Source organism: Ammoniphilus sp. CFH 90114 (genome assembly GCF_004123195.1).
Taxonomy (GTDB): Bacteria; Bacillota; Bacilli; order Aneurinibacillales; family RAOX-1; genus YIM-78166.
In genome coordinates this window covers 115,344-169,352 of record NZ_SDLI01000011.1, presented here as the reverse complement: position 1 = coordinate 169,352, position 54,009 = coordinate 115,344, and the positions used below count along the sequence as shown (strand labels likewise).

The following is a 54,009-nucleotide window of genomic DNA, read 5'->3' as shown; positions in this document are numbered from 1 at the left end:
GAACGATAGAACTGCTGCAGACGATAAGTAAGCTTTTATTGGAGGGAAGGTGAGAGAGATCTCACCTTTCTCTAAATTTAATATTCTAATATAGACAGGAATGAAAGAATTGATTTTAAAAAAAATAATTAGCAGAATAATAAGTATCCTTCTTATAGCTGCTTTGATTTTAACAACTTATGTGACCTTTCAATCTCGAGTAACCGGTGGTCAGCCTAATATTTTTGGGTATAGATTGATGAATGTTCTATCAGGTTCAATGGAACCGGCTATACATACAGGATCGATCATATTGGTCAAACCTATAGTAAACAATGATCAATTAAAAGTCGGCGATATTATTACCTATAAATCAAATATCAAAGAAGGGATCTTAGTTACTCATAGGATAGTAGATGTCACAGACGAAAGGGAAATTGAGTATGTTACCAAAGGAGATGCAAATGAATCAAAGGATCCTAGACCCATTCCTTCCGAACTTGTGGTGGGCAAGTATTCTAACATTATGATTCCATTCGTTGGGTATATTCTTTCTTTTATACAATCCAAAAAAGGGCTTGCTCTCCTTGTAATTATACCGGGTTTAGTAATTGTATTTACTCAGTTATTCCAGTTGGTGCGTGTTTTTAGAGAAAGTCATGTTAAAGAAAAAGACATTAGTAGTAGTGTTGGAGATAGACCTAGTTAAGGTATAGGAGGAATTAGATGAGATATGAGGGACTGATTTTAGCCGTGTGTCTTTTCTGTTTAGTTGTAGCTTTCACTCCTTATGATTCTACACAGGCTATGAGGTCAGGTCAGTATATTGGTATATCTAGTGGCCCAACGACGAGGTTTTTAGATATTGAAGATCTTAAGCCAGGTGATGAAGTTGTTTCTACGATTAAAGTACAAAATGAGGATGAAATTAATTATTTTTATACCATTAGGCTTAGAAATATATCAGGATCGAAAGAACTCTATAATAAGTTTGATTTACAGATTTCAGATGCTATCAAAGTTTTATATAGAGGTTCTTTAAGTCAATATAACGGTTTCTCTCCACGTTATCTATTAAAGCATAGTTCAGAATCACTTACAATTAAGGTCTCCTTGCCTAAAGATGTAGGAAATGAGTATCAAGGACTTTCAAGTAATGTAGCTTTTGATTTCATCACGGAGGAAAAACAAAGTTAAGAGTAAATTTAGATCCAAAAATTAAAAAGAGAGAATGTTATATTAATGAGTTTATGAAGTCAAAAATATGTAAGTGAAGTGTCTGATAATATGTTTGGGAGATACAAATAGATCTACGAAGGAGTGTCTAGTAAGTATATTTAGTGATAAATCTAAGTAAAGGAAATCTAAGATCAAATGTTTTGGCTTTATGCTTACTTCGGTTAATGAGAAGTCCGGCTAGATAATATCAATATATTTGTTAATAATTATTATTCATTCTTGTTCTTTATATAGAATGATTATTTTGTAACTAAAGAGAAATCACTCAAATTCAAGGGGTGAACCCATGCAAAGTAAGTTTGAAAACCCTCTAAAAAAACGATTGCTTCACATTAACAAAAATCTATACATCCACCGTACCGACCCTCTTTTCAAGCAAAAGGTGTTGTTGTACTTGCGTAAGTTAACACCAGAGGAACATTTCCAGGTAGGAAAGAAGTGGAAGCTGTCAAGAAATGAAGAGAAGACTTCTTATTATCAAAAAGATCTCTTAGAGGACAGGGACATATCAAGGTATAAAACTTCCACACCTAGATCCATCAAACTTCTCATTCTTTCACTCTTCACCTCCAACACGATCCTACTTATCTTACTGTATCTCACACTCCAACGAATTTAAGGAGGCCCAACTTGAAAAAACTTCTGACCATCACATTGTTTGCTCTTATTATTTTTCTTTCTTATTCTCAAAAATCTCTTCTATTATATTGGATAGAGGCTGGCGGCAGCCTATCCCTCCTAGTAAGCATCCTCTTTGTTGCTGCCTTGGTCTTTTTTCCAGTCGTCCCATTCATCGTGGTAGCAGGTATCATAGGCTCTGTGTTCGGCGTGGCAGCTGGAACGGCGATCTGTTTGGCAGGCTCCTTGCTTGGCACCCTAATCATGTTCACCATGTCCCGCTTCGGCTTTCAGGACTGGATTCAAGCAACTTTAGACAAATACCCAAAGGCAAAGGAATATGAATCTCTATTCGAACGAAACGCTTTTCTAAGTATTTTACTCGTCCGAGTGGTACCCGTTATTCCTCCTCCAGTGGTAAATATTTTATGCGGGGTGAGTAATGTGTCTTGGATTGTTTTTACTGCGGCTACCTTCCTAGGTAAACTACCCTCCATCTTCTTATTTAATCTAGCCGGAAGCCAATTCGAAACGAATCATTGGTTCTCCTTCTCCATCTATGGCGCATACTTTTTAGTAATCAGTCTTTGTGCAGCGATCTATCTAAAGAAAAAGCAGCATATAAACCAAACTATTTCATAGTCAATCTGGAAGGGAGGCAAGACGATGCGAGTACTAATTGTAGATGACGCAATGTTTATGCGTGTGACGTTGAAACAAATGTTGTTGAATGGAGGATATGAGGTGGTGGGGGAGGCATCAAGCGGCATCGAGGCAATTAATCAGTATAAGTTGCTATCTCCTGATGTGGTATTAATGGATATTTTCATGCCAGAACTAGATGGAATCTCAGCCCTTAAGGAGATTAAGCAGTATAACGAGAAAGCAAAGATTATTATTTGCTCGGCTGTTTCGCATCGGAAATCCGTCATCGAAGCGATTCAAGCAGGAGCGATCGACTTCCTTGCCAAGCCCATTCATCAAGAAACTTTAATATTAAGCATTGAGAAAGCACAACACCAAGGACTTATGCAAACGGAAAGGGGAATCCAAATCTCTTGAGATCCCCGTACTCTATCTTTCCAGTTCACCCAGTCTGGTCTTTTCCACACCACCAACATTGGCCGCCTTTAAGCCATCACTCAGACCAATCCTTCACGATTCGCATCCAGCTGATCATTCAGAAACCGAAAAAAGAAAAGCCTACAACACTTCCCGCCAAGGACCCCTACAAAGGTCAGGTCATCGACCTTACGATCTGAATGAACATCACCAAATATATAAAAGCTGCCCTCCATCCTCAGGAGTTTGGCAGCTTTTATCCTTCCCTTCAGCCTCTTCCTACATTAATTGGTACGCTTCCCTGAAGCTGACTCATCATCTCCCTTAATTCTTGGTGGCTAATTACCACGTGTTCCACATTATCCATAAGTTGATCACAACACTTCAATAAAACAGAATCCGTTAACAGTTCTTTTCCACAGCAGGAGCAACGAAACCGGAATAACACATTCATTCGGACCCCTCCTTCAAACATTCTTCTCTATTTTCACCCCAAACTTTGCACGTCAGGTGCTATAAGGGACTGAATAGTAATCGCACAATAGAACATTTTTAGATATGTTTATGCATGAGGGTAGGCTTTAATGTATACTTATGTGAGGAAAAATGAAAAAGATGGGGGGAGTCAATTTGGGTTTCGACCAATGGCGGCGATTAAAAAGCCATATCCCTTTTCATGAGCGGTACATACGTGTACGTAAGGATATCCTGATGTCTCCTGAAGGCGTGGAGACGGATTATGTATTTTTAGAGGATGAGATTCCTGGAACGGTTGTGGTGCTGGCGATTACGGATGAACAGAAAATTGCCCTTGTTAGACAATATCGCTACCCCATCCAATGCCATCAGTACAATCTCCCTGGTGGGGCTATTGATGCTGGCGAAGAGCCAGAAGAGGCTGCGCGTCGAGAACTCAGGGAGGAAACAGGAATCATAGCAGAGGAGTGGACAGCATTAGGGATGTATCATCCCATGGCCTCTCATCATACAAGGAAAGCCTATCTTTTTATAGCAAAAGGGTTAACTTTTGGGGAGCAGTATTTGGATCCTTTTGAAGATATTCGCGTCGAGTTTCTTCCTATAAAACAGGTTGTGGAATGGATTCATAACCTTCAATTGACCGACATAGAACTTGGATATGCTGTTTTGCTAGCTCGATCCAAGGGATATATAGAGTAACGGAAGGAGTGTTTTTCATGGGTCTTGGATCCACAGGATTAATTAATATTTTTTTATCTCTAATTTTTATTAGTATCAGCTGGTGGGCGATTCAATGCTTTCGTCTGGATCTCTTTGTTAAGGATTATAAGAGTGCGCAAGTGAAGGCGCTGCAGATCCTGCTGTCGATTGCCCTCGGGCACGGTGTGGCCAGATTCTTCATGGACTACCTGGGTTGGTCTATGATGTTGAAGCAATTATTTATGTCTTAAGTAGGAATTTAGCATCTTAATGGTATATCTTTCCTCTCCCCTGTGAAAAATAGGTAGTACAGATAAACAGGGAAGAGGAGAATACTAAAAATGAAAAAAACTTGGGGAATAAACACCATATTGGTAGGTTTGATGCTGTTATTTTCGTGGACAGTGTTTGCTGATCAGCAACCGAAAAAAGAAGCAATAGAAGCACAAGTTGCCCTTGAGCAGATCCTGCAAGCGATGGAGCAAACAGGGGCAAAGGCCGAGCGCCTTTATCTTCATTTAGGTACGAAGTACCGCACTTTCAACCACCCGGAAGAAGTCAAGGAGTTCGCGAAGCAGCTTGGGACTGAGCTAGGCCTGACTGAAACGCGAGACCATCAACTTGAATCCGAATTCCGTTACAAAAGCCTCCATCATCCTGTTCTGACCGAGCTTCGGATCACGATGATGAAATCTAGGTCTAATTCTTGGGACAGTTACTTAACCCTTAAACTATCGGCTAAGTCCACTGACCTAGAAGTCTTAAAAACACAACATGAACATGTACATAAAGTCCTAGAACGTTCGCAAATTCTACCTCATTTTAACACTTGTGTCCAAGGAAATTATAATGTTACACTGGAAAATGACGTTCAATTATTGAAGTTAAACAAACTGCTTGATTTGCTGGGTGCTGAAGTTGTAGAACAAGTACAAGATCCTACGGTCACTAGTGTATCGGCCTATACGCCCCAACTGCCGTCTTACATACTGACGAATGGTCGTCAGATGAATGTACAAGCTGGAACACATGTGGATCAATTACTTGGCATAACAAGAATAACCATTGGAACCCCCATCATCACTATAGAATATTGATATATAGTGGTGGAACGGACGTATAGGCAATGTCTTGTACGAACGGAAAAAAGGTGGGGTCCCCCTTTCGGAAACAGTTAAGGCACCCCATTCACCAAATCAGGATTGGAATACTAGCAGCGGGGGGAAAAGTACTTTGGACAAAATCATAGTCCACGGTGGAACACGTTTATCAGGAAAAGTCAAAGTTAGCGGAGCAAAAAACGCAGTCCTACCGATCATTGCGGCAGCCCTTCTGCCAGAATCGGGCAAAAGTGTCATCCATGACGTGCCCGCCCTGGATGATGTCTATACGATCGGCGAGGTTTTAAGAGCCCTTAATGCACGTGTCACATATGATGAACAAGGAATACTAGAAGTCGATGCTACGGATGTCGATCGCACAGAAACGCCTTATGAACTAATCCGTAAAATGCGTGCCTCTTTCCTAGTGATGGGACCATTGCTGGCCCGCAAAGGAAAAGCACGGGTGTCTTTACCTGGAGGTTGTGCTATTGGAACCAGACCGATTGATCAACACCTTAAAGGCTTCGAGGCCATGGGTGCACACATTGATATCGGTCAAGGGTATATCGAAGCATCGGTTACCGGTCGCCTGCGTGGAACGAAGATTTATTTGGACATCGCAAGTGTAGGAGCTACCGAGAACATTATGATGGCGGCAACTCTTGCAGATGGCACCACGATTATCGAGAATGCTGCTCAAGAGCCTGAGATTGTAGATCTTGCCAACTACTTGAATGCCATGGGGGCGAAAGTCCGCGGTGCAGGAACAGGTACGATCAAGATCGAAGGAGTAGAGCAACTTCATGGAGCTGTTCATACAGTGATCCCAGATCGTATTGAAGCGGGTACGTTTATGGTGGCAGCCGCCATTACTCGTGGAGATGTGTACGTGGAAGGGGCCATCAGTGATCATCTTCGTCCTGTGATTGCCAAGCTCCGTGAGATGGGAGTCATTGTCAAGGAAGACGAGAATGGTGTACATGTTACAGCCACAGGGAAATTGAAGGCTGTAGATGTGAAGACCTTGCCTCATCCTGGTTTCCCTACGGATATGCAATCTCAATTCATGGCCCTTTTACTTACTACAGAAGGATCCAGTATGGTGTCGGAGACGGTGTTTGAGAACCGCTTCATGCATGTGGATGAATTCAAGCGTATGGGAGCCAAGATTAAGATTGAGGGAAGAAGTGCCGTTGTGCAAGGAAATGCTTCATTAAAAGGAGCACAAGTCACTTCAACTGACCTGCGCGCTGGGGCAGCCCTGGTTCTTACAGGACTCGTATCGGAAGGCCAAACTGAAGTTGGAGCTTTGCATCACATCGATCGCGGGTATGTAGACTTTTGTGGTAAGCTTCGAGGTTTAGGAGCGAATATTACTCGCTTGTCCGAAGAAGAGGCAAAGGTAAAAGAAGCCGAAAAGCTAGCACCGAACGTAATCAAATTAAGAACCTCCTATGCGTAAAGACACACTGAAATCGCCTTGCCATGAATTCATGGTAGGGCGATTTTTTCTTTCTGGTATTAATCTTTGCCATATTACTGTAAAATAGGAAGGGAAATCCTGACGTATTGGAGGCAGAACATGAGTTATCTTCAAGAATACGAACGCTGGAAGCGAGCCAGCCATATTGATGCAGAGTTGAAGCAACAATTAATTTCAATTGAAGGCAATGAAAAAGAAATAGAAGATCGTTTTTATAAATCATTGGAATTTGGTACAGGTGGTTTACGTGGGGTTATTGGAGCCGGGACGAACCGCATGAATACATATACGGTAAGAAAAGCGACTCAAGGATTAGCGCAATACATAGCGAAGCAAGGCGAGGAAGCGAAGCGAAAAGGGGTGGCGATTGCTTATGATTCCAGACATAAGTCACCTGAGTTTGCAGAGGAAGCAGGGCGAGTGCTGGCCCAGAACGGGATTAAGGCCTATGTTTTTGAAGAGCTTCGGCCGACTCCAGAGTTGTCCTTCGCTGTTCGTCATTTAGGAACGACAGCTGGAATTGTGATTACGGCAAGTCATAACCCGCCTGAATATAATGGGTATAAGGTGTATTGGTCTGATGGGGCACAGATTGCTACGGATTTGGCTGATGCCATTACTCATGAAATTAGTCAAGTAGCGGATGAACTGCAAGTCGAGGCGATGGACTTAGAAGAGGCTCAGGCGCAAGGGCTATTTGAATGGTTGGGGAAAGAAACGGATGACGCGTATCAAGCCCAACTAAGAACCCTGGCCTTACAACCGAGCGAAAATAATAAGGATTTTAAAGTTGTATTTACCCCTTTGCATGGAACGGGGAATCTTCCAGTTCGCCAGATTCTTGCGGATATGGGCTTTGAGCACGTGTATGTGGTTCCTGAGCAAGAGCTGCCTGACCCGAATTTCTCTACGGTAAAATCTCCAAACCCTGAGGAGCATGAGGCTTTCAAGTTGGCGATCGCCCTCGCTGAAGAAGTTGGAGCGGACATGATTATGGGTACAGACCCGGATACCGACCGAGCAGGTGTTGTCGTGAGAGATAACAATGGAGAATTTACGGTGCTAACAGGTAATCAGTTAGGTGCGCTTCTTCTTGACTACTTGTTATCCCAACGTTCGGCTCAAGGAACTCTACCGGAAAATGGAGTTGTTATTAAGACGATTGTCACATCGGAGATTGGCGCCGTGGTGGCCAAACAGTATGGGCTAGATACTCTTGATACGTTAACGGGCTTTAAGTATATCGGTGAAAAGATCAAGCAGTTTGAAGAAACGAAAGAGAAGACTTTTCTATTCGGTTATGAAGAAAGCTATGGTTATTTAGCGGGTGCTTTTTGCCGAGATAAAGATGCCGTTCAAGCGTGCATGCTAGCGGCGGAGATGGGAGCTTATTATCAGAAGCAGGGTTTAACTCTTTACCAAGCCTTACTCCAGTTGTTTGCTAAAGTCGGATATTTTAAAGAGGACCTTGTTTCTTTGACCCTCAAGGGACTAGAGGGTGTGGCAAAGATTAATGAGATGATGGATCAGCTTCGAAAACAACCTCCTAGCCAGATCGGGCCGATTGCTGTGAAGGAAGTCAAAGACTATCAGGCAGGAATCGATGGATTACCGAAAGCGAATGTGCTGAAGTTTTTCCTAGAGGATGATTCCTGGTTTGCCGCTCGTCCATCGGGGACGGAGCCGAAGATTAAGTTCTACTTTGGGGTCAAAGGTAACAGCGTGGAAAACGCGATAGGCAGACTAAACGCGTTAAAGCAAGAAGTTATGCAGTTGATCAAATCATAAATCTTGATGAACAAAGGAGATCCTTCGGGGTCTCCTTATTATTTCCTAGGAAAAGTCCACCTGTAATCCTTTAGCTTTAAATTATCCATAAAAGAAACATACTCGACCTCCCGGCTGAATACATATTAGTAGATCTGCGGACAACCGCATTTTCAATCGGGAGGGGTGCTATGAAACGAATCGGAATAGGACTAGCGGTTATACTCATCATTGTACTTGTGATCCCTGCAATCGTCACAATCTTAGCGCCGGATGCACCAGAAATGAAGCATGCACAGCCAGACATGCCCAGCCCAAGTCAGCTGGAGAATCAAATTCAGATTTCAGTCTATCGTACAGAAAGCAAGAAAGTGGATACGTATCCAATAGAAGAGTATATTGTTGGCGTGCTTTCGGCGGAGATGCCCGCTGATTTTGAATTAGAGGCCTTGAAGGCTCAAGCCATGGCAGCCCGTACCTATATTGTGCGAAGAATTGCAGGAAAGGACTTTAAAGATGTTCCAGAAGGGGCACATGTGACGGATACGGTGCAGCACCAAGTATTTTTGGACGATCAACAACGACGGGCTGCTTGGGGGACGGATTATTCATGGAAGAGTCAACGAATCCGACAAGCGGTGGTGGAAACCCAGGGAAAGGTGTTAACCTTTGAAGGGAAGCCGATTGATGCGACTTTCTTTTCTACCAGCAATGGTTACACCGAGAATTCTGAAGAGTATTGGGCGAACAAGATTCCTTATTTGCGAAGTGTAGAGGTGCCTTGGGATAAGCAGTCTCCTAGGTATCAGTGGACGAATGCTTTCTCTTTAGCTGAAGTGGAGAAGAAGCTTGGGGTAAAGATTGCGGCAACGGCCTCTGCACCGACAAGTTGGTATAAGGTACTAGAGACGACAACGGGGAACCGTGTAGGAAAGGTCCAGATAGGAGACAAAACCTTCACGGGTAAGGAGATCCGAGAGAAGCTAGGTTTACCATCGTCTTCATTTAATTGGGATATGAAGAATGGGAAACTGATGGTGACTACGTATGGCTATGGGCATGGAGTGGGGATGAGTCAGTGGGGAGCGCACGGAATGGCGCAAAGTGGGAAAACAGCGACAGATATCGTTCATTACTTCTATCAGGGGATTGCAATCGAAGATTATTATCAATGGGTGCAGTAGGGTTCCGTTTAAAGGTGCAAGTAAGGGGATTCTTAGGGGGACTATCACCACAGTAATCACATCAAAAAACATAAAAGAAGGGCTTCTCTCAACTGTTATGTTGAGGATGGAACCCTTCTTTGATTTTGTTTGTAGTGGGATGGTTTTGGATTGGACAGGCTTGAGGTTTTTTGGGCTAGTGTTGTCCGAAAGAGGCTCGTATTCTGACAGGCCCGAGCCTCTTTCGCCTTGCGCTGTCCGAAAGAGGCTTGTATTCTGACAGGCTTGAGCTTATTTCGCCTCGCGCTGTCCGAATGAGGCTTGTATTTGGACAGGCTTGAGCCTATTTCGCCTTGCGCTCTCTGAAAGAGGCTCGTATTTGGACAGGCCCGAGCCTTTTTTGCCTTGCGCTGTCCGAAAGAGGCTTGTATTCTGACAGGCTTGAGCTTATTTCGCCTTGCGCTGTCCGAATGAGGCCCGTATTTGGACAGGCTTGAGCTTATATCGCCTCGCGCTGTCCGAATGAGGCTCGTATTTGGACAGGCTTGAGCTTATATCGCCTCGCGCTGTCCGAATGAGGCTCGTATTTGGACAGATCCGATCATATTTCGCCTTGCGCTGTCCGAAAGAGGCTTGTATTCTGACAGGCTCGAGCTTATATCGCCTTGCGCTGTTTGAATGAGGCTTGTATTTGGACAGGCTGGAGCTTATATCGCCTTGCGCTGTCCGAAAGAGGCCTGTATTTGGACAGACCCGAGCTCATCTCGCCTTGCGCTGTCCAAATGAGGCTAGTATTTTGACAGGCTGGAGCTTTTTTTGCCTAGCCCTGTCCGAATGAGCCCGGCTTTCAGACAAACTTTGAGCAATCCTGATCGTTAGACTTAAGTCACGCTCGAACTCACTTGAAAATAGTAATACTGCCCTCTGTAACGGAACCGGTTAGGATAAACAACCTCACATCACCAAAATCTGTGTTTTAGGTGGTCTAGACAACTATATAACTAGAATGATAGAATAAAATTACCAAAAGATAACAGGAGTGGAATATGAAAAAGAGAAATTGGGTCCTTACGGGTGCGCGTATTTTTGGAGAACAGGGTCAGATAGAGAAGGGATATATAAAGTTGGAAGATGGCCTGATTGCGGAGATGGCGGGAAGTTCTTCTTTGTCTGATGAGGCTCTTACCGAGGCGGTACATTTGCCAGAGAACTGGTCGATTATCCCAGGAATGATTGACTTACACATTCATGGTGCTGCAGGCGCGGATACGATGGATGCGAATACAGAAGCTCTCGTGACGATGGCTTCCGCTTTGCCTGCGGAGGGGACAACGGCTTTTTTAGCAACGACGATGACGCAAGAGGAAGCGATCATTGAACTGGCGCTTCGCAATGTGTCTTTATATATGAAGGAAGAGAACGATCCGGGGTTAGCGGAGGTGTTAGGGGTGCATTTAGAGGGGCCCTTCATATCGGCTAAAAGGGCAGGTGCCCAGCCGCTGGATGCTATCCGGCTTCCAGATGTGGAGCTTTTTAAGAAATGGCAAGCGTTGACGGATGGGCAGATTCGACTGGTTACACTGGCTCCCGAGCAAGAAGGTGGACTTGAGCTGACGGCTTATTTGAGAGAAACGGGAGTGGTGGCTTCTGTTGGTCATTCGGATGCGACGTATGAAGAAGTGGTAAAGGCTATCGAAGCTGGGGTGACTCAAGCTACCCATTTATTTAATGGCATGAGGGGATTGCATCATCGGGAACCGGGGGTGGTTGGGGCTGTTTTACTTCATGACGAGATTATGGCGGAGATGATTGCAGATGGGATTCATGTCCGTCCCGAGATGATCGATATGGTATATCGTCAGAAGGGGGCGAAGGGGCTGCTCCTCATTACGGATGCCATGAGAGCGAAGTGCCTAGGAGAGGGACACTATCAACTAGGAGGCCAGGATGTTGAGGTATCTAATGGCATGGCCACCCTCCGAGATGGGACGTTAGCCGGCAGTGTATTGAAGATGAGGGATGCTGCGGTGAATATGATGGAATTTACGAGCTGCCGATTGGAAGAGGTGATCCGTATGGCATCGGAGAATCCGGCTCGACAGCTTGGTGTGTTCAATCGAAAAGGAAGCTTGCTGCCGGGCAAGGATGCAGACGTAGTTGTGCTAGACCATGAGATGAAGGTCAGAATGACCTTTTGCCGGGGGCAGTTGGCTTTTTTGCAGGAGGAGGTGGAAAAGGATGAAATGGATTCACGCGAAGGATAGCCATGAGATGAGTCGTTTAGCAGCAGAGTTTATGATTCAAGAAGTAAAAAAACAACCCTCGATGGTTCTTGGTCTCGCTACAGGAGGGACTCCTGTTGGGACCTATCAAGAGTTGATTCGAGATGCCCGGGAGAACGGAACTTCCTATAAAGCCATCACGACCTTTAACCTAGATGAATACGTCGGCTTGGCTGGGACGCATCCGAATAGTTATCGGTACTTTATGCAGCAGCAGTTATTTGAACACATTGACCTTCCGATTGAACAGACTTATCTCCCGAATGGAGAGGCCAAGGATCTCATGGCCGAGTGCCAACGGTATGAGGAGTTAATTGCTCGTCATGGTGGAATCGACTTGCAACTCCTCGGCATCGGTACGAATGGTCATATCGGGTTTAATGAGCCGGGAACTTCTTTTCAGTCTACTACTCATGTAGTCACTCTAACGAAGGATACGAGAGAGGCGAATGCAAGATTTTTCACGAGTCTAGAAGAAGTACCGACTCACGCGATTACGATGGGGATTGCTACGATTATGAAGAGTAAGCGAATTCTCTTGTTAGCCTCAGGGGAGGAGAAGGCGGACATCCTTTATCAACTGGCTTTAGGAGAGGTGGATGAAAAAGTACCCGCCAGTATTTTAAAGCAGCACCCGGATGTAACCATCATTGCGGATACGGTGGCTCTACGAAGAGTAAAGGAGCAGGAACTATGCGGCTTGCGATAAACAAGAATCTACCGATTCCGATTTATTATCAAATTGAAGAAGGGATTAAAGCACTGATTGAGCAACGGGAGTTAAAGCCTGGTGATTTGATTCCTTCGGAGCGTGAGTTATGTGAAGCTTATGGGATTAGTCGGATGACCGTGCGGCAGGCAGTAAATAACTTGGTTAACGATGGTTATTTAGTTCGCCAGCAAGGACGAGGAACTTTTGTTTCGAAGGGGAAAATGGAGCAAAGGTTGAAGGGGGTCACGAGTTTTTCAGAGGATATGAGAGCTAGAGGCATGGAGCCAGGAACCAAGCTCCTTTCCTTTGAACGGATTCAAGGCAGTAAGTCGATCTGTGAGAAGTTTTCGGTACCAGAAGGGACGATGATCTTTGAGGTTAAGCGCGTTCGTTTAGCAGATGGAATCCCTATGGCTTACGAGATCTCGTATTTGCCGGCGACTTTACTGCCAGGGTTTACTTTGGAGGTGGCTGAAGGGTCCATCTATCAGTTCGTAGAGAATGTGCTGATGCTCGAGATCGGGAACGCCCATCAAGTGTTAGAGGCCTCGCTGGCCCGAGGGGTAGAATGTGAAATCTTAGGGCTTGAATCGGGGGCACCGGTCCTCCTGATTCAACGCCAAACGTATCTTGCTGACGGCGTTCCGCTTGAAGTGGTGAGATCCGTTTATCCGGGTGATCGATATAAGTTTGTGATCGACATGCAGAGGACGGTGTCTTAAAATATTGGATTGATGAAAGTTCCTGAAATGGAAGAGAGCCTGTTTCAAAGAGTTTCCTTTGAAACAGGCCTTCTTTTTTATCCAAGAATCCTCTTAATCGCAAAAGCCACACCATCTTCTTCGTTCGTCTTGGTGGTGAATTGGCAAACGGCTTTGACTTCTTCGGCTGCATTGCCCATAGCAACAGGCATACCTACGATGCGAAGCATGGACAGATCGTTGAAGCTGTCTCCTATCGCCATGACGTCTTTCAGCGTGATGCCAAGAGACTCCGCGTAGGTTTGGACAGCGTTGCCTTTTTGTGCGAGTTCACTATTCACTTCGAGGTTGATGGGTGCAGAGGCACTCACGGCGAGACCTGACACGGCGGATAACAGGTGGCGGGCTTTGGCCAGTCTTGAAGGATCGATTGAATAGCCCATGACTTTAAAGACAGGTGCTTCGTGCTGGGTAAGATAATGCGAAAAGCTTTCTACTAGATGAACGGATCCGGTCGTAAAGCGTTGTTGAGCAAGGGAGTGAAGATGATCGACGTTATTCTCAAGTGAGGTGCCTTTGTAGTAATCAAGGACGATATCCATCGCTTTCTCCCGGTCTTCCGTTAACGTTCCCTCATCCGTATAGACTTCGTAATACAATTGGGTATTTTTTAGTATCGATGCTACTTGTTGATATAGGTCCAGGGCTATAGGGAAATGAGCTACTCGTTTCCCTTCTGCTGTCCGGATATCAGCTCCGTTTACACAAAGCATGGGGCAATGGAGTCCTGCTTCTTTGATTAACGGTAGGGCTTCGCGGTAGGAACGACCAGTGGCGATAACGACTTCAACCCCTCTTGATTGAGCGAGGCGAACCGCCTCTACATTAGCTGGACTAACGGTTTGATGATGGTTTAAGAGTGTGCCATCCATGTCAAGGGCGATCAGTTTCATAGAGAGGGTCCTTTCTGGTTTGAATATTGATCCATTACTTATCAGTTTTTGCTTTATTGCAGGGAAGAATGTATAGGTACCGTACTCCTTATGTCCTCTTAACCCACCCCGACGTCTAGTATTGGCGACTATATTCGAACGTGTTAGCATTTTCAATGTAAGTAAATAAAAGTAATTTCACAAACTAAGTATAGTAAAAGGAGTTGATGCCGTTGGCCATTAAGATTCCAATTCCGAGACGACTGTTGGCTGTCACATTAGGAGCTAGCTTGCTTGTTTCGGGCATCGGTTTAGCTAAAGGGAATGCCCCTCTTTTCCATCCTCGGTTTACGTGGAATCAGCCAGGGCCTTTGAGTGCGGTCGTCCACCCAGGCTCTGCTCAGTTAGCGGGTATGCGCCAAGAGCCGCTTGATCAAATAGATGAAGTGATCGAGCAAGCCATAGCCGAGGGCGCACTTCCGGGGGCAGTGGTGTTGGTGGCAAGGAAAGGTTCGATTGTTAAGCACGAAGCTTATGGGCGGGCAGTACAGTATGCGGATGACATCTTCACTCCGGCAGAAGAATTATTGGATATGCAAAAAGACACCATTTTTGATTTAGCTTCGGTTAGCAAGGTGATTACGTCCACGGCCGTACTCAAGCTCTATGAAGAAGGAAAATTTCAATTAGATGATCCTGTAGCGAAATATATTCCGGAATTTGGGGAAAATGGAAAAACAACTGTTACCATTCAACAATTACTCACTCATACGTCAGGGTTGCCTGCATCAATCCCGCTCTATCAAAGAGGCGCGAGTCGGGAGGAGCGAATTCAAATTGCCTTGAAAATCCCGCTTTCCAACCCACCGGGGAAAGCCTACACATATAGTGATATGAATATGATGATTTTAGGGGCTCTAGTGGAGAGGTTGGCAGGAAAAGGGTTGGACGAGTATGTGAAAGAGACCATTACAGATCCTCTCGGAATGAAAGATACCATGTACAACCCACCTGCGGAATTAAAGCCAAGAATCGCGGCCACCGAATACCAGCCATGGACAGGTAGAGGAATGGTATGGGGTGAGGTTCATGATGAAAATGCCTGGTCACTAGACGGAGTAGCCGGTCATGCCGGAGTCTTCTCTACCGCCCATGACTTAGCGATCTTTTCCCACATGATGTTAAACGACGGGAAGTATGGAGGGACCCGTATTCTAAAGCCGGAGACGGTGAAGCTTTTGACAGAGAATCAAATTCCGCAATTCCCACAGAATGGGCATGGATTAGGGTATGAAGTTCAGTTGGGCTGGTATATGGATGCCCTGTCAGACCCACGAACTTATGGTCATACCGGTTATACGGGGACGTCGCTCGTCGTTAGCCCGAATAACGAGACGGTGGTCATTCTCCTAACCAATCGGGTTCATCCTTCTCGGAATACGATTTCTACGAACTTTACACGTAGAGAAGTTGCTCGCTTAGCAGCGGATGCCATTCCGGTAACCATCTCTGGAAAAGAGGGTGCTTGGTTCTCCGGTTATGGCGATCAGATAGAAAACATTCTTCAAGCGGAGGTTCCCGGAGGTGAAACAGTCACCTTATCCTTCGATACCTGGTATCAAATCCAAACGACGGATGATGCAGGGTATATCGAGGTGTCATCAGATGAAAAAACTTGGTCGCTCATTTTCCCCTGTCTTAACGGAGGGAGCGGAGGGTGGACAACCCTTCAAGTTGAGCTTCCTAAGGGGGCAAAGTGGGTACGTTTCCGGTACAAAACGGATACGCAATACTCGGGCAATGGAAGAGGTTGGTACATTCAAAACGTAAAAATGAACTCTGATGGAGAAACTGTCCAACCTGTAATGACAAGTGATACTTGGGAGATACGGAAGGACTAGTTTTCCAAAATCATAAAGAGGAGAGGAGCCCTACCATCCTATGCGGAGGAAACAATCGAATTGGCTAAAGTCGTTTATGGTAATCACCTTAACCCTAATGGTTTCCCAGTTATTCGCTCTTGGAGCTTCAGCAACAGGAGGTGATTTAATTATTTTCCAGAACATTCCTCAAGCGGAGCCGCAGTTGGATGATGAGCGTATACAGCTTGTGGCTGTTCATCTGCATGATGGAGGATACTTTACAAAAGCTAGCACGGGATTAAGCTGGGATTCCTCTAATGTAAACGTTGCGGAAGTAGATCAACAGGGATGGGTGACCTTTAGCGGACAAAATGGAAGAACCTATGTCACTGTAACAGACGGAGTCTATTCCGATCGTATTGCTCTAGAATACAAGCTAGACCCAAAGACGAAGAATGTAACGACAAAGATCGTGAAAGAAGAGGGAGAGCGTTATGATGTAATCCAACGCGCTCTCCATCAATTGAGCATGGAAGAGAAAGTCGGTCAGATGCTTATGCCCGATTTCCGTACCTTCAGTGGGAAAAATGTAACAGAGATGCTACCGCAAATTGAGGCTCTAGTGAAGAAGTACCATTTGGGTGGCGTGATCTTGTTTAGTGAGAACGTTGTGACGACAGAACAAACCGCTAGATTAATCTATTATTATCAGAAAGCGTCCGAGAAATTTGGGTTGTTGATTACCATTGATCAGGAAGGTGGTATCGTCACTCGTCTACAGTCAGGAACCGATTTTCCAGGAAGTATGGCTTTAGGAGCGGCAAGAGACCCAGAACTTTCTTATCGAATAGGAAAAGCCATTGGGGAGGAATTGAGTGTCCTTGGTATTAATACGAACTTTGCTCCGATTATGGATGTGAATAATAATCCTGACAATCCGGTGATTGGTGTCCGTTCCTTCGGAGAAAATCCGGCCCTCGTAGCTGAACATGGGACAGCCTATATTCAGGGATTGCAGAGCGCGGGGGTAGCAGCTACGGCGAAGCACTTCCCTGGACATGGAGATACTACTGTAGATTCGCACTTAGGTATTGCTGAAGTACCACATGATAAAGCTCGTCTAAAAGAGATGGAATTGTACCCTTTCCAAAAGGCGATGGAAGGTGGCATTGATGCGATTATGACAGCTCATGTGACCTTTCCGAAGATAGACGGAACTAAGGCTGTCTCCAAATTAGATGGAAAAGAGATCGCTGTCCCGGCTACATTATCTCGCCTTGTTTTGACTGAACTTATGCGTGAAGAAATGGGATTCCAAGGAGTGATCTCTACGGATGCGATGGATATGAAGGCAATCTCGGATCACTTCGGACCCGTCGACGCAGCTGTCCGTGCAGTAAGGGCGGGAGCGGATATCATTTTAATGCCAGTAGGGCTTGAAGAAGTAGCTGAAGGGCTTTATGAAGCGGTTCGAGCGGGGGAAATTACGGAAGATCAATTAGATGCATCCGTTGAGCGAATTTTGACCCTCAAAGTAAAGCGAGGCATTGTGAAGGAAGAATCCCCGATGTCCATTTCTGAGCATATTGAAAAGGCCTTGGATATTGTCGGTTCAGTTGAGCATAAAGCGTTAGAAGTCGAAACGGCTGCACGTTCTGTAACCTTGGTTAAAAATGACGGGGTTCTTCCCCTTCAACAAGATGAGGAAAACAAAGTGGTGGTTGTAGGCTCCTCCTATTTTGATGACTTGTATACGGCGGTGAAAAAGCATCAAAGCAATGCCGTTCAAGTGAAGTTGACTAGCTCGTACAAGCCGACGGCTGCCCAGTGGGATGAGATTAAGAAGGCTGATACGGTGATCATTGGTACAGTCACCTCGAACGTGTCTGGTCGTATGCCTACCCATGCCCAAATGGCACTGGTTAAAGAGATAAATGAGGCGGTTAGCGCACCTGTCATTGCACTAGGCATCCGCAATCCGTATGACATTATGGCCTACTCGAATGAAGTAGATGCTTATGTGGTTCAATACAGCTTCCGACCTGCGAGTACTCAGGCTGCTGTTGACGTGTTATTCGGGAAAAAGGAACCCACAGGCAAGCTTCCGGTTACCATTCCAAGCTATGATGGTGGAGTTCTGTATCCATACGATCATGGTCTAAGATATTAGGGAAGAAAAGAGGAGAAACAAGCATGAAAAAGTTTGCGAGTGTCGTTTTAACTGCGGTGATGATGTTTTCGATCTTTTCCGTAGGGGGAGCAGCACCCTCTTTTCCTCCACCCGGCTTGATTGATAATCCGGTTAAGAAGGTAGGGTATCCAAAACATTTTAAATTAGGGGTAGATGTCCTCCTTGAGGAGCAAATGGACCTGATCAAGGGGAAGAGGGTCGGATTAATTACCAACCCAACTGGGGTGGATCAGAATCTAAATAGTATTGTAGATATCGTCTATAAACACCCTGAAGTAGAGTTGAGAGCCTTGTATGGACCAGAGCATGGGGTTCGAGGAGATGCTCAAGCAGGGAAGTATGTAGAGTTCTATGTAGATGAGGAAACGAACTTACCTGTGTACAGTTTGTATGGAAAAACTCGCAAGCCTACGCCTCAAATGCTAGAGGATATTGAGGTCTTATTGTTTGACATTCAAGACGTAGGGACACGTTTCTATACGTATATCTATACCATGGCTTATGCGATGGAAGCAGCAAAAGAAAACAATATTCCGTTCATCGTGCTTGACCGTCCTAATCCGCTAGGTGGAGAAAAGGTAGAAGGGCCTGTGTTGGATTCTAAGTTTTCATCCTTTATCGGTCTCTATGAAATTCCGCTTCGTCACGGGATGACAGCTGGGGAATTAGCGCAATTGTTTAATGAGGAGTTTGGTATTGGTTGTGACTTAACGGTGGTAAAAATGGAAGGATGGGAGCGCGACAGCTATTATGACGAAACACCGCTTCACTGGGTTTTACCATCCCCTAACATGCCTACTCTAGATACGGCGATTGTCTATCCAGGTGCGGCTCTTATGGAGGGAACCGCTGTTTCTGAAGGGCGGGGAACGGTGAAACCATTTGAGTTCATTGGGGCTCCAGCAATTAATGGGACCCATTTAGCGAAAAGATTAAATGACATGCAGATGCCAGGAGTGCAGTTCCGTGCGACGTCCTTTACTCCACAGTTCTCGAAGCATTCGGGTAAGTTATCTGGTGGAATTCAGATCCATGTAACGGATCGCGATGCTTACCGATCTGTAGAGACAGGGATTGCCATCGTAAAGGCGATTTATGATTTGTATCCAAGTGAAGTAAAGTTTTCGTCGTTCTTTAACCATTTGATCGGGAATAATTGGGTGGTGGAAGATATCAAGCAAGGAAAATCAGTAGAGGAAATCAGCAATCGTTGGCAACCAGAGTTAGAGCAGTTTAAAGAGGTTCGTAGCAAGTATTTGTTATATTAATTAGCTACCTGTGTTTTTTCTTTAGCAAAACTTTAGGTTGTTCCCCCTCCTTTCGACATACATATTATTCTATGGATGGTATAATGGACCTATTAAGACCATGTGGATAGTGTTAATCCTGTTGATAACGATACTGGCTAGGGCACGCAGACCAAACTGAAGGAACCAGGAGGGAAGGGTTTTGTGTACACAGCAGTTTGTTGTAGACCAAGAATGGGTAGAATTGATTCGAGAAGCGATGGAGTTAGGGTTAACGGTTGAAGAGGTTAGGGCCTTTTTAATGGTTGGAAAAATGTGAGTCGTTATACCGCATATATAATAAAGCGTCCAAACAGGTAGGACGTTTTTTCTTTTGAGGTAAATGTAACAAAATTTTATAAATATTTGTTGACTTGAGAAATAATGCGACATAAAATGTAAGTAGTAGGAAATTACATGGAGTGGATGACAATGAACGGTGGTTTAGTAAGCTTAAGGGCGATGCTCGATGAATTGAAACCGTCCGAGAGGAAGGTGGCACAATTTATCTTGGATCACCCGCATGAAGTCGTCAAGCTTTCTGTGCAGAAGCTGGCGGAGCTTAGTGAAGTATCCGACGCTACGGTCATTCGTCTCTCTCGTTCGCTTAATATGACAGGATATCAAGAATTAAAGCTGAGAATAGCCGGCGATCTTACCATGGGCAATATGCAGGAGAAGTATCAGGAGATTGGAATGGATGGATCGACTTCTTCCATCATTCATTCTGTAAGCAGCAATAATATGCAGTCGATCCAAGATACCATTTCCGTGCTCTCTCCTGAATCGGTGGAGGAAGCTGCAGAGGCCTTGCTTCAAGCTCGTAAGATCGATATTTATGGCGTAGGGGCATCGGCGGTCATTGCCTATGATTTGAGACAGAAGCTTCATCGGATCAATCTCTGGTGTGAATCGTATTCCGACTTTCATGCTCAGTTAACTTCAGCGGTGAATCTGAAGGAACAAGATGTGGTGTTCGGGATCTCTTACTCGGGACAGACGGAGGATATCATCCAGTCGATTACCGAGGCGAAGAAGCAAGGGGCTAAAGTGATAACGCTTACGAAGTTTGGATCCAACCCGGTTTCGGATCTGGCAGACATCAAGTTGTTTACGAGCTCTGTCGAGAAGAGTATCCGGACGGGGGCGATGGCCTCGAGGATTGCTCAGCTGAATGTTATTGATATTGTGTTTATTGCTATGGCGAGCCAAAGGCAGGAAGAAGTCATTCCGTTATTGGACAAGACGAGAATGGCCGTTAGTCGCACGAAGCGGTCCTTAGGAGATAGATAGATAACTCCAGGAGGACCAGGATTGTAATTAATCATTAGGGGGTAACAAGAACGATGAAAAAGCTAATGAGTTCCATCGGTTCCATGCTGTTGATGTCTTCCCTTATTTTGAGCGGATGCGGCGGTTCGACGAGTGAAACAAGCCAACCGAATCAACAGCCAGCGGAACAGCCGAAGCAGGAGGCACCGAAGCAAGAGCAAGTGGTTCTTTCCATGCACAGCTGGCGTGTAGAAGATACGGACGGATATAAGAAGGTGATTGCAGCCTTTGAAGAGGAAAACCCAGGAATTAAGATTGAGTTTAAACCTTTTAAAGCCACAGAGTATAACACGATTCTAAATACAGCTCTTCAGAGTGACAGTGGGCCGGACATTATGCAGCTCCGCCCTTATCAAGCGGGGATGTCTTTAGCAGACGCAGGGTATCTTGAGCCAGTTGATGGCATTGCGGGTATAAAGGAGTTTGCTCCAGATGTTATGGCAGCTGCAACAGCTAAGGATGGTAAGGTTTATGGAGTTCCACTCTCGTTGAACTCTACTCAAGTCTACTATAATAAGAAGATTTTCGAAGAAAATGGCTTAACCGAGCCGAAGACTTGGGATGAATTGATTACAACAGCGAAGACGTTGAAAGATAAAGGTGTTACTCCTTTTGCGTTCGGATCGAAGGAAGGCTGGTTGCTTTCTTTGACTCATGGGGTAATCGCACCAGGTACTTATAATGCGAAGGAATTCGTCGATCCTCTACTTAAAGGGGAAAAGGACTTTAAGAGCGCAGAATTCGCAAAATCTATTGAACGTTTGAAGGAGCTTTCTGCCTATTTCCCTGATAATTACACAGGATTAGACGGAAATGATATCCGTACTTTGTTCTTTACCGGCAAGGCGGCTATGTATATTCACGGAAGCTTCGAGCTTGAAGTCCTGCAAAAGATGAACCCTGATTTAGCTCTTGATTTCTTCCCTATGCCTATGGAGAATGGGGAAGCGGTGATTACGACTTGGGTTGACGGTTCATACGGAGTGAACGCGAAGTCTCCTCACAAGGCTGAAGCCATGAAGTTCATGGAGTTTATGACGACGAAGAAGTTTGGGGAAGTGTTTGCTAACGAGTTCAAGCGTATTCCTGCTCTTCCCGGTGTAACGGTGGATGAGCCACTCGTAAACAAGATGGCAGAATGGTCTCAGAAGAGTTCTTCTCCATACTTGATGGTCGTAAACTTCAACCAAGGAGATCCAACGACAAAGGCTACAATCGAGAACTCCCTGCAAGGAATGTTCTTAGATCAATTAACGCCTGAGCAAGTGGTAGATGCGGTTCAGAAGTCTGCAGAAACTTGGTTCGAACCATTTAAGAAATAGGAATTCAAGAGGAGGAGTAAAACGCTATAGGTTTTACTCCTTTATTTTAGAAAATAGAAGGAGAAATTCCGCTTATTTTTAAAAGTAGAGGGTTTTGGACCAGAATAAGGGAATGAATTCCGCTTATTTACCCAAAATGCTCGCAAAAAGCCTGTTCGAAGCAAGATAACGGGAAAACCTCCGCTTATTTTAGCCTAGTTTGACCAGATTGATGAAATAACGGGAAAATTTCCGCTTATTACCCAGCACCTGGAGCTAGACTAAACCCCAAGTTTACGATGAAGATAGGTGAAACTTATGAGTAGTAAATTGGAGACGAATATGCCAATTGTCAAACCAGCTAAACGCGAAAAGAAATGGACTAGACATCTTATCCACTTGTTTCCTCTGCCGGCTCTCCTCGTTTATTTTCTCTTCGTGGTATACCCGATTTTTTCTGCTTTTACTTATAGCTTGTATGAGTGGAAGGGCATTGCTAAAGGGGATTTTGTGGGGCTAGAGAATTTTGTAAAGCTATTTACGGTAGAGCCTTTTAATAAAATGTTCTGGAATGCTTTTTCACACAATGTGATTTACTTTATTGTCGAGATGATCGTGCAAAATGGGATCGGTTTTGCCTTGGCCTATATTCTCTATCGTAAGATTCGTGGCTCGGAGTTTCTGAAGGTGGCTTACTTCATGCCTCGACTCTTGTCCGTCATTATTGTTGGATTTATGTGGAAGTTGATCTTAAACCCGAATTTCGGAGCTCTCAATACCTTGCTAGCTAAGCTAGGTTTAGAATCATGGGCTAGGCCTTGGCTTGGCGATCCGGATACCGCTCTTCTTTCGATTATTTTAGTGAACAGTTGGTTCGGGATTGGTTTTGCGGTGTTGATTTTCCTAGCTGGATTGCAATCCATTCCGGAAGAAGTTATTGAGGCCGCACGATTGGATGGGGCGAGTGGACCGAGACTATTATTTCAAATCATTTTGCCTATGTGTATGCCGGCCATTACGATTATGACCGTGTTGACCTTCATTCAGTCTTTTGAGGCTTTTGAACTGGTCTATGCGATGCAAGGATCTCAAGGGGAACCTTATTTTTCCACGGATACTATGGCGGTGTACTTCTATCGATTGGCCTTCGGCGGATCGGGGGGGGCCGATTCGACGTCAATTGGCCTTGGTTCGGCGTTGGCGGTCGTTCTATTCTTTATCGTGGCATCCATATCAGCCTTGTCCTTACACTTCATGAGAAAGCGGGAGGTGCAGCACTAAGATGAAGACGAGTATAGGTGTAAAATCCATGCAATATCTAGTAGCTTACCTTTTTTCTCTGGTGGCGCTCTACCCGATTTTTCTCATGGTAAGCTCTTCGTTTAAAACGAATGCAGAAATCTTCACAAACCCCTTGGGTCTTCCGAAAAGCTTAAGCTTGGATCCCTATCGTAAGTTGTGGGAATCGGTTCCGTTTTCCCAGTTTATGATAAACAGTTTAATCGTGAGCGTTGTGTCCGTTGTTTTAATCTTAATTAGCTCAGCGATGGCGGCGTTCTATTTATCTCGTTTTTCTTATAAGTGGACTGGAGCCCTCTACTTTTTCTTCCTTATCGGATTGATGATTCCGATTAAGCTTGGGATTGTTCCTTTATTTATCTTAATGAAGAATCTAGGGTTAATTAATTCGCTCTGGTCGTTGATTCTCATCTATACGGCAAGTGGAATTCCAATCTCTGTCTTTATTTTGACTGGTTTCTTCCGCACGCTGCCGGTGGAGCTAGAAGAAGCCGCTCGAATTGATGGTTGCAGTCATTTTCAAGTTTTCTATAAGATTTTGCTGCCGTTAATCCGTCCAGCTCTAGGTACGGTGATGATTATTAACTTTATCCAGGCTTGGAACGATTTCTTTTTCCCTCTTATTTTTGTTCAAGAGGATGCGAGGAAGACGATTCCCGTGGGAATGCTTGGGATGTTTGGGGAATATGAAGCGGATTGGAGCATGCTGTTTTCCGGCTTGACGTTGTCCGCTCTTCCGATGATTATTGTATTCCTGCTGGCCTCGAAGCAATTCATGGAAGGATTGACTGCCGGTGCCGTTAAATAAACAGTGGTTTATTGGAGTGGATGGCGGGGGCACAAGTACACGCGGGGTATTGTCGGATCGTGAAGGTCAGATTCGAGCCGTCGTTCGCGGGGATTCTTCGAATATGAATTCCAGGCCTCTTCCAGAAGTCATTCATACGTTAAAAAAGGTTTGTCAGGACCTGCTAGATCAAGTGGGGGGAACGTCCGAACAGGTGCAATCGGTCTTCCTAGGTTTAGCGGGTGCGGGTCGTCCTCGAGAGAGGGACTTATTGCTTGAGGGGTTACAAGAAGCGTATCCTGGGCGAGTCCAGGTGGATAATGATGCTGTGACAGCTCTCTATGCTGGAACATGGGGACGGCCGGGAATGGTTTTAATTGCAGGCACGGGATCTATCGCCTATGGAGTCTCCACAACGGGTGAACGTTATCGGGTCGGGGGATGGGGATGGCTGTTAGGTGATGAAGGAAGTGGGTTTATTCTTGGTCAGGAAGCGCTAAGGGCGATTCTACGAGCCTTTGATGGTAGAGGGAAAGAAACACAGTTAACGTCGCTTGTTTTCTCTTTATATGGAATTCAAGAAGCGACGGAAGTGGTCTCTTTTATTCATGCGTCAGAGAACCCGCGCAAGCTGATGGCAGAAGTCGGACCGCTTGTCCTTCAAGCGGCTGAACAAGGGGATGAGGTAGCACTTGAGATTGTTCAACAAGCGGCTCAGGACCTCGTAGAATTAGTGGTGGCATGCAGCCGTGTGATGGTGGAATCTTTACCGATTGTATTGGCTGGAGGTTTGCTAGGGGAGGGCACGTTGCTGCGGGAAAAGGTTATGAATCAATTAAGTGATCTTGGTTATTCGGTTGAGAAGCCTTCGTTTCCGCCGTCTGTTGGGGCTCTTATTATGGCTCTGCAAACCGGTGGTGTGACGCTTGACCGTGCAGTGAAACAGAATATGACCGAAAGCTGGGCGCTTTTAGGAGAGGGTGTGCAATCATGACGGAAAAACTAAATGAATTGCTAACGGAATGGCGGAATCCTGACACAGAAAACCTAGATGCCCTTCCGACTTCAGAGATCGTAAAAAAGCTCAATGAAGAGGATAAAAAGGTAGCTCTTGCTGTTGAACAAGAACTAGAATCTGTAACGAAAGCAGTAGATTTAATCGTAGAATCCTTTGAAAACGGAGGTCGTCTCTTCTATTTTGGTGCCGGAACGAGCGGTCGCTTAGGAATGCTTGATGCTGCTGAATGTCCTCCTACCTTTGGCACCGAGCCTTCTCTCGTTCAAGGCGTGATCGCTGGTGGAATGAGCGCCCTGGTGGAGGCCATTGAAGGGGCAGAGGATGAACCAGAATTAGGGCGAGAAGATGTGGAAAAGGTCGGTGTGTGTGCTAGGGACGTGGTTGTGGGCATCGCCGCCAGCGGGCGGACTCCTTATGTCCTTGGGGCTCTAGAAGAGGCGAGGAAACGCGGGGCTAAGACGGTGGCTTTATCCTGTAATCCAGGTTCAGCGCTAGGCGCTTTAGTTGATGTAGACATTGCTCCTGTCGTTGGTCCTGAAGTAGTAACAGGATCGACAAGGCTGAAGGCCGGGACGGCTCAGAAAATGGTCCTTAATATGTTAACGACAGCCTCCATGGTTCGCATGGGGAAGGTATATGGAAATTTGATGGTGAACGTGCAAGCGACGAATGGAAAGTTAGAGGAACGTGTGAAGAAAATTATTGTTGATGCTACGGATTGTACCTATGCGGAAGCAACGGAATTAGCTGAACAAGCACAGGGAGACGCTCGCGTTGGAATTCTGATGAAGCTCAAGGGCATTTCTGCGGAGGAAGCTTGTAAGCAGCTTGATCAGGTGGGCGGTAGGATTCGAGAGGCGTTGGAGAAGAAATAATAGGAAGGTCCCCACGGTGGAGTGTGGGGGCCTTATTTGCAATTTTAGTGTGGATATTTGCAACTTCAGTGTGTTTATTTGCAGGCTATCTCATCTTTATCTCCACCAGACGCCCGTTTGAATCGTAGCGGATTTCTGCTCCCCATGCCTCAAGTGAGCGTGTGGGGATATAGGTTCGTCCATCTAGTAAAAATACATCCCCAGGCACCCATTGATCATTTACCCAAACTTGTCGCTTGTCGAGTTCGATTTTCATGCTTTTTTCTTCTTGTGAAGCTTGGGCCCCGATAATCGTGGTTGTTGCTTTTTCCTCCGTCAATAAGGGGAACAGACCAATGCCCCCTCCTAGTACTAAACATAGCAAAACAATTTTTATCTTTTCCATCATTGAACCCTCCCAGTAGGTAATTGAAGCTTGTCCAAATCATACGTAATTCCATTATAAAAAAATAAATTTGTAAAATTTGTAAAAACACGAATGAATTTATTTAGAAAAATGAACGGATTTCGTCGAAATTCCATGCATAAATTTTTAGGATTTGCGCACGCCCTAGGTTTAAACTTCACAAGATCTGGAGAAGATTGTTGATGAGGTGATGATAAATGAATGGAGAACAAAAACAACCAATCCAACCACCAACAAAGTCAGGGTGGAAGGCGTTCTTCAGTAAGAAATGGACATTCCCAGCCATCTACATGGGGGCAGCAGCACTTATCCTTGCTTTAATCATGTGGTATCAGGACACAAGAGATTACTCTCTTGATCAGAAGGATCTGATGCCTGAGATCAGCATGGGGCAAGAGAATACAGAACCAGCACCAATTGCTATGACACCAGATGCCGAAGATGCCGTACCTGTGAATGCACATGAGCAAGGAATGGGTTGGCCTGTAGCCGAAGGAACAGAATTTGATGTCGTGATGAATTTTTATGATGAAGCCGCTGAGGACGATGTAAAAGCCGCTGCGCTCATCCAATATGAAGACTCTTATTGGCCGCACACTGGAATAGATCTAGCGACAAAGGAAGGACAGACTTTCGATGTCACAGCAGCCCTTCCAGGAAAAGTAACCAAGGCGGAAAAAGACCCAATGGTCGGCTTTCTTGTTGAACTTGAGCACGCAGATGGATTAACTACTGTCTACCAGAGCTTAGAAGATCTACAAGTTGCAGCAGGCGATGAAGTAGAGCAAGGAGCTATGCTGGGTAAAGCGGGTCGTAATGTCTTTGAAAAAGATCTAGGAGTCCACCTCCACTTTGAAGTGAGAGAAAACGGAACACCAGTTTCTCCAGACAAGTACCTAACGCAAGAAAGCAAGAAGAACGAAGCTCAATAATAGGAGGCTGCTCCTCTAGTCGGTGATACCGACTACACGGGGGCAGTTTTTTTTTGTTCGAAATTGCTCATCAACTCAGGTGTAGGGTTCACATAATTGTTAAGACTTAGTACTTTTGACCTATACCCATAGAACTAAAAGTTTCATATGATAGAATCGTTGTGAAAAAAAGGCAAACCTGAACGAAAGGTCAGGTACGCAAAGCTAAAGGGGCTTCGTCTAAGGATGAGTTGACATGCCAGCCAGCTGCCACGATGGGGAGGATATACAGATGAGTGTTTTTACCGGAATGAGAAAGATGATGAGAAAAACGGGAAGTGTGGAGGATAAGCGACTGACTTCTCGGGAGAAGTCTGCTCTAGCTGCTTTTACGGGTACGATTATCGCCATGACTTTAGTGACCATAATTACCATTGTCATAGGAACATAAATAATAGCGTATAGATAGAAAGTCAGGGTGGCTCCCTGGCTTTTTGTTGTTGTAGCGAGATCTGACAAAAGAATTGGCGAGTCTCCCTTTCTTTAATCCCTGCGGACATCAGGTGCGCTATTGGGTCAAAAAATGCTTGAATTATAGGTGGTGCGGACATGGAATTTGTTAATTTACTAATTTTCTGCTTGGTAGGGCTTTTTTTGAGCAAATAAGGAACCTCAAGTCCGATAGAAGCTACCTTGCCGCGTTTTGAGAAGAAATAAGGAATCTGATGTCCGCTAGCTCCCAACAGCCGATTCTTCGCCTCGTTAGTACGAATTTTCTGCCTTTCGCCTTACTTTTCTCGCATATATACGAACTCGCCTCAATATAATGTATCAGACTATCTCTAACAGGGAGGCGAGGGGAGTGCACGATTACATCAAAGAGCGCACCATCAAGATCGGTCGCTACATAGTAGAGACGCGCAACACCGTTCGTAAGATAGCCAAAGAATTCGGCGTATCTAAAAGCACTGTGCACAAGGATTTGACCGAACGACTGCCCGAGATCAACCCCGAATTGGCTAATAAGGTAAAGGAAATATTGGAATATCACAAATCCATCCGCCATCTTCGCGGAGGAGAGGCAACCAAGATTAAGTATAAGAGAAAGACAAAAAGCCAGAAGAAAGGAGCTACAGAAGAATTAGCGTAAAGAGTGCCTGTCACTCCCCGGAAAAACGTGAAAAATGTCGAATGGACAAAAAGGAATTCCTTGTTTCGCATCGAATTGATATATATTTGGAGCTTCTTACTCGCTAAGGAAAGCATTCATATAGATGAACCAGTACAGGGAGGACCTTGCAAATGTTAGGGAAGGATATCGGAATCGATTTAGGAACGGCGAACGTATTAATTTATGTGAAAGGACGCGGAATTGTGCTAGACGAACCTTCTGTGGTCGCTATCGATAGTCATACGAAGAAAGTGTTGGCTGTAGGTAACGAGGCGTATCGCATGGTGGGACGTACACCTGGCAACATTGTGGCAATTCGACCGCTTAGAGATGGGGTTATCGCTGACTTTGAAATTACGGAAGCGATGCTCAAGCACTTTATCGCGAAAATCGGAGTAAAAAGCTTCTTTGTCCGTCCTCGGATTTTGATTTGCTGTCCTACAAACATCACCTCAGTTGAACAAAAAGCCATTAGGGAAGCAGCCGAACGCAGTGGTGCAAGAACGGTATACTTAGAAGAGGAGCCAAAGATAGCAGCCATTGGCGCGGGTATGGACATCTTTATGCCGAGCGGGAATATGGTGGTGGATATTGGCGGAGGGACGACCGATGTGGCAGTACTGTCCATGGGAGATATCGTCACCGCCTCTTCTATTAAAATTGCAGGGGACAAGTTTGATCTTGATATTATGCGTTATATCAAGCATAAGTACCAACTCATGATCGGAGAACGGACAGCTGAAGACATTAAGAAGAAGATTGCGACCGTGTTCCCGGGAAGCCGACAGGATGAGATGGATATTCGTGGCCGCGATATGGTATCGGGATTGCCACGCAACATCACGGTGAGATCAGAAGAAATTCATGAGGCCCTAGCTGAATCGGTTACCCATATTATTCAAGCCTCCAAGAATGTATTGGAGAGAACACCACCTGAATTGTCTGCAGACATTATTGATAAAGGGGTCATGCTGACAGGTGGGGGAGCATTGCTTCATGGAATGGACAAGCTCCTTGCTGAGGAACTACGCGTTCCGGTTCTTATTTCAGAAGAACCGATGTTTTGTGTCGCGAAGGGAACCGGCATTATGCTGGAAAACTTAGACAGAGTAAAACGTCGATACATATAAGGCGCAGGTTCACAAGATATGCTAAAATAGGAATACCATACATACGGGAAGGGTGAGTTCATATGCTTCGGGGATTGTATTCTGCTGCTTCAGGAATGATGGCTAATCAGCGCCGTTCGGAAGCCTTAACTAATAATCTAGCTAATAGCCAATCGCCTGGATACAAGACGGATGATGCGGTTTTTCGTTCTTTTCCAGAATATCTTCTATCCGCTGTGCATGGAACGAAGTCGCCCATTCCGCCGAATGCTCCTCTTATGGGTATGCAGAAGCATCCGATTGGCAAGCTGGCTCAAGGCGTGTATACACAAGAATTGATTCCGAATTTTCGACAGGGCGATCTGCAAGAAACGCAAAATTCGTTTGATGTGGCATTAGTCGATGACCATCTTCAGCCTGTGGAAGTCAACGGAACGATGATTCAGCCTCGCCACTTTCTTGCCGTGGAGAGGAATGGAGAGAAGTCATACACGAGAAATGGAAGCTTTACGCTGGACTCCTTGAATCAGTTGGTCACTGCTGATGGGCATTTAGTGCTTGATACCGAGGGGAACTCGATTGTCCTTACCTCAGATCAATATCGAATTGATGATCAAGGGTACCTGTGGGATGAGAATGGACAAGCCTATACGGGACTTCGAAACCCAGGCCAACCAGATGAAGAAATCTATTCCGTACGATTACAAGTAGTTCAGTTAGACAACCCCTATGATCTAATTAAGACGGAAAATGGGGCCTTTCGTTGGCAAGGTCAAGGCGAACCTGCGATAGCAGAAGCTCCACTCGTTCGTCTGCGCCAAGGATTTATTGAGAGATCCAACGTCAATGTACAACAAACCATGGTGGAACTCATGCAAACCTCTCGATCCTTAGAGAGTAATCAGCGTGTTCTATCCGCGTACAATCAGACTCTAGATCGGTTATTTGAATCTTCCCGATTAACATAATATAAATTTTAAAGCAAGGCGGGTGAGGAAAGTGTACACTTCCATGATTAATGCAGTAAGCGGAATGCGATCTGCGCAATTAAAGATGGACTCCATTGGGAATAATGTAGCTAATACGAATACTCATGGATATAAGGCCCAAGAAGTATCCTTTGGATCCGTTTTAGCCCAACAATATAAGGTTACACCGGAAGAACCTTCAAAAGAAGGACGCCTCACTCCCTTGCATCTTCGTGTAGGAATGGGGGCGTTAGCTAACCTTCATCGCTACAACATGCATCCAGGAGCTCCTGTTCAAACGGATGTAGAGACGGACCTTTACATTCAGGGGCGTGCTTTTTTTCAAGTTCAAGGAGAGAATGGTGAACCCCATCTCACTCGACTCGGGGCATTCCAACCCATGAATAATGGGGATGGACGAATGGTTTTGGGTACGGCTGATGGACGTCGAGTCTTGGACGCGAATCAAGAGACTATAGAGATACCCGATGGATACCGAGTGCAGGTAAATGAACGAGGAATAATCAACTATGTAGAAATTTCCAATCCCAACAATCAGATAGAGGCAGGAATTCAATTGAGCTTGGTTACAGTGCCTAATCGACAAGCGTTGGTTCAGGTGGGTGAGAACCTTTATGCAACTCCTGAAGGAGTGGAAGTCGAACAAGTTGGAAATACAGGTGAAGTGTTGGTCAAACAAGGCTTCTTAGAAGGCTCTAATGTTGACCTCGCTAAGGAGATGTCCACATTGATTGAGGTGCAGCGCCATTTTCAATTTAATTCTCGCGCCTTGCAACTCATTGATGAGATGGGTCAGACCATCAATAATATCTATGGTAGATAGGGAGTAATGAAGATGCCACAGCAAAGACAAACGGCTGTTTCTCTTGAGGAAGAGACCACAGGAGAGGAAACGAGACAGAAGGCGAAAAGAAGGAAAACAGAGAAGGCGAAGAAGAGCCGATCCATTCCATGGTACTTAAAATTCCTAATGACGATTGTCCTTTTGTTTGGTTCTTTAACAGGAGGTTTGGCTGTAGGGTATACAATGGTTGGGAAAGGTAAGATGTCAGACGTATTTGACATTGAGACGTATAAACATATTTATGATCTGGTCTTTAAGACGGTTTAAAAAGGGTATGCTTGCCTAGAGCTACTCTTTTTTCTTTATTGTCATACGGATTGATAAGTTTGGTAAATGTAGGATATAATTTTGTTTGAGAATCATGGGAGCACAGGGGGCTGTGCTCCGTATGTTAACCCCGTTAGCCGGCCGGCTTGGGAGGTTAATTATAGTGTAGCTTTTGTCGAGTTCTGTTATGTAGTTAAATATTGGAGGCTAGAACATGCTAAATATTGAACAGATTAAAGAAATTATTCCACATCGATACCCGTTTTTATTAGTGGACAAGATATTAGAGCTTGAAGTAGGCAAGCGCGCGGTTGGACTCAAGAATGTGACAGCGAATGAACCGTTTTTTCAAGGTCACTTTCCCGAATATGCGGTTATGCCAGGGGTTCTCATTGTGGAAGCTTTAGCACAGGTTGGTGCTGTAGCCGTATTAAGTATGGAAGAAAATAAGGGGAAGATTGCTTTTTTTGCCGGAATTGACGGAGTTCGATTTAAGGAGCAGGTGCGCCCAGGGGATACCTTGACGCTTGAAGTGGAGATGACCACACTTCGTAGAGGTATTGGGAAGGGACGTGCGGTTGCGCGCTTAGGGGATAAGGTGGCAGTTGAAGGAGAATTAATGTTTGCCATCGGTCATTCTAAAGCAGATAAGTAAGAGATTCAACTTATCTTAGAGAGAATAAAGGGATTTTGTCTATTTAGACAAGATCCCTTTTTTATAACCATTAATCATGTACTAGTAGGCTGTTTTTCTCCTGTACAAAGTCGAATATCTGCTCAGGCATCATCGGACGGCTAAAGTAATATCCCTGTATTTCGTGACAACCCATCTCTAGCAATAAATCGTGTTCTTCCTTCGTCTCTACCCCTTCTGCCACGACTCGCAATTGAAGATTTTGGGCTAGATCGATGATCGATTTGACAATGGCTAAGGCTACTCTGTCTGTCGATCTCATTTCCCATATGAATGAATGATCAATTTTGAGGTGCTGAATCGGTAAATCCTTTAAATACTTCAGAGAAGAATATCCCGTTCCAAAATCATCAATGGATATTTTCACGCCAATCTTGCGTAGTTGATTCAGTGTTTGAATGGTATGGAGGGTATCCTCCATTGATGCGCTTTCTGTAATTTCTAGAGTCAGATAGGCTGGGTCCATTCCCGTTTCGGCTAACGTCTTCTCAATTCTCTCAGCTAAATCTCGCTGTTTAAACTGTCGAGCGGAAAGATTGATAGACAAACGAAGGGGAGACATTCCTGCATGAAGCCATTGTTGAAATTGTCGGCAGCCCTCGTATAAAACCCAATCACCGAGAGGTTCGATGAGGCCGCTTTCTTCAGCGACAGGGATAAAGTCAGCCGGTGAGATAAACCCTTTCGTAGGATGTTGCCATCTCAAAAGTGCTTCTAAGCCTATGATTTGATTAGTCTCTAAACAATGCTGTGGTTGATAAACAAGGGATAGTTCCTTTCCTTGGATTAAGGCTTGGTGTAGATCGTGTCTTATCTTCATTTTGCATACGTTTTTTTCATTCATCTCTGCTTGATAGAAATGATAGCCGTTTTTCCCTTGTTGTTTAGACGCATACATGGCCATATCCGCATTTTTGAGTAGAGTTTGAGAGTCTTCACCATCGTCGGGGAACAAGCTTACCCCAATGCTTGTTGTAATATAAATTTCATGATTTTCTATTAAAAATGGCTCTTTCAGTGCATGAATGATGAGTTTGCAGCTTTCCTCCGTTTCTTGTCTCTGATAATTTTCTAGAATGAGAGTGAACTCATCTCCTGCCATTCGAGCCAGAAAGGCACTCTTGTCAAGGCCGCTTCGTAAGCGGCGACTTACCTGCTGCAGAAGGATATCCCCAAGGTTATGACCAAGAGTATCATTAATTTGCTTGAATCCATCTAGATCAATAAACAACAGGGATAAACACTTCTCGCTGTTTTCGTTAATCGCAAGGTCTAAGGTTTCCAAAAAACAGGCGCGATTGGGTAGAGCGGTAAGGGAGTCATAATAAGCTAAGTGATGAATTCGCTCATTTGCTTTAACCTGTTCTGTAATATCTATTGAATAACCTGCAACTTCTAAGACGGCAGTGGAGTCGTCTGGATCAACGACAGCCTTTAGGACGCTATGATAGGTTCGATTGCCAAGGGTGAATGTAAAATCAGAGCTTCCTTCAACGTAGGCCAAGTCTAAAGCTGTAATAAAGTTATGACTTAATCTTTTAGGCAAGATGTCTTCTATATGTCTATCTAATACATTCTGTGTACCGAGTCCAAGCATGCTAGTCACTGTTCCTTCAAGGTACGTAAAAACAAAAACTCCATTCGAATCCTTTTTACATTTATAGATGGCACTAGGCAGCAGTTCTGCTGTCCTTTTAAATTCTTCAGCTACCTTTAATCTTTCCCGCTCGGCTTGTAGCTTCTTGACAGGTCTTCTTGCTACTAATCTGCCTAGTATAAAAATAGCCATTGTAGCGAGTAAATAAAACCCTGAGAAAACCCAGATGAGATAGGATTGTACTTTACGCTGGCTCTGCAAATCCAACACAATCGTTAATAATCGATCTTCAGGTAGAGAAACAAAGATTTTCTCTAGAGCTTCCTCGTCCCTTTTAAATGAAAAACGTTCAAACACAGGGGCCTCAAGCGAGTTTCTAAATATGAGTTCATCCTGTTCCGTTATGTATTCGTGCGTTCCATACAAAACCGGTTTATCCGTAATAGGTTCGATAATTCTGGCAGGTTTTTCTTTAAGATAAGCAGGTATATTTATGACAGCGATCTCTCGAGTATGATTGTAGCTTTCTTTAATTTTGTTAATAAGTTGAGTAGGACCACTTTTATCCATGAACTGATAGATATCTTCTGCCTTAATGTAAGGATTGATCATGAAATCAGTCTGTCCATCATAGTAATAGGCGTACTTATAGTGATGGTCATTGACTTCCGAAAGAGATAGAGGGCCTATCCAGTAATGAGGTTGAGAAAAGCCCCTATTGACAGAGATGGATTTCCCTTCAAATAATTCAAGAATAGCTGTATACCAGTACCCCCAATCCTTAGCATTCAGGCCAATCTCATCGGGATCTGTGGACTGTACAACTGGGATGTCGCCATCTTCTTCTAGTACAAGTAGAGAAATGTTGGATAAGCCCCACTTTTTGCTAATTTCAATTAATTCCTCGCGAGTGACTTCATCAATTCTCTTTCCTTTTAATTCCTCTGCAATAACTTCAGAAATGGTAAAAAGGCGCAGATCGACTAGATGCTCTAGTGTTTTGGTTGATTCATGGGTGCTTTCGATGGATTGCTTAATAATCTCTGTAATGGAGAGTAGTTCCTCATTAATCCGTTGCTCAAATTCTTTCTTAGTTAAGGTGTAAATGGAAAAGAAGGCAATTAAACTGCAAAGAAAGATAATCATGCCGGTACGAAACAGAACTTGTGTTAGGGTTGTTTCCTGAGGACGGAAATCTCTCATACATTCACCTACTATTGTAAGAATAAAAAAGACTATTCCACTACTTAAGTTGGAATAGCCAATCTTTATTAGCTATTCGGCAACCCGGCTATCATGGTTTCATTCGAAACGTTAGACCCGTGGCTTTGCGTCCCTATCTTTCGATTAGGTTTGCCTTTGTCGTTAGGTATATCGTCATGCTTCTTAAGGGCTATTTCTACTGTTATTATAGTACAAAACAATTGGAAAATCGACAAGGAATACGGTAATAAGTGGATGCTTCTATAAGCGCAGGATGAGAAAAATGAAGGAGAAGACATGTTCTATATAGGTTTAAAGTTGTTTTTTGTATGGTTGAAATTTGTCATTAACCAGATAAGAAAACTAGTCATAGGTCGACAAAACTAGAAGAAACACGCGTGTAATTTTTAGTTATAATGAATTCAGTAAAAGAACGTTCGGTGGAAAAAGGAAGGTGGAGAAGAGAAATAGACACGTCTTGATAAATGTTGGATGGTGTATTGTTTTACAAATACTAAACAATGGAGGACTGTTAGATGTTAAATAAGTTAGGGAAACTCTCGTTATTATTTTTATTTGTTTTTTCTATTTATTCTGTTTCAGTATTAGCCAATGAACAGCACGATGTTCAATTTGAAGTGGAATTTATAAATACAACATTTGACCCAGATAAGAATGAATCGGTTTGGACATATCAAGTAACAGGACAAGGAAAGGGCCCTGATCTCAGCCATTGGATGCTAGAACTCTGTCCCGACATTGAAGTAATAGATGCATCGCACGCATTCGAACTTCAGAATAAGCCTGATCCGATATCGGGATTGGTAGGAATTAAATTTGAACAGCCCGTAAAAGTAGATGAGGCAGTGGAGTACACGATTCGCATCAAAGGAAATTGGGAGCAAGAATTAATTACAGCTTCGGTAAAAGGGGCAACTGATGTGAATTCGTTTTCTGTAATGGGTCCAGGGTGTACAGCGGTAGTTGAAGGATCAAAGGAAGAAACGGATGAAGATCAAGGCAACGAAAAATCCAATAATAACGATGGTTCTACTAAAAATACAAAAGACCAGGATGGAAAAGAAGAGTCGAGCGAAGGAGTTGAAGAAAAGCCAAAAGTAAAGGTAAACAGGATTACTCTATTTAAGGCCGATGTATCCTCAACTCGCAAAGTGACTATTCAAGCTGCTGTGGATTTAGAAGAAGAGGTGAGGGGAGTCTGGCAGTTTACCCTCGGTGGTAAAGCTTATTCGGTTGAGGGCGGAAAAGAAGTTATTCTTGAAGTTGAAGATGCGCCGGTAGGTACATATCATGTAAAAGCTCAAATGAAACTAGAAGATGGGGATACAATAGACGCGGAGGAAGCACTCACGATTCATGTGCCGACAGAACAAGGTGGCACACTGCCTAATACGGCAACTCATCAGTATTTGATTCTTCTTATCGGGGTGTTAAGTCTAATGGTTGGGTTCTATATTCTTAAAAGGAAGAAGGGTCTTGTATAAGTATAAGTTGTTTCGAATGATTGGCTTGACATTTATCCTGATTGGAGTGATTTGCACAGCATGGTCGGTCTTCCGTATTCACTTTGGTAAGGTGGAAGTAGAAGCTTACGCGAAGAAAATAGAGGATGAAATAATGATAGAGGATAAGGTGGAAGAGAGGAAAGTGGAGGATGAGCCTGTTGAGCCAATAGATCCTAATGAGGACCCGAAAATAGAAGATGTAGTAGAGGAAGAGATTCCTTTATTACCACCTGATCCCGAGCCTATCGTAGAACACCAAGCCTTTCAGCCACAAAGAGAGTCTGTTCCACCCAAGGTTCATCGTTCTCCAAACGAGCTAGAGGTCTTATACCCAGAGAGACCTTCTGTCGGAGAAGCAATAGGGACATTGACGATACCTAAATTAAATCAAACCTTGCCCATTTTTCATGGAGCCGATGAAGAGATGCTAGAAAAAGGAATTGGTCACTATGCTCATAGTGTCCTTCCTGGAGAAGCTGACAATGCGGTCTTATCCGGACATCGAGATACCGTGTTTAGACAGTTGGGTAAAATCAAGAAAGGAGATCAGTTTGTGGTCAAGACGCTTGCTGGGACTTTTACCTACCAAGTGAGAGAAAGTAAAATTGTAGAAGCTCATGACAAAACGGTGATTGTTCCCACTGGAGGACCGGTATTGACAGTCACGACCTGTTATCCTTTTCAGTATATTGGGGATGCTCCACAGCGATATATTTTGATATCTGATTTAGTAAATTAAGCAAGAAGAAGAGTCTGATTGTCCACAAGCTATGTGGGAATCAGACTTTTTTTAGTTAGTTTCATGATATGGAGAGAATGTCCTTACATGATAATCAGAAGGCGCAAGATTTTTGTGTAAGGGAATCTAACACGACATCCCACAAGAGCATCTCGATCCATTATGATATATCCATAAAGATGATTTTTACCTTTTCATATTAAACAAGAAGGAGTGAGAGGATGTTAAAGCTAGAAGTCATCATTCGGACCGAGAAAATAGAGCAAGTAAAGGACCAATTATCCCAGATTGGTATTCGTGGGATGACCATTACTGAGGTACAAGGTTGTGGAGCTCAAAAAGGGCAAACGGGGATATATCGGGGCCAAACCTACGAAATTACGCTTCATCCGAAGATGAAGTTAGAGCTTGTGATTTACGATCATCAATTAGAAGAAGTATCGCAGTCCATCCAGGAACATGCTCGCACAGGTGAGGTTGGGGATGGAAAGATCTTTATATACCGTTTAGAAGATGCCATACGCATCCGAACAGGTGAAAGAGGAGAAGAAGCAATATAAAAAATGTAGGGAGGGCTCAACGATGAGTGAGATTGTATTGTTAGATACAGCTTGGGTATTAATTGCAGCATTTTTGGTGATGTTTATGCATGTTGGTTTTACGATGGTAGAAGTTGGATTCACCCAAGCCAAAAATGCGTTGAACATTGTCATGAAGAACTTGGCTACCATTGCTATCGGTCCTATTGTCTTTTTTCTATTCGGATTTGGTCTAATGTTTGGTGATTCGGCAGGTGGATGGATTGGAACGAGTGGCTTTATGTTAGAGAATATGACGTGGGAGGGAACCATTCCACTTATCGCGTTCTTTATCTTCCAGGCAATGTTTGCAGCGACTTGTGCCACGATTGTATCTGGAGCAGTTGCGGAAAGATTTAAATTTAGTGCTTACATTGTTACGGCAATCGTCCTGATTGGGTTTGTTTACCCGGTTGTTGGTCATTGGGTTTGGGGCGGCGGTTGGCTATCTGAGTTAGGTTTCGTTGATTTCGCAGGTTCAACTGTTGTTCACTCCGTTGGTGCTTGGGCGGCTTTGATGGGAGCTTGGTTAGTAGGTCCTCGTTTAGGGAAGTATCAAGCGGATGGAAAGGTTATTCCTATCTTGGGACATAACATTCCAATGGGGGCTATTGGGGTTTTCATTCTGTGGTTTGGTTGGTTTGGGTTTAATGCAGGAAGTGAATTGGCAGTGGATGAGGCGATTGCAAGCATTGTGACAACCACGATGTTATCCGCTGCGGCAGGTGGTTTAGCCTCTATGATCTATACTAGAATTCGCTATGGTATGCCTGATGCTTCTCTTAGCTTGAACGGGGTACTTGCAGGATTGGTTTCCATTACAGCAGGAACAGCATCGGTATCACCGCTTGCGGCCATTGCTATGGGAGCTGTTGGGGGAATCATCTTACCTCTTGCTGTAGAATTATTTGACTCGAAGCTTCAGATTGATGACCCTGTAGGAGCCATTAGTGTTCACGGGATCTGTGGGATATGGGGAACGCTGGCTGTTGGATTGTTTGCCATTGATGGAGGATTATTCTATGGTGGAGGCTTTGGTCTACTAAGCATTCAGTTCATTGGAGTAGCGGCAGTAGCCGCTTGGACTTTAGTTACTAGTGGAATCCTATTCTTTGTTTTGAAGAAAGTCATGGGCATCCGAGTAAACGAAACAGAAGAAACCAAAGGCTTGGACTTAGAAGAACACGGCACCTCGGCCTACCAGCCTATGGTGGCACCAGCAGTGAAGGCGAATGTGACGCGGCCTGCGTAGGTCAACCAAGAAAACACCCCAAGGAAAGTGGGGTGTTTTTCGCATGCTGCAGTATTGGATACGCTTTGGTGTCAAGTGGGTCAAACTTGCTAGGTAATGGGTGTCATTAGGAGGTTTTTGAGTGTGAGGGAGGTAGGAATTTAACCGGAGAATTTCCGGTTATTTTTTTATTTAGGCTAGAAATAGCTAAAATAAGCGGACTAATTTCCGCTAACATGATAAAATGGACACTTTTACCTCCTTATAGGACAAATAGGCGGAATTTTTCCTGTTATTATTCCTGAAATCACCCTAATTTTAAAAATAAGCGGAAATTCTCCGCCTAAGTAAGTGGCCCCGCACCCCTGCGAGCCTAAAATTATGAACCTACTGTTAAAGATTAACACTCACTTAACATTTTCATTCTAATGCAAAACGCCTTAAATCCTTCCTAACCTAACTCCTATCAGGATTCCTGTCATTTTCAACGCAGTTTAACATCTATTTAACAAAATGCCATCTTCACACTTTCCTTACAAAACTCAAAAGTCACATTTATATTCCCTTAATGTAGGGCTAGTACAATAAACATGTACCTAAGAACAAGAGGGGACATGAGGATGGATTTACATATGCATTCCACGTATTCAGACGGGGAATTGACTCCTGAGCAATTGGTACGGGAGGCGAAAAGGAATGGGATTAGCATGATGGCCATTACGGATCATGATGCAATAGAAGGCTACTTAGAAGGTCAAGCTCATGCTCGCCGGGAAGGCATTACTTTGATTCCAGGGATTGAGTTGAATACGGATGGGGAGCAAGGAGAGCTGCATATCCTTGGCTACCACTTTGATCCGCTTCATCCCGCCATGCAGACTCATATTAAGTGGCGAAAGCAAGTCCGAGTTGAATGGGGTAAAAGGATCGTAGAGAAACTTGCTTCCCTTGGCTATTCGGTGGAGTGGAAACGTTGCATGGCGCGTGCGTCTGGCGGTGTTGTGGTGAGAACACATATCGGGGATGAACTAGTGGAGCAAGGTTATTTTCAAACTTCCCAGGAGGCATACCATAAGCTGTTGAGAAAAGGGGCGGAGGCGTTCGTTCCACGTGAGCCTTTTTGCGCGCGGGAGGCGATTGTTCTCATTCATCAAGCGGGCGGAGAGGCATACCTGGCGCATCCCGGAATTTATCCTTCCCTGGTGGACGTGGAGAAGTTGGCTTCGTGGGGGTTAGACGGAATAGAGGTGTATCACTCCAAGCATAAGAGGGAAGACGTGGTTTACTGGAGGAAGGAAGCTGAGAGACTGCATCTTAAGCAATCGGGAGGCAGTGATTATCATGGCCCGAATTCGAGGAATCCTTTTCCTATAGGAAGTGTGACATGTTCGGAGGAGGTATATAACCAGTGGAAAGGAGTTCGTGTATAAAATTATGAATTTATATTTGTCATCAACTGTACTGTGGAATTATCCAGTGGACCAAGTCATCAGTATCGCTGAGCAGTACGGTTTTAGAGGGGTGGAAGTCTGGGCAGAGCAGGTTCGCTTCCACCAAACATCAGCAGAGAGCATTATAACGGCAAAAGAGAAGTACCATATGGATTTGACGTTTCATGCTCCTAGTTGGGATTTAAACTTATGTGCAATGAATGAAGGGGTTCGCAAGCAGTCTGTTCATGAGATTGAGCAATCAATGGAGCTCGCATCGAGAATTGGGGCGCGCAATATGACGATACATCCGGGGAAGCGCACCTTAACGCGAGATTGGACAAGTTGGCATTTTGATAGATTAATAGAAAGTTTGGCCTATTTGGCAGAAAAGGCTCAAGAGTTTGATGTCGTTCTATCGGTGGAACAGATGGAACATGAGAAAAAGGAATTCATAACGACGCCTGACATGATCAATCAATTAATTCATCAGCTGCCTTCCACCGTCCAAGTGACCTTTGATATTGCCCATGTTCCGATTGAGGCCGATTTGCAAGGGTACTATGAGCAGATCGAGAGAATCAATAAGATTCACTTAAGTGACGCAAGTTCGAACGCTTACCATCTCCCGCTTGGGAATGGAGAGGTTGATTTCGAGGCATTACTGAACAGGCTTGAGAAGACAGACCTTCCTGTTGTTTTAGAAGGGTATGATCATGCGATGGATCATCAGTTTTTACAAGCGAACTTGTCTGTTCTGCAACCTTATTTAGCGGGGAGGTCCCGTGTTGAAAATTTTAGTTACTAATGATGATGGCATCTTTGCTCCTGGGGTAGAAGCGATGGTGGAGGTCCTCCAGCATTTTGGCGAAGTCTATGTGGTTTGTCCAGACCAGGAACGAAGTGCCATTAGCCATTCTATTACCTTGAGACAGCCTCTTAAGGCTACGCCTGTAGACTTGTTCGGGTCGAATGTATCCGCATGGGCAGTGAATGGGACGCCAGTCGATTGTACAAAATTAGGCCTTGAGGTGTTGGTAAAAGATGCAGACATCGTTTTCTCAGGGATTAACATCGGTCCTAACCTAGGCAGAGATGTTTTCTACTCGGGAACGATGGCGGCTGCTTCAGAAGCAGCGCTTTATCAAAAAGCAGCAGCAGCGATATCTTTAGACGCTTTTCATTCTACGAAAATTAACTTCGGCGCTGTTAAATCCTTATTCTATGAAGTGGCGGAGAACATTCTGTCTAACAAAATACCTAAGGGTGTATTCTTGAATGTGAATCTGCCTCATCTGTCCAAGGAGCTTTGCAAAGGGGTTCGGATGGTTTCCTTAGATATGGACGTGTCGCGATATCGGTTTGTGGGGCTTAATGATCCTCATGGTCAAGTGTACCATTGGTTAAGGGATGAGCTGCCGCAGTTAGGCGGTTTTCAAGAAGACGGAGATTATCAAAAGTTAAAAGAAGGCTATATTACCATTGCACCAATTGAGTTGAAGTGGGCAAACAGCAAGAAACAGCAACAAATTGAACGTTGGTTTCGCTATTCATCCCTACATTATTCCAAGGAGGAATTATCTAATGCGTAAAGGTAAATTTTTAACCCTAGGTTTAGCTGCGATGTTAATGCTTACAGGATGTGGGAATCAGGCTCAAGAGACAAGTGCAGCAAAAGAAGGAGTAGCAGGAAAACTCTCCTTCTATACCTCTCAACCGGATGAAGATGCAGCGGCGCTAGTTCAAGGATATAACGCAAAATATCCGAATGTAAAAGTAGAGATCTTCCGTTCGGGAACAGAGGAAGTAATGAGTAAGATTCAAGCTGAAAAACAAGCGGGTGGGGTTCAAGCGGACGTCCTGCTCGTGGCAGATGCTGTTACGTTCGAAAGCTTAAAGCAGCAGAATATGTTGTTGCCTTACCGTTCACCGGAGGCCGACAAGATCCCTGCTGGCTTAGTGGATGCGGATGGGGCTTACAGTGGAACGAAAGTGATGGCAACCGCCCTGGTTGTGAACAGCAAGGTAGGAAGGCTTCCTGATACTTGGAACGTGTTAAGCGATCCAGCGACAAAAGGTCAAAGTATGATGCCAAGCCCTCTTTATTCCGGTGCAGCAGCTTACAATTTAGGGGTCTTTACTAGAATGGATGAATTCGGTTGGGACTACTATAAAGCCTTGAAAGCAAATGAAGTGGCTGTAACGAAAGGAAATGGAGCAGTTCTTAAAGCTGTAGCAGGGGGAGAGAAAAACTACGGAATGGTGGTAGACTTCATCGTAGCTAGAGCGAAGGCAGAGGGTTCCCCAGTAGAATTGGTCTATCCGAAGGAAGGGGTACCTGTGATCACGGAACCGATTGGGATCTTAAGCGAAACAAAGAATGAAGCGGCTGCGAAAGCTTTCGTCGATTACGTATTATCTGAAGAAGGACAAGAGCTGGCTGCCAAGTTGGGGTATACTCCCATTCGTGAAGGGGTTAAGGCGCCAGAAGGCTTAAAGAGTATCAATGAAATCAAGGTGCTAGAAGGCAACATTGCCGAGTTATATCAAAGCAGAGATGCAGATAAACAGGAATTTACCAAAGTTTTTGAACAGTAGGGTTGGGGGAAAACGAAATGTTTCACTTGCTAACAGAACGAGTGAGGTTGGGGAAGCGAGTTCGCTTCTCCCTTCCTTCCCTTGCTTTGGAATGGAAAAAGAAGTGGGGAATGGCTGCTGGTTTTCTTCTGATACTCATCTTCTTTATCCTACCGATCATGAAATTGCTGTATCTCAGCTTTACTTCAGAAGCGGGTTTGTCCATGGCCAATTATACACACGTCCTACAACAGGCTAAAACATGGAAAACCATTCAAAATACGCTCTATATCGTGGGTGGATCTACCCTGCTTTCGGTGGTGTTAGGGGTTTTTACGGCTTGGTTAGTGGCCTACAGTGATATTCGTGGGAAAAAAATCATCACGATGCTCATTATGCTTTCTTTCATTATTCCGTCTTATGTAGCGACGTTATCCTGGACTCAATTGATGAGTCCAAACGGGCTCTTAGCCCAAGGATTATCCAGTCTCCCTGGGGATTGGAAGCCTTGGAATATGTATAGTTTCTCCGGCATTATTTTCGTGATGGGCATTCATCATTTTCCTCTTGTGTTTATGCTGACGGTAAGTGTATTGAAGAAGATTCCTAGAGATCTAGAATGGGCCTGCCGGATGGCTGGCGCTGGTCGTGCGACGGCTTTTCGAAAAATGACCTTGCCTCTTGCTCTACCCGGAATTGCAAGTGGAGGCTTACTAGCTTTTCTTGCTAGTTTAGACAATTTTGGTATCCCCGCGTTCTTGGGTATTCCTGCAGATATTCGTGTTCTGAGTACCGCGATATATGAAGAGATTATCGGTTTTGGACCATCGGCTTTTGCAAGGGGAGCTACCTTATCCGTGTTACTAGGGGTTGTAGCACTGATTGGAACAGGAATTCAATGGCTCTTGCTACGTAACAGCAAGCGATTAGAAACCGTTCAAGAGGATGATCAGCCTCGATTCTCACTGGGGACATTTCGCAGGATTACGGAATTTAGTGTTTATGGAAGCTTGCTTGTCCTGATCTTTGTTCCTTTACTCTCCATGTTCTTATCCTCTTTTGTTCGTGCTTATGGATTAGATTGGAACTGGCAGAATCTGACCTGGAAAAACTATCGCTTCATCTTGATGGACAGTCCTAAAGTGCAGAATGCGTTGGTAAACAGTTTGGTTCTTGCTTTGGTCACGATGGGAGTTTGTTTGATAGCAGGAACAGCGATTGCTTACTTTCGTACTCGCAAACCATCGTTCTGGACTAAGGCGATGGAACTCGCAGTAGGTCTTCCTTATGCTCTGCCGGGTGTTGTGTTTGCTTTAGCCATGATCTTTACTTGGATGGAACCCATTCCGGGATGGAATCCAGGGCTTTATGGGACCGTGAGTATCCTTGTGATCGCTTATATTTCTAGGTTTATGATCTTGCAAGTACGGGGAAGCATCACCGCCATGATGCAAGTAGATCCTTCCATGGAAGAAGCGGCAAGCGTGTGTGGAGCCCAGGGTGTAGTGAAGTGGTATTATGTCCTTCTTCCGTTACTGCTTCCTGGGATGTTAAGTGGTGCTTTTCTCGTGTTACTCACTGCCTTCACGGAATTAACCGTATCTTCTCTCTTGTGGTCGAGTGGATCGGAAACAGTTGGCGTAGTGATTTTCAATTTTGAACAGGCAGGGGCTACGACATATTCAACCGCGCTGTCTAGTTTAATTGTGATGGGTATCTTTGTCGGCATGATCCTTATATATGGGTTGCAGAAGCAGTGGAAGAGAAAGGGAGTTCGTTCATGAGTACACAGTTAATAGAGGTGAGTAAGAGATTTGGAGACTACGAAGCCTTGAAATCTATCCATCTTACGTTTCATCCTTGCGAATTTATCGCCATCCTCGGTCCGTCGGGATGTGGGAAGACGACCTTGCTGCGTATGTTAGCTGGATTTGACTCCCCTACTACAGGTGAAATCCATATGAATGGACAACGGGTAGGAACACCTGATTATGCACTTCCTCCAGAGAAACGCAATATTGGGATGGTATTTCAATCCTTCGCTCTCTGGCCGCATATGAAGGTGAAAGAGCAGGTGGAGTTTCCCTTACTTCACCATAAGGACGTACCCCAAGAGCTAAGAGCCCGTAAGAACGAGAGGGTCGAGGAAGTTCTTAATATGGTCGGATTGAAACACTTAGCGAACCGTATGCCAAGCGAGCTCTCTGGTGGGCAAAAACAAAGGGTATCCCTTGCTAGAGCGATCGCTCCGAAACCTTCTATGCTTCTCATGGATGAACCGTTGAGCAGCTTGGATGTGGAATTGCGTTTAGAGATGAGAAGGGAAATCCAAGAGCTGCACCGATTAACCAAGGCGGGAATCATCTATGTCACCCATGATCAGGGAGAAGCGCTGGCGATGGCTGATCGGATTGTCGTCATGAAGGATGGGTGTGTGGAACAGATCGGTACCCCACAAGAGATCTATGAGAATCCACAAACGATCTTCGTATCGACCTTTGTTGGAAAAGCCAATCTCATTGCAGGTCAATGGGAGGGGAATCGTTTTCGCCCAGAGGCAACGAGGGGAGAGGTAGAGTGGACTCGTCCAAGCGTCCCAGATGCCTTCCGTAAGCAGCAGGTTTATCCCGTTCGTCCTGAACAATTTGGAATGGAGCGGGTGGGGCCAGGAATTCGCGGGACGATCATCAATCTTCAATATCAAGGGAAAGAAATTTACTATACCGTCGATACGGGTTCACAGCAGGTGGAGGTCCATGGATCGATTCATAAGCCGTTTCGGATGAGAGACGAAGTGGTCTTGGTTATGCAAACATCATGAACTCAATAGATGGTGTAAAAGAACTTAATTTTACACTAGTTAAATAGTAATGCCTTAAAATAAACCCGAAATTCCTTCGCAAAGGAAAGTCGGGTTTTATTTTTTTATCTAAGAGGCTGTAATGAGCTCTCTTACCTTCTCATCCTTTTGCCCTAGAATAAACATGATTCACAGGTACCATTTTCCATATACGTAGGTTGTGTTAGATTTACTAAGAATCTATTGAATAAAGGGAATTTTTATTTTATTTTCTGGAATTGGTAGATTCGTCCTTTCATATTCATACTACTACGAGGAGGTTTATAAGAAAGATGAGAAGACATTTCGTTCTCTTCCCGTTTATTCTTGCGCTTATGGTGCTCATCCAGGCTGCTGTCCCTGGAATGGCATTGGCGGAGAGAAGCAATTGGCAGGGCCTTCCGGCCCAGTTAGAGAAGTTGGTTTATGATTTGGAGAAGGTTGAGAGCAGTAAAGGAATACATATTGGCTTGTCGGTTTATAATCAAACCACTCAGGAGTATGTTTATCAATATAATCAGGATGTGCCTTATGTGCCAGCCTCGAACATGAAGGTGTGGGTATCTGCGGCAGCTCTTGATCAATTAGGTGTAGATTATACGTATAAAACGGACATCTACACAAACGGTCGAATTACAGATGAGGGTGTATTGAAAGGGGACGTCATCCTTAAAGGGTACGGGGATCCATCCTTTACATCGGATGATATGCAGAAGCTAGTGGACAAGCTAGCCGATCAAGGGATCGAGGAGATCCATGGGAATATTGTAATGGATGAATCCTACTTTGATTCAGTTCGACTTGGCGCGGCATGGATGTGGGATGATGAAGCCTACGATTACAGTGCCCAGCATAGTGCGGTCACGTTAAACCGCAATGTTATCAATTACAGGGTAACGGCTGACCAGCCAGTTGGAGAGAAGCCAACCGTTGCGATGACACCGAAGAATGACTATATGAACATCCAGAATGATGTTGTGATCACGGATGCAACCACACGAAGTATAACCGCAGAGCGTCCTCTTGCCCAGAATACGATTGTATTCAAAGGGGCGATGGGAAATAGATCAACGGAATATGTTGTTAATCGAACGATGGAGGATCCTGCCTTATTCGCAGGAAATGTACTTAAGCATCAATTGTTGGGCAAAGGGATCACTCTTCATCCTAAAACGGAAGTGGTGAAAGGGACAGTAGATCAAAAGAATAGCAGGCTTGTTGAGACACATAGGTCTGCACCATTAGATGAGCTCACAGCCAATTTAAATAAGAATAGTGATAATCTATATGCAGAATTATTTCTTAAGACTTTAGGGGCAGAGATTCAAAAAGAAGGTAGTACCGAAGCAGGATTAAAGGTAGTATCTGAGTTCATGAGTAAGGCAGGGGTTAACACGGATTTCCGTCAGGCAGACGGTTCAGGTCTTTCCCGCTTTAACCTAATTACGACTAGTCAAATGGTGACACTCCTTGACTATGCCAGCAAGCAAAGCTGGGGTACCGTTTTGAAAGAATCCTTCCCGATTGCTGGAGTCGACGGTACTTTAGCTTCTCGAATGAAGGACACTCCAGCTCAAGGCAATGCTAATGCTAAGACGGGTTCATTTACCGGGGTAAATGGTTTGTCTGGTTATGTCACAGCGGCTAATGGGGATCAATTGATCTTTTCCATTTTATTAAATGGGATTCACACTTCTACCAATGCAACAACATTCCAGAACAATGTCGTCGTGACGTTGGCATCAGAACCAGGAACTCCTGCTCCTATCGAGTGGGTATCGGAAGCTTATGCGCTTGATGATGTCTTGAACTCTTTATTGCAGGACGCTAGTGTTAAAGGGGTAACAACGGGAATCATCGTAAAGTCATTGGATCAAGATCAAGTATTGTTTGCCAAACATGCCGATAAGCTTATGACGCCAGCCTCCAATGTTAAGATTTTAACGAGCAGCACGGCGCTTCGTAAACTTGGAGCAGATTATCGATTTAAGACAGAAGTCTATACAACGGCACCGATTAATTCAGGTGGTGTGTTGGAAGGAGACATTGTGATTAAGGGATATGGAGACCCGTCCCTGCATACCGAAGACAGCTTGAAAGTACAAGACGGCGTTTCCATTGAATCCATCGTGGAGGCCCTGAAGGCTAAAGGAATTAAGCGGATAAACGGAAATATCTTAATGGATGACACCTATTTTGATAATAAGCGTTACCCAGATGGTTGGACTTGGGATAATGAAAGTTATGATTACAATCCCCAAATTAGTGCTCTTGGGCTAAACCGTGGAACGGTTCGTTTAGATTACAAGCCTGCAAAGAAGGCAGGACAAGCGGTTGAATTAACGCTGACTCCTGCAACCCAATATGTTCAAGTTCTAAATGAGGCCAAAACGGTGGCTGCGAATGAGAAGAATACCTTTAAGGTTGAAAAGGTTCGTGGTCAAAATGTAATCAAGGTGAGTGGAAATCTTCCTGTTTCTGCGGATGTTGATTACAATCGCGTTCCCGTCCATGAGCCAGCCCTTTATACGGGGACCGTGTTGGCTGAGAAGCTGTTAGCAGCAGGAATAAAACTACATCCGAAGTATCAAGTTGAGCTGGCAGCTACTCCAGCAGATGCCTTGAAACTAGAGGAATTCCATTCTACTTCTTTGAAGGAGATTGTGACGTATCTTAATAAAGTCAGTGATAATTATTATGCAGAAATGATCACGAAGACATTAGGTGCAGAGTTAAAAGGAGCAGGAACGATAGCGAAAGGAATTGAAGTCGTCACCGACACTCTAAAAGAGGATGGACTCAATACAAACTATTTGTTAAGAGATGGCTCTGGGCTTACACGTTATGATATCATTTCACCACGACAAGTTCATAGTGTGCTCGAAGTTCTTGCTCAGGATGAGGTGTTCCGTTCTACCCTTCCTATTGCAGGGATGGACGGCACGTTAAAAAGTCGATTAATCGGAACGCCGGCGGAAGGAAAGGTGATAGCCAAAACCGGTTCCCTACGTGGAGTTCGTTCCCTGTCTGGTTACGTAACAACGGAGCAAGGGGAGAGGCTAGCTTTCTCCATCATCATGAATGGTTATGCAGAAAATGATAAGGCGATGACCGATCTTCAAGATGCGATTATGCTTACTTTAGTTTCTTACCAGTCTCAAGGGCTAGAAGTTGAAATGGGGGAAGAGCTAGAAGCGGCGTAATATAACAGACTAACCTGGTTTTCAATCTGGGTTAGTCTTTTTAATATGGTTTGAAAAATAGGCATTAAGTATCAGCGAACTAAAATGTAAACGCTACCTTTTACATGTTCTTTTTAGCGAAAGATTAGGACAAGCCACCCATAGTAAACCCAAGAAATATGTTATATATTGGATTTGTTGGGATTTTCACCTATAAATACAAAATAGAATCTTTGGGAGGATACAGATGATGAGAAAGAAGTTATTAGCTTTATCTCTAGCAAGTACCCTAGCACTAGGAGGTTTGGTTAGTACAGCTCTGCCTGCGGGTGCTGTAGGAAACGGACCAAACTATAATGGGAACGAGTCAATTCAAACAAGTATCCTTCACACCTATGATTCCATGGTAGATTATTTGAAAAAGCAAGAAGCCAAGCAAGATCATATGGAGCTTGAGGTTATTGGACAAACGGTTAAAGGTAGAGATATTTACGTTGCCAAGTTTATAAAGGATGAGAATAATCCTACGATTTTATTCTTGACTCAACAACATGGGAATGAGCAGTTAACTACTGAAGGCGCCCTTGAATTCATTAAGCATCTAGGAACAGCTAAGACTAAGGAAGTATTAGACAATGTAAATGTTATCGTCGTTCCGATGTTGAATGCGGATGGAGCGATGGGCGATGTAAACTTCTCTTTAGATGATTATGTGGCCGATGGCGGGCGTCACCTCACGCGTGCCAATGCTAATAATTTTGACTTGAATCGTGAGCATGATAAGGAACCTGTCAACATGCAACCGGAAGCCAAGGCTTTACACGAAAATGTGCTTGAAAAGTATAAGATTGATTACTTAATCGACCTTCATCATCAAGGTACTAGAAGCGGCATAGATGGGAAGTTAGTTTCTGGATCTATTCTATACCCTACAAACGGTGATGTTGATCCCGGAGTCGTAGAGAACTCCAAAAAGCTAGGAGCCGTTGTCTACAATGCCATTAGTGATAAAGGCTGGGGACTGATTGGGAAATACAATGGGGGAACGGGGTTAAATATCGGCCGTAATGGCATTGCTGAGAAATACGATATCTCTACCCTTCTCTTCGAAATGAGAGGAATGTCGGATCACTACTATGAGTCCTATGTGCTCGGCCAGAAGAGTAATGGGTATTTGATTCAGCAAACGATTGTAACGCTTGATGCAGCCGTAAGATCTATTGCAGACGGATCGATTAATGATATGGATACAAGCTTTTGGGATACTCTTCCGTTCCAAAAAAACCTTCCAGGTGAAGAGGGCGAAGAAGGGGAAGACGATAACGAGTAAGAAAGAAGAAAGACCTGATCTTTTTGGATCAGGTCTTTCTCGTTCTATTGTTAGGGGAATAGGCATAAAATGGTTCCGTCCAAACTCTAAAGGGAGTGGGTTAAGATGCGTAAATCTATTATATACCTATTTCTCCTTCTTTTTGCTTTGCAAGGAGTTTTGCCCTCCGCAAGAGCCATCTCTGATCCTTTTGAGTATAGGATTATTGGTTATTACCCCTCATGGGCAGTATATAATAGAAAGTTTCAGATAGCTGATATAAAGATTCTTGATAAACTCACACATTTAAACTATGCCTTTGCCAAGATAAAAGGAGGAAAAGTGACTCTGGCTGATCCTTGGGCAGATGTTAGAATGGGGGTTGGAGATAAACCCAGCTGCTGGGATGTTAATCTGCCAGATCAACAATGTCGCAACGGCAATTATTTTGAATTACTAAAGCTTAAAGAAGTCTATCCTGAACTTAAAATCATGATATCGATTGGGGGTGCAAGTGTCGAGCAAACACAAGAGTTTGCTAAGCTAGCCCAAACAGAGGAAGGCAGAAAAGGATTTGCAGCAAGTGTAGTTACATTTCTAAGGCATTGGCAGTTTGATGGAGTGGACATTGATTGGGAGTTTCCGAGCTCCGATGAGGAAAAAGTCCATTTTACCATGCTGATGAAGGAGCTCCGAAAACAATTGGATACGCAAAAGGCAGACTACCTATTAACTGCTTCGATCGGACCAGGAATCTCGCATGCCCTTTATATCGATGGAAAGGCCGTGAGTGATTTTGTCGACTTTTTTAATATGATGGCATACGACTACAATGGAGCGCAATTCTCATCTATAACGGGACACATTGCACCTCTGTACTATGATAAGCGGGCACCTAAGGCGGACTCTCATTATATTGACCGTGTGGTAAATGAATATTTGGATGGAGGAATACCAAAACATAAACTTGTACTTGGTATACCGTTGTATGGTCGGAGCTATGGTGGAGTGGGCATGGATAAGAATGGAGAGTATCAACTATTTAATTCTTTGGAGACGCCAAAGGGGACTTGGGACCAATACAAGGATTATACTGGTATCTTTGATTATACGGATATTAAGGAACGTTTCTTGCAAAAGTTAAAGTACAACCAATATTGGAGTGAAGGAGCAAAAGCGGCGTACGCTTATCATCCAGGAACGAAAATATTTATCAGTTACGAGAATGCGGAGTCTATATTTTATAAGGCAGAGTATATCAAATCCAATCAATTAGGTGGGGCTGTTTTCTGGGAATTATCTGCTGACCGTGAAGGTGATCTGGTTAAAGAAATGGTTAAACATCTAGATCAAAGTAAAGAATGAAGCACAGCCAAAGGCTGTGCTTCATTTACGTAAGGCATCATCGGATATCTGCACAGTTCCTTTCCTCTGTAATTTATTCCATGTTTGTTCCTTTCCGCTAAGGGCTCGAAGAAAGGATCGGTACACGATAAATGATAACAGATAGCGGTAAAGGAACCGTTGGAAGAAAAAGCCCCAGAGAGGCTTGGGATTCTCCTTTTCTAACCGAAAGGCAAACCAGCATGCCAAAAGATCGATCAAAAGAAAAGAAAGATAAAAATAGATGACATGGTTAGCGTTACCACTGAAAAGAGCAAATAGGGTATACAGATCTGCAAAAGGAACAAACAGTTGGAACAAAAATTGAAACAGCCACATGTACGGTATAACAATACAACCTAATTTTCCGTGACGTTTGCGAAACATGGTGTCCTTATGCTTCCATACACACTGAAGAGTTCCATATACCCAGCGAAGTCGTTGCTTCATAAAGCTTTGAAGCTCTTCAGGAGCCTCCGTTAAGGCAAGGGCTCTTTCTTCATAATGGATATCGTATCCTTCACGAAGAAGCTTCAATGTTACATCCGTATCTTCCGCAAGCGTATCATGTGGGAAGAATCCCACTTTCTGAACGGCATCTTTGAGCCATGCTCCTAAAGCTCCTGGCACGACAGGAACAGATTTTATTAAAGAGAAGGCTCTTCGGTCTAAATTAAAGTTGGCAACATATTCCATGTGCTGCCACGTGGTTAGCCAGTTTTTCCTGTTTCCGACCTTGACATTGCCTGATACGGCTGCGACCTTTGGATTAGCAAAAGGGTGAAGTAGCCATTCTATCGCCTGCGGTAACATTTGTGTATCCGCATCAATAGACACGCATATGGAGCCTTGGGCTTCTTGAAAGGCTCGGTTTATGGCATGGGATTTCCCTTTGTTTTCTTGATCAATTAGTCGTATTCGGGGATCCTGTTCGCACATCTCTAGGACAACTTTTCTTGTTCCATCTGTTGACCCATCGTTTACAACGATGATCTCTAAGGGATGATGAGTGCTTCGTTGGATGGATTCAAGGGTTGTTCTTATTATTTTTTCCTCATTGTAAGCAGCTAGAACGACGCTGACCAATGAAGAATTAGGGTTTGGAATGGGTTCTCTTCTTCTGCGCTGCCTATATGCAAGTAAACATAGTGTGATTAGTCGGATGATCCCTAGAATGATAGAGGCATAGAAGATGATGGTGAAAAATTGGTGAAGCACGGGTGCGGCAAGGAAAGCTAATCGCTCATTTATCCATTCTCGTTCTACTTCAACGACTGGCATGACTTGCTGAGGAGTGCTATCCATTAATTCGTTCATGGTGATGAAGCGATACCCCTGACTTTGTAAAGTTTCAATGATGACTGGTAAAGCTTTAATTGTATTTTCCCTTTGTTCACCTCCGTCATGAAGAGTGATCACGTGGCCGTTTAGACTGTTTTGAATAATCCGCTGTACAATGTCCTCCGGAGTTGGATGGGGCAGTTCTGTATCTCGAGGATCAATGGTAGCATTCACAAGGGAATAGCCTAGCTCATGGATGGCGACCATCCATTCAGGGACTGGTTGTTCTTTTGCTTCTAGTCGCAGTGAAGGTGGCAGATGAAATAAGCGTGTTGAGTAACCGGTAATCCCCTCAATTAACCGTTGGTTGGCATGAACTTCCAGTTTTAGGCGTTCAGGGTCATGAATAAGAGAGTTAGAAAAGGTAGCATTTCCGATTAGGTGTCCTTCTTTTAGCATTCTATGAATCAGTGACTGGTGCATGGAAGCATTCTTTCCGATAACAAAAAAGGTAGCTGGAATCTCATATTTCTTTAGAATGTCAAGAATGTCCTTGGTGAAAACGGGATGAG

At 44.3% G+C, this 54,009-nt stretch carries 50 protein-coding genes and 2 riboswitches (1 of these 52 cut by a window edge); of the genes, 45 read left to right on the top strand and 5 right to left on the bottom strand.

What is annotated here, in order from left to right; translation table 11 throughout:
* Positions 1-100 precede the first annotated feature (100 nt).
* From sipW to EIZ39_RS21155, 5 genes are all read left to right on the top strand, one after another.
* Complete coding sequence (sipW, locus tag EIZ39_RS21175; protein ID WP_129202592.1) at positions 101-688, top strand: signal peptidase I SipW; 588 nt, start codon at positions 101-103, stop codon at positions 686-688.
* Positions 689-705: 17 nt separating this feature from the next.
* The gene (locus EIZ39_RS21170; RefSeq protein ID WP_129202590.1) at positions 706-1,176 is read left to right on the top strand and encodes a hypothetical protein; all 471 of its coding nucleotides are present in this window, start codon (positions 706-708) and stop codon (positions 1,174-1,176) included.
* A 328-nt stretch (positions 1,177-1,504) separates the two neighbouring features.
* On the top strand, positions 1,505-1,837 hold the full coding sequence (locus EIZ39_RS21165; RefSeq protein ID WP_129202588.1) for a hypothetical protein: 333 nt from the start codon (positions 1,505-1,507) through the stop codon (positions 1,835-1,837).
* An 11-nt stretch (positions 1,838-1,848) separates the two neighbouring features.
* Positions 1,849-2,478 carry a TVP38/TMEM64 family protein gene (locus EIZ39_RS21160; protein WP_129202586.1) on the top strand — a complete coding sequence of 210 codons (630 nt, stop codon included), beginning with the start codon at positions 1,849-1,851 and terminating at the stop codon, positions 2,476-2,478.
* A gap of 24 nt (positions 2,479-2,502) precedes the next feature.
* A complete protein-coding gene (locus EIZ39_RS21155) occupies positions 2,503-2,898 on the top strand; it encodes a response regulator (protein ID WP_129202584.1) in 396 nt (131 codons plus the stop codon).
* Between the two features lie 268 nt (positions 2,899-3,166).
* On the opposite strand, the gene EIZ39_RS21150 is transcribed toward EIZ39_RS21155, so the two are convergent.
* Positions 3,167-3,352 carry a hypothetical protein gene (locus EIZ39_RS21150; protein ID WP_129202582.1) on the bottom strand — a complete coding sequence of 62 codons (186 nt, stop codon included), beginning with the start codon at positions 3,350-3,352 and terminating at the stop codon, positions 3,167-3,169.
* Positions 3,353-3,528: 176 nt separating this feature from the next.
* Between EIZ39_RS21150 and EIZ39_RS21145 the strand changes: the two genes are divergently transcribed.
* The 9 genes from EIZ39_RS21145 to EIZ39_RS21105 all read left to right on the top strand — a co-directional run bounded on the left by EIZ39_RS21145 (position 3,529) and on the right by EIZ39_RS21105 (position 13,309).
* On the top strand, positions 3,529-4,077 hold the full coding sequence (locus EIZ39_RS21145) for an NUDIX domain-containing protein (RefSeq protein WP_164985228.1): 549 nt from the start codon (positions 3,529-3,531) through the stop codon (positions 4,075-4,077).
* A gap of 17 nt (positions 4,078-4,094) precedes the next feature.
* A complete protein-coding gene (locus tag EIZ39_RS21140) occupies positions 4,095-4,328 on the top strand; it encodes a DUF1146 family protein (RefSeq protein WP_129202578.1) in 234 nt (77 codons plus the stop codon).
* 90 nt (positions 4,329-4,418) lie between these two features.
* Complete coding sequence (locus tag EIZ39_RS21135; protein WP_129202576.1) at positions 4,419-5,174, top strand: YwmB family TATA-box binding protein; 756 nt, start codon at positions 4,419-4,421, stop codon at positions 5,172-5,174.
* Positions 5,175-5,310: 136 nt separating this feature from the next.
* A complete protein-coding gene (gene murA, locus EIZ39_RS21130; RefSeq protein WP_129202574.1) occupies positions 5,311-6,642 on the top strand; it encodes a UDP-N-acetylglucosamine 1-carboxyvinyltransferase in 1,332 nt (443 codons plus the stop codon).
* 120 nt (positions 6,643-6,762) lie between these two features.
* Positions 6,763-8,451, top strand: a complete 1,689-nt coding sequence (locus EIZ39_RS21125; RefSeq protein WP_129202572.1) for a phospho-sugar mutase — start codon at positions 6,763-6,765, stop codon at positions 8,449-8,451.
* A 170-nt stretch (positions 8,452-8,621) separates the two neighbouring features.
* Positions 8,622-9,614, top strand: coding sequence for a stage II sporulation protein D (gene spoIID, locus EIZ39_RS21120; RefSeq protein ID WP_129202570.1), 993 nt, complete (start codon positions 8,622-8,624; stop codon positions 9,612-9,614).
* Between the two features lie 1,025 nt (positions 9,615-10,639).
* Positions 10,640-11,857 carry an N-acetylglucosamine-6-phosphate deacetylase gene (gene nagA, locus EIZ39_RS21115; RefSeq protein ID WP_129202568.1) on the top strand — a complete coding sequence of 406 codons (1,218 nt, stop codon included), beginning with the start codon at positions 10,640-10,642 and terminating at the stop codon, positions 11,855-11,857.
* Complete coding sequence (gene nagB, locus EIZ39_RS21110) at positions 11,832-12,584, top strand: glucosamine-6-phosphate deaminase (protein WP_129202566.1); 753 nt, start codon at positions 11,832-11,834, stop codon at positions 12,582-12,584. Before nagA ends, nagB begins: the two co-directional genes overlap by 26 nt.
* Positions 12,569-13,309, top strand: coding sequence for a GntR family transcriptional regulator (locus tag EIZ39_RS21105; protein WP_129202564.1), 741 nt, complete (start codon positions 12,569-12,571; stop codon positions 13,307-13,309). The genes nagB and EIZ39_RS21105 overlap by 16 nt, the downstream gene beginning before the upstream one ends.
* A gap of 77 nt (positions 13,310-13,386) precedes the next feature.
* Here EIZ39_RS21105 and EIZ39_RS21100 read toward each other — a convergent pair whose 3' ends face one another.
* Positions 13,387-14,241: a Cof-type HAD-IIB family hydrolase gene (locus EIZ39_RS21100; RefSeq protein WP_164985227.1), complete on the bottom strand. Its 855-nt coding sequence runs from the start codon at positions 14,239-14,241 to the stop codon at positions 13,387-13,389.
* 284 nt (positions 14,242-14,525) lie between these two features.
* Here EIZ39_RS21100 and EIZ39_RS21095 point away from each other — a divergent pair, with 284 nt between their 5' ends.
* The 10 genes from EIZ39_RS21095 (at position 14,526) to murQ (ending at position 26,171) form a co-directional block, all read left to right on the top strand.
* Positions 14,526-16,121 (top strand): serine hydrolase domain-containing protein, encoded by a 1,596-nt coding sequence (locus EIZ39_RS21095; protein ID WP_483296063.1) that lies wholly within the window; start codon positions 14,526-14,528, stop codon positions 16,119-16,121.
* A gap of 40 nt (positions 16,122-16,161) precedes the next feature.
* Positions 16,162-18,252 carry a glycoside hydrolase family 3 protein gene (locus tag EIZ39_RS21090; RefSeq protein WP_129202560.1) on the top strand — a complete coding sequence of 697 codons (2,091 nt, stop codon included), beginning with the start codon at positions 16,162-16,164 and terminating at the stop codon, positions 18,250-18,252.
* Between the two features lie 23 nt (positions 18,253-18,275).
* Positions 18,276-19,541 (top strand): exo-beta-N-acetylmuramidase NamZ family protein, encoded by a 1,266-nt coding sequence (locus EIZ39_RS21085; protein WP_129202558.1) that lies wholly within the window; start codon positions 18,276-18,278, stop codon positions 19,539-19,541.
* 181 nt (positions 19,542-19,722) lie between these two features.
* On the top strand, positions 19,723-19,839 hold the full coding sequence (locus tag EIZ39_RS21080; protein ID WP_129202556.1) for an anti-repressor SinI family protein: 117 nt from the start codon (positions 19,723-19,725) through the stop codon (positions 19,837-19,839).
* Positions 19,840-19,976: 137 nt separating this feature from the next.
* A complete protein-coding gene (locus tag EIZ39_RS21075; RefSeq protein WP_240675893.1) occupies positions 19,977-20,852 on the top strand; it encodes a MurR/RpiR family transcriptional regulator in 876 nt (291 codons plus the stop codon).
* A gap of 53 nt (positions 20,853-20,905) precedes the next feature.
* Positions 20,906-22,213: an ABC transporter substrate-binding protein gene (locus EIZ39_RS21070; RefSeq protein ID WP_129202554.1), complete on the top strand. Its 1,308-nt coding sequence runs from the start codon at positions 20,906-20,908 to the stop codon at positions 22,211-22,213.
* A 321-nt stretch (positions 22,214-22,534) separates the two neighbouring features.
* A complete protein-coding gene (locus tag EIZ39_RS21065; RefSeq protein WP_164985229.1) occupies positions 22,535-23,473 on the top strand; it encodes a carbohydrate ABC transporter permease in 939 nt (312 codons plus the stop codon).
* A 1-nt stretch (position 23,474) separates the two neighbouring features.
* On the top strand, positions 23,475-24,299 hold the full coding sequence (locus EIZ39_RS21060) for a carbohydrate ABC transporter permease (protein WP_129202550.1): 825 nt from the start codon (positions 23,475-23,477) through the stop codon (positions 24,297-24,299).
* A complete protein-coding gene (locus EIZ39_RS21055; RefSeq protein WP_164985226.1) occupies positions 24,286-25,272 on the top strand; it encodes an N-acetylglucosamine kinase in 987 nt (328 codons plus the stop codon). Before EIZ39_RS21060 ends, EIZ39_RS21055 begins: the two co-directional genes overlap by 14 nt.
* Positions 25,269-26,171 carry an N-acetylmuramic acid 6-phosphate etherase gene (gene murQ / locus EIZ39_RS21050; RefSeq protein WP_129202545.1) on the top strand — a complete coding sequence of 301 codons (903 nt, stop codon included), beginning with the start codon at positions 25,269-25,271 and terminating at the stop codon, positions 26,169-26,171. Before EIZ39_RS21055 ends, murQ begins: the two co-directional genes overlap by 4 nt.
* 85 nt (positions 26,172-26,256) lie before the next feature.
* On the opposite strand, the gene EIZ39_RS21045 is transcribed toward murQ, so the two are convergent.
* Positions 26,257-26,559 carry a stalk domain-containing protein gene (locus EIZ39_RS21045; RefSeq protein WP_129202543.1) on the bottom strand — a complete coding sequence of 101 codons (303 nt, stop codon included), beginning with the start codon at positions 26,557-26,559 and terminating at the stop codon, positions 26,257-26,259.
* Between the two features lie 215 nt (positions 26,560-26,774).
* On the opposite strand from EIZ39_RS21045, the gene EIZ39_RS21040 reads away from it, so the two are divergent.
* The 8 genes from EIZ39_RS21040 (at position 26,775) to fabZ (ending at position 32,523) form a co-directional block, all read left to right on the top strand.
* A complete protein-coding gene (locus EIZ39_RS21040; RefSeq protein ID WP_129202541.1) occupies positions 26,775-27,509 on the top strand; it encodes a M23 family metallopeptidase in 735 nt (244 codons plus the stop codon).
* Positions 27,510-27,670: 161 nt separating this feature from the next.
* Positions 27,671-27,763, top strand: a riboswitch (cyclic di-GMP riboswitch).
* A gap of 17 nt (positions 27,764-27,780) precedes the next feature.
* The gene (locus EIZ39_RS26845; RefSeq protein WP_164985225.1) at positions 27,781-27,939 is read left to right on the top strand and encodes a hypothetical protein; all 159 of its coding nucleotides are present in this window, start codon (positions 27,781-27,783) and stop codon (positions 27,937-27,939) included.
* A 411-nt stretch (positions 27,940-28,350) separates the two neighbouring features.
* Positions 28,351-28,638 carry a sporulation transcriptional regulator SpoIIID gene (gene spoIIID, locus EIZ39_RS21035; RefSeq protein WP_129202539.1) on the top strand — a complete coding sequence of 96 codons (288 nt, stop codon included), beginning with the start codon at positions 28,351-28,353 and terminating at the stop codon, positions 28,636-28,638.
* Between the two features lie 152 nt (positions 28,639-28,790).
* Positions 28,791-29,789, top strand: a complete 999-nt coding sequence (mreB, locus tag EIZ39_RS21030) for a rod shape-determining protein (RefSeq protein WP_129202537.1) — start codon at positions 28,791-28,793, stop codon at positions 29,787-29,789.
* Between the two features lie 62 nt (positions 29,790-29,851).
* Positions 29,852-30,736 carry a flagellar hook-basal body protein gene (locus tag EIZ39_RS21025; RefSeq protein ID WP_129202535.1) on the top strand — a complete coding sequence of 295 codons (885 nt, stop codon included), beginning with the start codon at positions 29,852-29,854 and terminating at the stop codon, positions 30,734-30,736.
* Between the two features lie 31 nt (positions 30,737-30,767).
* On the top strand, positions 30,768-31,580 hold the full coding sequence (locus tag EIZ39_RS21020; protein WP_164985224.1) for a flagellar hook-basal body protein: 813 nt from the start codon (positions 30,768-30,770) through the stop codon (positions 31,578-31,580).
* 12 nt (positions 31,581-31,592) lie between these two features.
* The gene (locus EIZ39_RS21015; protein ID WP_129202531.1) at positions 31,593-31,868 is read left to right on the top strand and encodes a DNA-directed RNA polymerase subunit beta; all 276 of its coding nucleotides are present in this window, start codon (positions 31,593-31,595) and stop codon (positions 31,866-31,868) included.
* 214 nt (positions 31,869-32,082) lie between these two features.
* Positions 32,083-32,523: a 3-hydroxyacyl-ACP dehydratase FabZ gene (gene fabZ, locus EIZ39_RS21010; protein WP_129202529.1), complete on the top strand. Its 441-nt coding sequence runs from the start codon at positions 32,083-32,085 to the stop codon at positions 32,521-32,523.
* A gap of 70 nt (positions 32,524-32,593) precedes the next feature.
* Here fabZ and EIZ39_RS21005 read toward each other — a convergent pair whose 3' ends face one another.
* On the bottom strand, positions 32,594-35,362 hold the full coding sequence (locus EIZ39_RS21005; RefSeq protein WP_129202527.1) for a putative bifunctional diguanylate cyclase/phosphodiesterase: 2,769 nt from the start codon (positions 35,360-35,362) through the stop codon (positions 32,594-32,596).
* 75 nt (positions 35,363-35,437) lie between these two features.
* A riboswitch (cyclic di-GMP riboswitch) is annotated at positions 35,438-35,527 on the bottom strand.
* A 371-nt stretch (positions 35,528-35,898) separates the two neighbouring features.
* Between EIZ39_RS21005 and EIZ39_RS21000 the strand changes: the two genes are divergently transcribed.
* The 13 genes from EIZ39_RS21000 (at position 35,899) to EIZ39_RS20940 (ending at position 52,138) form a co-directional block, all read left to right on the top strand.
* The gene (locus tag EIZ39_RS21000) at positions 35,899-36,867 is read left to right on the top strand and encodes an LPXTG cell wall anchor domain-containing protein (RefSeq protein ID WP_129202525.1); all 969 of its coding nucleotides are present in this window, start codon (positions 35,899-35,901) and stop codon (positions 36,865-36,867) included.
* Complete coding sequence (locus EIZ39_RS27895) at positions 36,860-37,627, top strand: class D sortase (protein WP_483296062.1); 768 nt, start codon at positions 36,860-36,862, stop codon at positions 37,625-37,627. The genes EIZ39_RS21000 and EIZ39_RS27895 overlap by 8 nt, the downstream gene beginning before the upstream one ends.
* 221 nt (positions 37,628-37,848) lie before the next feature.
* Positions 37,849-38,187 (top strand): P-II family nitrogen regulator, encoded by a 339-nt coding sequence (locus EIZ39_RS20990; protein ID WP_129202523.1) that lies wholly within the window; start codon positions 37,849-37,851, stop codon positions 38,185-38,187.
* A gap of 22 nt (positions 38,188-38,209) precedes the next feature.
* On the top strand, positions 38,210-39,457 hold the full coding sequence (locus EIZ39_RS20985) for an ammonium transporter (RefSeq protein WP_240675892.1): 1,248 nt from the start codon (positions 38,210-38,212) through the stop codon (positions 39,455-39,457).
* 599 nt (positions 39,458-40,056) lie between these two features.
* Positions 40,057-40,866 (top strand): PHP domain-containing protein, encoded by an 810-nt coding sequence (locus EIZ39_RS20980; protein ID WP_129202519.1) that lies wholly within the window; start codon positions 40,057-40,059, stop codon positions 40,864-40,866.
* Positions 40,867-40,870: 4 nt separating this feature from the next.
* On the top strand, positions 40,871-41,674 hold the full coding sequence (locus EIZ39_RS20975) for a sugar phosphate isomerase/epimerase family protein (RefSeq protein ID WP_129202517.1): 804 nt from the start codon (positions 40,871-40,873) through the stop codon (positions 41,672-41,674).
* Positions 41,655-42,458: a 5'/3'-nucleotidase SurE gene (surE, locus tag EIZ39_RS20970; RefSeq protein WP_129202515.1), complete on the top strand. Its 804-nt coding sequence runs from the start codon at positions 41,655-41,657 to the stop codon at positions 42,456-42,458. The genes EIZ39_RS20975 and surE overlap by 20 nt, the downstream gene beginning before the upstream one ends.
* Entirely contained in the window at positions 42,451-43,464 is a 1,014-nt protein-coding gene (locus EIZ39_RS20965; protein WP_129202513.1) for an ABC transporter substrate-binding protein, read from the top strand. Before surE ends, EIZ39_RS20965 begins: the two co-directional genes overlap by 8 nt.
* 17 nt (positions 43,465-43,481) lie before the next feature.
* Positions 43,482-45,227 (top strand): ABC transporter permease, encoded by a 1,746-nt coding sequence (locus tag EIZ39_RS20960; RefSeq protein WP_240675891.1) that lies wholly within the window; start codon positions 43,482-43,484, stop codon positions 45,225-45,227.
* Complete coding sequence (locus tag EIZ39_RS20955) at positions 45,224-46,264, top strand: ABC transporter ATP-binding protein (RefSeq protein WP_129202511.1); 1,041 nt, start codon at positions 45,224-45,226, stop codon at positions 46,262-46,264. The genes EIZ39_RS20960 and EIZ39_RS20955 overlap by 4 nt, the downstream gene beginning before the upstream one ends.
* A 311-nt stretch (positions 46,265-46,575) precedes the next feature.
* Positions 46,576-49,485 carry a D-alanyl-D-alanine carboxypeptidase/D-alanyl-D-alanine endopeptidase gene (gene dacB, locus EIZ39_RS20950; RefSeq protein ID WP_129202509.1) on the top strand — a complete coding sequence of 970 codons (2,910 nt, stop codon included), beginning with the start codon at positions 46,576-46,578 and terminating at the stop codon, positions 49,483-49,485.
* A 229-nt stretch (positions 49,486-49,714) separates the two neighbouring features.
* Entirely contained in the window at positions 49,715-50,794 is a 1,080-nt protein-coding gene (locus EIZ39_RS20945; protein ID WP_129202605.1) for a M14 family zinc carboxypeptidase, read from the top strand.
* A 105-nt stretch (positions 50,795-50,899) separates the two neighbouring features.
* The gene (locus EIZ39_RS20940) at positions 50,900-52,138 is read left to right on the top strand and encodes a glycoside hydrolase family 18 protein (RefSeq protein WP_129202507.1); all 1,239 of its coding nucleotides are present in this window, start codon (positions 50,900-50,902) and stop codon (positions 52,136-52,138) included.
* Between the two features lie 21 nt (positions 52,139-52,159).
* Here the strand turns inward: EIZ39_RS20940 and EIZ39_RS20935 are convergent, their stop codons facing one another.
* Positions 52,160-54,009, bottom strand: the 3' portion of a protein-coding gene (locus EIZ39_RS20935) for a trifunctional glycoside hydrolase family 18/polysaccharide deacetylase/glycosyltransferase family 2 protein (RefSeq protein WP_129202505.1). It continues 1,633 nt past the right edge of the window; the window shows 1,850 of its 3,483 coding nt (coding positions 1,634-3,483); its start codon lies beyond the right edge, outside the window; its stop codon occupies positions 52,160-52,162.

What these genes read in the sequence shown, in the direction of transcription:
- sipW (WP_129202592.1), top strand. Translation starts at nt 101, where the DNA reads ATGAAAGAATTGATTTTAAAAAAAATAATTAGCAGAATAATAAGTATC.
- EIZ39_RS21170 (WP_129202590.1), top strand. Translation starts at nt 706, where the DNA reads ATGAGATATGAGGGACTGATTTTAGCCGTGTGTCTTTTCTGTTTAGTT.
- EIZ39_RS21165 (WP_129202588.1), top strand. Translation starts at nt 1,505, where the DNA reads ATGCAAAGTAAGTTTGAAAACCCTCTAAAAAAACGATTGCTTCACATT.
- EIZ39_RS21155 (WP_129202584.1), top strand. Translation starts at nt 2,503, where the DNA reads ATGCGAGTACTAATTGTAGATGACGCAATGTTTATGCGTGTGACGTTG.
- EIZ39_RS21150 (WP_129202582.1), bottom strand. Translation starts at nt 3,352, where the DNA reads ATGAATGTGTTATTCCGGTTTCGTTGCTCCTGCTGTGGAAAAGAACTG.
- EIZ39_RS21140 (WP_129202578.1), top strand. Translation starts at nt 4,095, where the DNA reads ATGGGTCTTGGATCCACAGGATTAATTAATATTTTTTTATCTCTAATT.
- EIZ39_RS21135 (WP_129202576.1), top strand. Translation starts at nt 4,419, where the DNA reads ATGAAAAAAACTTGGGGAATAAACACCATATTGGTAGGTTTGATGCTG.
- EIZ39_RS21125 (WP_129202572.1), top strand. Translation starts at nt 6,763, where the DNA reads ATGAGTTATCTTCAAGAATACGAACGCTGGAAGCGAGCCAGCCATATT.
- spoIID (WP_129202570.1), top strand. Translation starts at nt 8,622, where the DNA reads ATGAAACGAATCGGAATAGGACTAGCGGTTATACTCATCATTGTACTT.
- nagA (WP_129202568.1), top strand. Translation starts at nt 10,640, where the DNA reads ATGAAAAAGAGAAATTGGGTCCTTACGGGTGCGCGTATTTTTGGAGAA.
- nagB (WP_129202566.1), top strand. Translation starts at nt 11,832, where the DNA reads ATGAAATGGATTCACGCGAAGGATAGCCATGAGATGAGTCGTTTAGCA.
- EIZ39_RS21105 (WP_129202564.1), top strand. Translation starts at nt 12,569, where the DNA reads ATGCGGCTTGCGATAAACAAGAATCTACCGATTCCGATTTATTATCAA.
- EIZ39_RS21100 (WP_164985227.1), bottom strand. Translation starts at nt 14,241, where the DNA reads ATGAAACTGATCGCCCTTGACATGGATGGCACACTCTTAAACCATCAT.
- EIZ39_RS21090 (WP_129202560.1), top strand. Translation starts at nt 16,162, where the DNA reads ATGCGGAGGAAACAATCGAATTGGCTAAAGTCGTTTATGGTAATCACC.
- EIZ39_RS21085 (WP_129202558.1), top strand. Translation starts at nt 18,276, where the DNA reads ATGAAAAAGTTTGCGAGTGTCGTTTTAACTGCGGTGATGATGTTTTCG.
- EIZ39_RS21075 (WP_240675893.1), top strand. Translation starts at nt 19,977, where the DNA reads ATGGAGTGGATGACAATGAACGGTGGTTTAGTAAGCTTAAGGGCGATG.
- EIZ39_RS21070 (WP_129202554.1), top strand. Translation starts at nt 20,906, where the DNA reads ATGAAAAAGCTAATGAGTTCCATCGGTTCCATGCTGTTGATGTCTTCC.
- EIZ39_RS21065 (WP_164985229.1), top strand. Translation starts at nt 22,535, where the DNA reads ATGCCAATTGTCAAACCAGCTAAACGCGAAAAGAAATGGACTAGACAT.
- EIZ39_RS21060 (WP_129202550.1), top strand. Translation starts at nt 23,475, where the DNA reads ATGAAGACGAGTATAGGTGTAAAATCCATGCAATATCTAGTAGCTTAC.
- murQ (WP_129202545.1), top strand. Translation starts at nt 25,269, where the DNA reads ATGACGGAAAAACTAAATGAATTGCTAACGGAATGGCGGAATCCTGAC.
- EIZ39_RS21045 (WP_129202543.1), bottom strand. Translation starts at nt 26,559, where the DNA reads ATGATGGAAAAGATAAAAATTGTTTTGCTATGTTTAGTACTAGGAGGG.
- EIZ39_RS21040 (WP_129202541.1), top strand. Translation starts at nt 26,775, where the DNA reads ATGAATGGAGAACAAAAACAACCAATCCAACCACCAACAAAGTCAGGG.
- EIZ39_RS26845 (WP_164985225.1), top strand. Translation starts at nt 27,781, where the DNA reads ATGAGTGTTTTTACCGGAATGAGAAAGATGATGAGAAAAACGGGAAGT.
- mreB (WP_129202537.1), top strand. Translation starts at nt 28,791, where the DNA reads ATGTTAGGGAAGGATATCGGAATCGATTTAGGAACGGCGAACGTATTA.
- EIZ39_RS21025 (WP_129202535.1), top strand. Translation starts at nt 29,852, where the DNA reads ATGCTTCGGGGATTGTATTCTGCTGCTTCAGGAATGATGGCTAATCAG.
- EIZ39_RS21015 (WP_129202531.1), top strand. Translation starts at nt 31,593, where the DNA reads ATGCCACAGCAAAGACAAACGGCTGTTTCTCTTGAGGAAGAGACCACA.
- fabZ (WP_129202529.1), top strand. Translation starts at nt 32,083, where the DNA reads ATGCTAAATATTGAACAGATTAAAGAAATTATTCCACATCGATACCCG.
- EIZ39_RS21005 (WP_129202527.1), bottom strand. Translation starts at nt 35,362, where the DNA reads ATGAGAGATTTCCGTCCTCAGGAAACAACCCTAACACAAGTTCTGTTT.
- EIZ39_RS21000 (WP_129202525.1), top strand. Translation starts at nt 35,899, where the DNA reads ATGTTAAATAAGTTAGGGAAACTCTCGTTATTATTTTTATTTGTTTTT.
- EIZ39_RS20990 (WP_129202523.1), top strand. Translation starts at nt 37,849, where the DNA reads ATGTTAAAGCTAGAAGTCATCATTCGGACCGAGAAAATAGAGCAAGTA.
- EIZ39_RS20985 (WP_240675892.1), top strand. Translation starts at nt 38,210, where the DNA reads ATGAGTGAGATTGTATTGTTAGATACAGCTTGGGTATTAATTGCAGCA.
- EIZ39_RS20980 (WP_129202519.1), top strand. Translation starts at nt 40,057, where the DNA reads ATGGATTTACATATGCATTCCACGTATTCAGACGGGGAATTGACTCCT.
- EIZ39_RS20975 (WP_129202517.1), top strand. Translation starts at nt 40,871, where the DNA reads ATGAATTTATATTTGTCATCAACTGTACTGTGGAATTATCCAGTGGAC.
- EIZ39_RS20965 (WP_129202513.1), top strand. Translation starts at nt 42,451, where the DNA reads ATGCGTAAAGGTAAATTTTTAACCCTAGGTTTAGCTGCGATGTTAATG.
- EIZ39_RS20960 (WP_240675891.1), top strand. Translation starts at nt 43,482, where the DNA reads ATGTTTCACTTGCTAACAGAACGAGTGAGGTTGGGGAAGCGAGTTCGC.
- EIZ39_RS20955 (WP_129202511.1), top strand. Translation starts at nt 45,224, where the DNA reads ATGAGTACACAGTTAATAGAGGTGAGTAAGAGATTTGGAGACTACGAA.
- dacB (WP_129202509.1), top strand. Translation starts at nt 46,576, where the DNA reads ATGAGAAGACATTTCGTTCTCTTCCCGTTTATTCTTGCGCTTATGGTG.
- EIZ39_RS20945 (WP_129202605.1), top strand. Translation starts at nt 49,715, where the DNA reads ATGAGAAAGAAGTTATTAGCTTTATCTCTAGCAAGTACCCTAGCACTA.
- EIZ39_RS20940 (WP_129202507.1), top strand. Translation starts at nt 50,900, where the DNA reads ATGCGTAAATCTATTATATACCTATTTCTCCTTCTTTTTGCTTTGCAA.